We start from the raw sequence: 57671 nt of genomic DNA, 5'->3' as shown, positions 1-57671 counted from the left end.
CTAGGTGTTGAATAATGGTAGGTAAAAAAAGGCTGTTTAAAGTAACGTAAGGTCCTAGCCAGCTAGCTGGTCCGATAATTAGTCCGGGGATCAAACGCTTTAAAGAAATAGTTAATTTTTCCATGGGTTATTTCTGTCCTCCGTTATTATTTGTTACCTTGTAATAGTTAAAGTCTGCAAACGATTGGTGTTGGTAGGCGTCGACTGCCCCGATGAAATTAAACAATCCGGTAAAGCCGCCGATTTCGCCCGGCTCGCCGTTGACTCCTTCATCCGAGAGGTAAGAAACGTCGATGCCTTGTTCTAACAACTGCCAAGTAGCATTAGTTGAAAAGCGGTAATAGACTGCCGCGGTACCCTGATAGTATTTAAGTTGTAATTCAACTTGCCCGTCTTTAACAGCGACTTCGTTAAATAAATGATCTTGTCTAACCCCTAATTTTGCCTGAAGTATCCGTAAAACTATGCCTTGTTCATCATCTGTTTGGCATAGCCGGGCGTATAACCAGTTGTTAGAGTCGTAATACAAGCCCATTCCCGCGTTTTGAGAATAGTGTTGCGGCTGGAAGTTTAACTGAGTTTGTAGGGTGTAGTTCAAAGAAGTTGCTCTAGTCGCCATGATGGCTGGATCTAACTGGGAAAATAACGAGTTACGCCCGTAAATACGGAGGTGTTGGTCACATAATTTGACCCAGGTTTGGTCTTGCGGATGATAAGGAGTCATAAAGCGCAAGTCGTAACTATCCCCCGTAAAATTATCCTTGATGTCAGTGTTGTCTACTTGTTTGACAGCTTGAGATTCTTTAGGTGCTGGGACGGTCATTTTAGCCAAATTGGAACCATCGGCTAGCTGTAACCAGCCGTCTTTGGTCCATTCCATTTTTTGCAAAGCTGTTTCTCGTCCTAATGGATTTAATTTAGTATGTGGTAAGGGACGCGACATCAAGTGGGCAACGTACCACTCTCCTCCCTTAGTCTCAACTAAAGAACCGTGGCCCGCTTTTTGCATCGGTGAATTAGGGTTGTACATTTCAAAGTGGCCGGCATCCGGATCACCTAATGAGAATAAATGATGTGGTGAAGAAGTAATGATCGGTTCTCCTGTCGGGTCTGGTTCATAAGGCCCAAAAATTTGGTGAGAGCGGCCAATCTCAACTCCATGAGCGTAACCGGTTCCGCCAGCGGCGATCATTAAGTAGTAGTAATCTTGATGCCGGTAAATTTGGGGAGCCTCCGCACAGCCGCGGGTGGTAAAGTGGGTGGCGACTCTGTGCCAGTCGCCTGTAATAGTTGCGTTTTTGAGGTCAACTTCGGCGATCACGATGTGTCCGGGAGCTTGAAAGCCGGTCCGACTCTCCCATTCTAGGATCGAGAGGTAGTGTTTTCCGTTTTGGTCGTGAAATAAAGAAGGATCAAAACCGATGGACGTCAGGTATGCGGGCTGTGACCACGGACCGGTGATGTTAGCGGCTGACATGACATAAGTATCTGCGTTGAATTCGCGTCCGGCCATATTTTGCATGTGACAAAAAACTAAGTAAAATTTTTGTTGTTCTTGGTCAAAGGATAGGTGCGGGGCCCATACACCTGCCGGAGTGTTAGTACCGCGTAGGTTGACCTCTTCGTGATTGAGTACATAAGAAATCAACTGCCAGTTGACAAGATCGGTGGAATGAAAAATTTGGATAGCGGGGGTCCAGTGAAAAGTCGAGGTCGCAATGTAATAATCGTCACCTACCCGAATGATCGCAGGGTCTGGTGCCATTCCGGAAATAATCGGATTTTTGATTTGCATGAGTGCACTTCCATTCTAAAAAGTTTAGTAAAAAACAGCAGGAATTGCTGTAATTTTTATTGATTAGTTTAACTAGAAGTTATAGTATAATCAAAGCGGTTTCAGTTCAATTAAATTAGTTGGTTTGGTAAATAAATTAACTTGATTAGGTAAAAATTTGCACTTTTTGGAGGAGAAAAAATGAACCATCATGAAAATGTGGTTCCTAATTTACAAGTGGGAGTGCGCTTTTATGAATCGGATGTGACGCGTAGTGGTTACGTTCCGTTTCACTGGCACAGTAGTATTGAGTTGGTGTTTGTAATGGCGGGAAAACTATTGTTTAAATTCTCGGGGACTTCTCACGTGATCTTGCCCGATCAGTTCGTAGTAGTTCCTTCCGGGGTGATCCATGACGTGACTAACGAGCCTAATAAATCATTGGTGTTACAGATCCCGTTAGAATTTATTGCCCGTTACTACGCTAAACCGGAAGAATTAAATTTTACACCGATCGACTATCAGTCAAGCGCGGCCCGGGAAATTATGACGTTGTTACGCTCGCTTAACCAAACAGTTAAGCAAACAGGTGAAGGAAAGTCATTTGAAGTGGGAATTTTGTTACTGGAAGTTTTGCGGCTGTTAGTAGTTAATTTTAAAAGTGAGGAGAAGATCGCACCACAAAAAACTAGTTATTTAAAAGAAATTATTGTTTATTTGAATAGTAATTTTACTAAGCAGTTAAAAATGACAGAGATAGCCCACAAATTTGGGTACAATGCCAGCTACTTGTCTAGAGCATTTAAACAACAAACGGGGATCAACTTGACGCAGTATATCTATAAGTTAAGGTTGAATGCTTTTTACCAAGGCTTGGTCGACTCGTCGCTACCGATCAACGAATTAATGACCAAGTACGGTTTGAAAAATAAGCGCACGACCCGCAAGTTATTTAAAGAGATGTATGGTAAGTTACCACGGCAAGTGAGGGAGAGTTAAAGTAAAAAACTGGAGTTGGGACAAAAAGAGGTTAGTAGTAGAGCACTAGCCTAGTTTCAAAGTAAAACTCGAACTTTAGTTTTATTTTGAAACGTAGCTAGGCGCAAACTGCTGCTTTTTGGAGCACGATCAGTCTATTATTTACGAAAAATCAAAATAGGACCAAAACAAAAGTAATTTTGTCCCGGTCCCAGTTTTAGTTTCCGTAACTACATAGATTTAATCGCGCTCGTCAAGCCAGCAGTCTAGGTCCTAAGGACGCCAACAAACAAATCTAAGTACAGGATTTGCTTGTTGGTGTCACTTAGTCTATGACTTAACCTGCTTGACTCACGGCTTGTTCGATCGTGCTCCAGTCACTGTACTATTAGTAATCTTTTTTAAGTGGTTCGACCAAGTTTTCCCAGATGAAATCAAACATATGGGTCTGTGAGTCTAAGGATTGAACGGTCACTACTAATTGATGTTTAGGCACGACGATGATGTACTGGCCCAATTTGCCGTCGGCACGGTAGGATTCCCGGTCGGGGTTGATCCAAAACTGGTAGCCGTAGCCAAAACGAGCTTCGTGAGATTTAGTAGTTATCTGATTGGTGGTCGCTTTTTGGAGATAATCTGTTGGTACTACATTTTCACCGTGCCAATTTCCTTGGTGCAGCAGTAGTAAACCGATTTGGGACATTTCATCGCTGGTCAGCATCAAAGAATTAGCCGCCATTGTGTGCCCCAAAGGACAAGCCAGCCAGTTAGGATTACCGATCCCGATTTTATTAAATAGGCGTGGGGTTAGGTAATTCAGTAAAGTCGCGCCACTAACGCGTTCGATGATACAACCTAAAATATAGGTATTGAAGTTCGAATAGGCAAAATGGGTCCCGGGTTCATGAGTGAATTCACTATTAAAAAAGTAGGAGACCCAATCTTTAACCTGGTATCTTTGCGGGTCATCGCCAAAAAAGAGCCGCTTTTTCAGGCCGCAATTCATTGTCAGTAAATCGTGAATGGTGATTTGGCGGGCAAACTCGTTGAGCTGGTCAAATTCCGGGAAGAACTGGTAAATATGATCGTCTAAGTGCAACAAGTTTTCTTTCAGTGCGATCCCAACGCCTAAAGACGTGACGCTTTTGCTGACCGAATAAACGTTGAGTCGCGTTTTACAATTCAAACGGGCATATTCTTCCGTCAACTGATCGTTGTGATAGACCTGAACGTAGTTGATATTACGTTGTTGTTCTTGCGCCTTAGTTATTAGCTGTTCAACGTGATTCATAATTTTGCCTCCTAATTTTGACTAAAATTTAGTTTTGATCGTCGTGACTGCGGTGGAAGCGGATTTGTCATTTAACAGATCGAGTAGCGTCAGGCCAGCTAACTTGCCCATTTCGTAAGGATTTTGCACGATCATCTTAGCTTGTGGCCAGATTGCTGAGACCAAATCGGTATCGGCAAATCCCGAAATTTGGGTTTGGCTGGGTATCAGGCTACCGGAACTGATCAGGGCGGGTAAAAATTCTAACAGCCAGCGTTCCTTGAGCGCAAAAATGACTTTTTTGGCCGGTTCGGCGGCTAACAGTTGTTGTAGCTGAGCAACTATTTGCGAGTGCTCGTAACTTTTTTCGGAGATCTCGATGATGGTGACGTCGGGATAAATTTCTTTGATCCCGGCTAGTCGTTCCTGGCGAGTTGAGGCCACGGCGATAGGAGAAGACAAGACGATCGCTTGTTGGGCCCCCGCAGCCGCGAAATACTGGGCGGCTTTTAAACTGGCCTGAAAATTATCACTTAAGATCTGGGGCCAAGGAGAGTCTTGTAATTTACGGTCGAGGGTCACGATCGGCATCACGCGCCTAACTTCTGCTTTGATAGTAGTGACATCGCTGCCTAAGGGTTGCAAGATCAAGCCGTCGTAGGTGTTGAGTCCGACGGCGTTGATCAGTTCTTTTTCTTTTTGCTGGTCGGAATTGGTGTCTAGCATCACCGTTACATAACCTGCGGGCTGCAGGCTGGCGCACGCTCCTTTGAAAAGGGCGGTCGAAAAAGAATCTGCGATGTCGGCAACGACGATGGCGATCGTTTTACTATGGCTAGTGATCAACTGGCGGGCCGCGGCGTTAGGAACGTAATTCAATTTTTGAATCGCGGCGCTGACCTTTTGTGCAGTTGGCCGTGACATGCGGTTGAGTTCACCGTTTAAAAAACGGGAAACGGTGGCAATCGAAACTCCGGCGAGGCGAGCAACGTCTTTAATACTGCTTTGTTTTTTTGACATAAATGAATTCCTTAATTAAAATTAGCTGTTTTTACCACCTCATTATAGCAAATAAAAAGCCTAAAAAGGCGGTTGAAAATTTTAAGGTAAAGGTTTACCATAAAATTATGAGTAGCAAGTTAAACTAGTGAGTTAAGCGAACAGCAGGAGGCAGATCATGCAAAAAACAGAAACTTTACTGGCAGTTCAAAAAGCCGGAGTCGTTGCGGTCGTTCGGGGAAATTCTAAACAAGAAGCTTATCAAACAGCCGTTGCTTGCATTAAGGGTGGAGTGAAAGCGATCGAATTGACTTTTACCGCTCCTAAAGCCGACGAGATCATCGGGCAGTTAAGCGAAGAATACGCTAATGATCCTGAAGTTGTAGTCGGGGCCGGCACGGTGTTGGATGCCATTACCGCCAGGATCGCTATCATGGCTGGTGCTAAATTTATCGTGAGTCCTGCATTTGACCAGGAAACTGCACTGTTATGTAATCAATACCAGATTCCTTACATGCCGGGCTGCATGACGATCACCGAAATCGAAACGGCAATGCGTTACGGCGCAGAGATCGTGAAGGTCTTCCCGGGCAGCGTAGTGGGTAAGGGCTTTGTTAAGGCCGTGAAGGCGCCACTACCACAAGTTAACGTGATGCCAACTGGCGGTGTCAACTTAGATAACATGCACGAATGGTTTGAAGTTGGGGTCGTAGCAGTCGGGGCCGGTAGCAATTTGACGGGTGCAGCAGCTAAGGGTGATTTCGCAGCGGTTGAAAAACAAGCACAGGCTTATCACCAAGAAATGCTTCGGATCCAAGGAGAACTGAAAAAATGAAAAAAGTAGTAACTTTTGGCGAAATGATGTTGCGGCTAAAGCCTGCCGAAAACCAACGGATCATTCAAACTGACCAGTTTTCCGGGTTATACGGTGGTGCGGAAGCTAACGTAGCTACTTCACTAGCGTTGTTAGGTGAGCACGCGCAGTTTGTTACTAAGCTACCCGATCACGCGGTGGGTCAAGCTGCATTAGGAACCTTGCGGCGCTACGGAGTCGATACTACTCAGATCTTGCGGGGCGGTCCGCGACTGGGGATCTACTTTTTTGAAAAGGGCGCTAGTGTCCGCAATACCAGTGTCGTTTATGATCGTGCTGGCAGTTCTTTTGCGGTCGCTACGGCGAGTGAATTTAAGTGGGAGCAGATTTTAGCAGATGCTGGTTACTTTTATTTTTCCGGGATCACTCCGGCGGTGTCACCGCAGGCTGCCCAAGCCGTGTTAGCCGCAGTCAAATATTGTCAGGCTCACGGTATCAAGGTAGTCTGTGACTTAAATTACCGCGCAAAGATGTGGAGCAAACAAGAAGCACAAGCAGCAATGAGCCAGTTGATGCCATACGTGAATATCTGTTTAGCCAATGATGAAGACTTTGAGGCCGTTTTAGGGATCAAGGCTTTCGACGGCGATATGAGCAGGGGTATCGAGCAAAAGAGAGAATTTATTGTAGGAATGAAAAAAATCACCGAAAAATATCCTAACTGTCAGACTGTCGCTAGCGTGTTGCGCAACATCCACTCGGTGGAAGATTCGCAGTGGACCGCACTGATGGTCGCCGACGGGCAAACTTACGAAGCACCGGTCTATGACATGCATATCTGGGAGGGCGTTGCTGCTGGCGATGCTTTTGCCGCCGGATTATTGCACGGGATCATTAATGGTTTTGATCGTCAAGAACAGCTGGACTATGCGATTGCCGCCAGCGTGTTAAAACTAACGATCAGTGGGGACTTAAATTTGGTCACCGATGCCGATATTCGTGCCGTGATGGATAAACAAGCAGGAATGCAGGTAATGAGATAAAGTTGTTTTTAGACAGCTGCAGTTAGTCTGTAGTTTACTAAAAATTGTGTGAAATATCCTTTGAAGTGGGAGAAGTGTTCCACGATAGTTATCTTATCGTTTAACTATTGTGGGGCACTTTATTTGTTTAGACCACTGCAAAATTGGTTTATGACTTGCTTTTTATTCTTCCTTAAAATTAGTATAATATTAATTATAGGTTAAAATTTAATGGATAGCAGTGTGTTGGACAAGGATTCGCGTAAGGAGAATAGTGACTATTAGTGTATAGAAAAGAAAGGGTTTATCAAGCTTTAGTACAGTTAGTCAGTGATCAGACCGGAGCTGACATTCAGGCTGGATTTAACGGTGTTAGTACCGCTCAGATCGCTGATCGATTAAAAATCGACCGCGCTAATTGCAGCAAGGAATTGAATCACCTTTTTCAAGAAAAACAGGTAGTTAAGATCACCGGCCGTCCGGTAAAGTATTTTCCTGTTGCCCAATTGGAAAAGTTACTTAATGGTAAAATCACGATGTTTGAATTACCCAGTTTAAAAGCTGCCTATCCCCAAAAAAGTACTGACTTTTCTTCGGTGATCGGCAATCAAGGAAGCTTAAAATTAGCAATCGATAAAGCGAAGGCGGCGATGATTTACCCACCTCACGGTTTAAACACGATCCTTGCGGGAGAAACAGGCGTGGGTAAAACGATGTTTGCTCAGTTGATGTATCGTTTTGCTAAAAATAACGGTGTTTTACAACCAGATGCTCCTTTTGTCACCTTCAATTGTTCGGAATATGCTGACAACCCACAGCTTTTATTATCGACTCTGTTTGGATACGCTAAGGGTTCGTTTACGGGAGCTAATGATGAAAAAATGGGGTTGGTACAAAAGGCCGATCAGGGGATCTTATTTTTAGATGAAATTCATCGCTTGCCCGCGGAGGGACAAGAGATGCTATTTCATTTAATCGACGTGGGTGAATACCGCAAAATGGGTGATAACGAAAAATCGTGTCACGCGCAAGTTTTGATCATTGCGGCAACGACCGAGCCGCTACAATCTGTGATGCTGGCGACTTTTTTGCGGCGCATTCCGATGGTGATCAATATTCCAGCGATCGGTGAGCGGGGAGTAGATGAACGGTATGAATTGATCCGGTTATTCTTTAACGCAGAATATGGCAAGATACATAAGAAGATCAGGGTCCAACGCAGCGTCTTAAAATCGTTGTTAGGTTATAATTGTACCGGCAATGTGGGTCAGTTGAAGGCGGATATTAACCTGATTTGCGCGCGGGCTTACCTGGAGTCGATCATCAAAAATTATCAGGAAGTCAATGTTAGTAAGAAATTTTTGCCGAGTTACGTGCTCAACGGGATTTTAACTGCCAGTAAAAAAGATGACATCAATTTATGGATGAATAATTTTGCCGCAGACATTGTTTTTGACGGTACTGCTAGTGAACAGTTGGTGCCAACTCAAGATGATCTGTATTCGTCTTTGACGGGTAAAAAAAGTTTGACAGAAATTAAAAAGCAGCTGGAGGAAAGTATTTTGAAGGCTTACCCTTCATCCAAGTATAATCAAGCGCAAAATGCCGAAATTTTTAAAGTGATCGAACCCAGTGTTTATTATGAAACTACGGCGGCGTTAAAACTGGCGGAAAAGGAACTAGATAAGAAGTTTGCTAAACAGACTTACGTTGCTTTTGCTATGCATGTCAATTCGCTGATCAATGAACCGAGAAATACTTCCTTAGAAAACTTAGACCCGCTGGAATTGCAAAAAGAACACGGAGCGGAACTCAAGGCCGCCAAAAAAGTCAAAAATTACATTGAAACTGAACTGCAAGTTCATTTTAACGAAAATGAAGTTTATTTATTTGCGTTATTTTTGATGATGGATGAGACCCAACAAACTGCTTCGCGGGTCGCCTTGATCGTCTTGGCGCACGGCAGCGGGGTGGCGCAAAATATCGCGCAAGTCGCTAATGTGATTTTTGGCTGTCAGCATGCCCATGGGTTGGATATGCAACTGGAACGTGATGTCGATGAATTTTACCGTGAATTTGAAAGTGCTGCGCAAAAAATCGATGAGGGCAAGGGAATTTTACTGATGACCGATATGGGATCACTGGATTCGTTTGGCGAAGTGCTGACTGCTAAAACGGGGATCCCGACCAAGACGATCTCACTGGTATCGACGCCTTTTGTACTCGAAGCGTTGCGTAAAACGATGATTTCCAGTTATGAACTAGACGAGATCTACTCCGACTTGCACCAAGAAATTCACAAATACCTGAGTGAAGGAAACGTGCATTCAAAGGATAAGAATAAAGTGTGTCGCTCGGCTAAAACGCATTCGCTGATTTTGACGACGTGTATGACGGGTAAGGGCGCAGCTGTTTCTTTGAGTAATTTTTTGAAAAATGCCGTGCCACTGATCACTCGTTATGAAATAGAAGTCGTAGCCGTGAATAAAGCCCAGTTTTTAGCGCAAAATTTTGATGAGCAAAACATAATTGCAGTGGTCGGGTCTGCTGATTTGGAGATCAAGGGTGTTCCCTTTATTCCGTCTGAAAAAATTCTACTAGCTGATGGGATCTCCGAGTTAACTAGTTACATTAATGGCGACCAAACCGCTGATCACCGGGGAACTAAAAGTGATATTTTACTGGGAGTCAGGCAGGTTTTGGAAGATTCATTATTGTTTTTGGACCCTGCAAAAACGTTGAATTACGTACTGCAATCGTTTGAAACTATTAGTCAGCAGTTGACTCTTAAAAATTACGATCACTGCATGGTCGCCTATATTCTACACGTTTCCAGTATGATCGAACGGATACTCAAAAAAGAGGTGTTTCACTATCCAGGTGTGGCCGCTTATATCCAAAAATTTCAATCAGTTTATCAGGTGATCAAACAAGGATTACAGGTTCTTGAAGATGTTTTTAGTATGACAGTCCCTGACACTGAAATTTGTTACCTGATAGATTTACTGACACAAAATGACACACAAATTTAATAAGTAGCTTATGCTGGTAAAAGGCCCCGTTAATGCGGAGCTTTTTTGTTTGCCTAAATGTTGGCACAAGATTTGCTTAATAATAACAGTACTGGTGCAGTAAATTCATCAAAGGAGGGTGGGGCCGAATAATCACCTAGTACATCACTAAAAATTTAATTTTATTATGGAAGGATTTAATTACAATGGGAAAAATTAATTTAATTCGTGCTGATTTTCGGTTGATCCACGGACAAGTGATCACTAAATGGCTGAAGGAATCACGGGCTAAGCAAATTGTTGTAATCAACGATGAGTTAGCTGTAGATGAATTCATGGCTAGTATCTACGTTATGGCAGCTCCCCCGGAAATTGAAGTTAAGGTAGTTTCAATCGCCGATGCAGTTAAGCAGTGGAATAAAGACCAGTTTGGCCCTGCCGATATCTTGGTCTTGTTTAAATCGATTGCTGATGTTTACAAGGCAAAGGAAGCAGGTTTTCCAATTGATGAATTGCAGATCGGTGGCTTAGGTGGCGGACCGGGAAGAAAGAACGTACTGAACCAAATCTCTTTGGATCAACATGATGTTGACTTGCTGAAAGAAATCCAAGAGCAGGGTACGCACATTTATCTACACGTTTTACCGACAGAACCTAAGATGGAATTTGATAAGGTTTTGACTAAATTTAAATAGTGAGGTGAGTTAAATGCCCTCTAATTTAGTGTTTGCGTTAACTGCCGGGATCTTATATTTCATTGGCCATTGTAAGATCGGTTATTGGTTTTACGACGTTTTAGGTCAGCCCTTGTTTATCGGAATGGTCTTTGGCCTGATTGCTGGCGATTTAAAAAGAGGCTTGGTGATTGGAGCGGCTATTCAATTAGTGTACTTGGGGATGATCATGCCGGGAGGAAACATTCCTTCTGACCCGACTCTGGCTTCTGTGATTGCGATCCCAATTGCTTTTCAAACAGGGATCAGCGCCGAACAAGCCGTTGTTTTAGCAGTTCCTTTCGGTGTTTTAGGAGTTTTTATCGATCAGTTGCGCCGGACGATCAACGCCTTTTTTATTCATAATGCGGATAAATACGCGGCACGAGGCGACGGGCGGGGGATTTTTAAAAACGGTGTGATCTACCCGATCATTCAAGGCTTTATTTTACGTTTCCCGGTTGCTTTTATAGCAATTTTGTTTGGTAAGGACGTTGTGAAGGCTTTTTTGGCAATTATTCCTAAGTGGATCATGCACGGCTTGAGTGTCGCTGGCGGCCTATTACCCGCGTTAGGTTTTGCGATCGTAGTTTATACGATTGGGACCGACAAAAAGTTACTGCCATATTTTTTCATCGGCTTTTTTGCGGTGATGTACCTAAAACTCGACGTGATGGCAGTAGCTATTTTTGGTTTGTGTATGGCGTTACTGGTAGTTACTTCTCACAGGTCTGAAAGTGAGGCTAAATAAATGGCACATACTAAAGTTAGCCTGACTAAAAAGGACTTAAAGAAAACCTACTTTTGGTGGGTATTTACCACCGAACTAAGTAATTCGTACGAACGGTTGCAAGCCTTATCGTTTTGTGTCAGCTTGCTGCCTAACTTGCGTAAATTATACGGCGATAATCAAGATGAATACCGCGCTGCTTTAATGCGACACTTGCAATTTTATAATTCAGAAGGAACGATGGGCGGTTTGATTTTGGGAGTCGTTTTATCGTTAGAAGAGGAGCGAGCTAACGGCGGTGACCTGCCCGATGAAGTTTTTTCCGGTTTGAAAACCGGTTTGATGGGACCGATGGCAGGGATCGGTGACACGGTGATTTGGGGAACGTTGCGGCCGCTGATTTTTTCTTTAGCCGTGACTTTGGCCAAAGCCGGTAATATTTTGGGCGCCCTACTACCATTTTTGTTTCCACTGGCCGGTGTGGCGATCGGTTTTAGTCTATTTCGCTTAGGCTACCGGGTAGGAAGAGAGTCGATCCAGTCACTGCTGAAATCGGGAATGATCAATAAAGTGATCAAAGGATCGAGTATTTTGGGATTAACGATGATGGGTGCGTTGTCGGCTAGTTACGTTAAATTAACGACACCACTTAAATTTGCGTTACCGAATGCTAAACCAATCGTAGTCCAGCACCTCTTAAACCAAATTTTACCGGGAATGCTGCCGTTACTAGCGATTTTTGCGGTTTACATGTATTTCTATAAAAAAGGGCAAAGTTACAACAAGGTAATTGCAGCCATTATTGTAGTTTCGCTGCTTGGTTCGTTACTTGGGATATTTTAGCTTTAAGACATAGGGGGATTTTATTAACCAATGAAAAGTATATTGATAATGACACACGGACATTTTGGAGAAAGTTTAGTTAAATCGGCCCAAATGATCGCGGGATCCGTTGAAAATGTGACAGTCTGTTCGCTACTTCCTAAAGAATCACCGGATGATTTTTTAGTGAAAGTCAAAGAAGCAATTAAAGACATCACCGGCGACATTATTTGTTTGGTCGATCTATTTGGAGGAAGTCCGTCTAATACGGCGTTGCGCTTATTACCTGATCATCCGAATATGCGGATCATTGCGGGGTTGAACTTGCCATTATTTATCGAGATTTATAGTCAGTTGACTAGCGGACAAGAAAACCTAGATGAAATTATCGCGATGTCGCAGCAAAGTATTTTTGATGTTAGCCAAAAATTTAGGGCACAAAAGAAAAATAAAGGGGCTGACTAAAGTGCAAACAGTACTGCGTGAAACTGATAAGGGACAAGTTCAAGGATTAGTAGAAGATGGAGCCTGCAAGTTTTTAGGAATTCCCTACGCTAAACCGCCAGTGGGGAAAAGACGTTTTTTACCACCAGAGGAGGCTGCTGCTTGGTCAGGTGTCTACCAAGCAACAAGCTTTTCTAAGAGTCCGATGCAACTGGATACTAGTAATGAAAGTTCTAATTATCCTCCCGAAGACATGACGGAGATGAGTGAAGATTGTCTGTACCTCAACGTTTATACGCCAGAAAATGCTGCGGGTAAAAAATTGCCGGTGATGGTGTGGCTATATGGCGGCCATTACCTAAAAGGCAGTGCGATGTCGACTGCTTGTGATGGTAGTAATTTTGCTAAAAAACAAAACGTAGTAGTTGTGACTTTCAATTATCGCGTGGGGATCTTTGGCTTTTTGGCCCAACCTTTTCTAGGGGACCAAACTAATGCCGGCTTATGTGATATGTTGGTTACGCTGAAATGGATCAAGGCAAATATTGCTAATTTTGGTGGCGACCCGCACAACGTCACGCTTTTTGGGGTTTCGGCCGGATCGTCTGCAATCAATGTATTGCTGACATGTCCGCAAGCTAACGGTTTGTACGATGCGGTGATCACTCAGAGTGGTTCGCCTTTTAACCATGATGAGTGGGATATCGACCGTCAGCAAGAAACTAAACGGTGTACGGATTACCTCGCAAGTATCGGAGTCACGGCGGAAAATTTACGCACGGCACCTAGTAAGCAGTTCCTTTCTAATCCAAGTGGGTATGATGCGGCTGAATTTTGTCCTTATGTCGATGGTAATTTGATCCCGGATCGTTTGGAACGGTCATTTTTGCAAGGAAAGATCAACGACGTGCCGGTAATTTTAGGTTGCAACGCCGACGAAGCTTTTATTTTGCTGGGGCCGCGCGACAAGGTCACTAAGGACTGGTTTGATCAGACTGTTAGTACTAAATACCCGGGGCAAACGGAATATATTTATCAGAAGTATGGTGCCTATTTAAAACAATCACCAGCCTATGCCTTGGGACGTTTCAGGTCGGATAATACGATCGCTAATATGCGTTATTTTGCCACTTGTTTAGCTACAAGACGTAAATCACCGACATATTATTATATTTTTCAGCGGGTAACGCCGGGCAAGGAGCCGTATTATTTTGGCGCTTACCATGCTGGTGAAAATGCCTATCATTTCCAAAATTTGAATAGTGAGTACATTGATTTTGATGAAACTGATCGTCAAGTTAGTGACTCGATCGCACAGTACTGGGCGACGTTTGCTAGAAACCACGTTCCGGGTGGTAAAGGACAGGTCAAATGGCAGGAATTTACGCCTGAAACGGACATGGTGATGTACATCGATGAGCCGTGTGAGTGTCGACCGCTAAAAACTAAAGTGATGACCGATAAGTTACAGGAATTATTGGTTAAAAGGACCGAGCATAATAATCCGGGACTTAAGTTGTAATTATGTAATAGTAGTTAGAAATTAATTGAATAATTGATAAAGGATGTGAGTTAATGACAATCACGAAAGCGATCATTTTAGGTATCTTATTTTGCTTTTGTCGGATGGGAATTTTATATACTTGGCCTAAAAATACTACATTATTTGGCGCAGTGTTAATTGGTCTAGTTTTGGGCGACGTTAAGCAGGCGATGATCATTGGGGCTGCAGTGCAGGTCTTATACATTGCTGTTATTCAACCCGGTGGTAATATTCCGACCGATGAAATGTTAGCAACTTTTGTGGCAATTCCACTTGCGTTAACGTCTCACATGTCGCCACAAGTAGCGGTGACATTAGCGGTGCCGGTAGGATTATTGGGAGTACTACTAGATTATTTACGCCGGACATTAAATGCCGTTTGGGTACATATGGCTGATAGTGCTGCGGAAAAAGGAAAACCAGGGGCAATCATGCGTGCTCACCTATTGTATCCGCCGCTGTCACTGATCTTTATTTATATTATACCGGTGACGATTGCGATTTACTTAGGGCCTCATGCAGTTCAGGGATTTATGAATGCCGTGCCTGCATGGATCATGGAAGGTTTAAAAGTGACCGGAACGATTTTACCGGCCTTAGGTTTTGCAATCACGATTTCTGTTATCGGCAGAAAGGACCTGATCTTGTATTTCATCTTTGGCTTCTTCTTATCGCAATACGTCAAAGGCGTCAACATGATTGCATTATCCCTGTTTGGCTTATTCATGGCAATCTTACACATTAGATTCACTAAAGATCCAAGTGCTGCTGCCGCTGCGACTGCGAGTGCTCAGGCTGCAGTCGACGAGGAATCGCCGAATAAGAAGCTATTATCTAAAAAAGATTTAGTTTACTCTTGGATGTTATGGCTAGGAACTTGTGAGTTATCTAATTCCTATGAAAGATTACAGAGTTTGTCGTTTGCCACTTCAATTACACCGATCTTAAAGAAGTTGTACAAGGGTAAAGAAGATCTGCAAGCCGCTTTGAAACGTCATTTGACCTTCTTTAACACAGAAGGTGTCTGGGGTAGTGTGATCCCAGGAGTTGTCGTTTCGATGGAAGAAGAAAAGGCGCAGGGAGCTGAGATCTCCGACGAAATGATCACCGGTTTGAAGACCGGGATGATGGGTCCTTTGGCTGGAATCGGCGATACTGTCGATTGGGGCACCGTGCGTCCGATCGTGATCGGCTTGTTCTTGCCGTTGGCGACTGCAGGTAGCTGGTTTGCTGGAATTGGAACATTTATTGTCTGCAGTGCGATTTCAACTGCGATTAGTTACTGGCTATGGATGACGGGTTATAAGTTTGGCAAGCGTAGTATCTTGCAAATTCTGAAGAGTGGTAAAATCAATCAGTTTATTACCGGCGCCGGTGTGTTGGGAATGTTTATGATGGGTTCTCTTTCCTCACAATACGTCAAATTGTCATTAAAGCCCAAAATTGTAGTTGGTGGAGCTACGAAAACAATTCAGTCTTACTTCGACCAAATTTTACCGGGAATTATTCCGTTTGCAATCGTCTTTTTGATTTATTACCTGATCACGAAGAAAAACGTCAAGTACACGACGATCCTGATTTGGACGATCGTGATCGGCTTAGCTGGTGCTGCTATTGGATTATTATAATATATGAAGGGAAGCTGTGAAGTGATGAGTGATGCTGTCAGTGTAATTAACCAAACGGTTGATGAAAAAAAGGAGGGCTTGTTTAAATTAAGCGCGTATATTCACGATCATCCTGAATTGGGTTATCACGAATTTGATACCGTACAACACATTATGGCCTATCTAAGGGAGCAAGGAATTGAAGTCAGTGACAATTACTGTGAGATTCCAACTTCTTTTAAAGCCACCTTCGAGCAGGGTGAGCCTAAGCTACATTTTGTGGTACTCGCTGAATACGACGCGTTACCAGAAATTGGTCATGGATGTGGTCATAATGTGATCGCTACCGCTGCGATCGGAACCTTTTTAGCCGCACGTCAAGCAATGATCGACTGTCAGATCGACGGTAAAGTATCGTTGATCGGTACTCCTGCCGAAGAAGGTGGTGGAGGCAAAATTAAGCTATTAGATCGTGGTGCCTTTAAGGATGTCGATGCTGCAATCATGGTTCACCCGACTTCGGGTACGACGCGAATTGCCGGTCGTTGTACAGCTACACATAGTTTTCAATTTGAATTTAAGGGACAAAAAGCGCATGCTGCTAGCCAACCTTTCAAGGGGAAAAATGCCTTAGATGCAGCTAACCTCTTTTTTGTAGCAATCGGTTTGTTACGCCAACAGTTAACATCAGACGTTCGCTTAGCCGGAGTAATTGAAGATGGCGGCAAACTGACTAACGTGATCCCCGATTACACTAAAATCAATTATAGCGTGCGTTGCATGGAAGAAGCCGAAATGCCTGCACTGTTAGAGAAGGTCAGAAATTGTGCTCAGGGAGCTGCCCTTGCCACTGGCTGTGAAGTCGAGATCAGCGAGGAAACGGGTTATGGCGCCCGTACTTATAGTCCAATCATTGGTAACATTTGTCGCCAGGCTTTGGAAGACCTAGGCGAACCCGTCTTACCCGATTTTCCGGACGATTTTGGCTCGACTGATTTTGGGAATGTCAGTCAGATCATGCCGACGGCGAACCCATATTTCAGTCTACATGAAACGCGGATGTCGCTACACACCGCTGAATACGAAAAGGTAGCGGGAACTGACGTCACGCACAAAGCCATCACTCGAGCTGCTAAGGCGATGGCGCGCACAATCGTTGAATGTTTGCAGGATCCGACAATCGTTGAACGCGCACGCGCTGAAAAAAACGCAGCGGGCGATGTCGATAAGAGGCCAAGGTAAGAGGAGTAAAGATAAATAAAAATAATAGGACATGAGACAAAGCTATATTTTATCTCATGTCCTATTTGTATGGTCATAAGTCACAGTCGGTCTTAAAGCCGGTAGTCTTTCGTAATTTTTTGTACCTCAAATTAGTCTAATAAATTAGCTTAATTTTACCTTTTTAATTGAATTAACCGCTTTCGCGTGGATGCTATAATTATTTTGCTTTTACGAAGGGAGGTGAGAAAAGAAGTGTACCTTAAAAATATTGAAGTAGATCTACTTCGAACTTTGATGGAACATGAAAATGTGATCACTGTTGATTTTGGATTAAAGAAGTTAGGTATTAGCTTTAGTAAATTAAATAATTTAATAGTCACTTTGAATGAAAAAATTTTTAATATGGGCCAGTTAAGATTTAAAGATGAAAATATTATTTTGCATGTTCTTGACTATAAAGTGCTACTACAAGAAATAAGGTGGGACTTACAACTTGGAAATTCGTTCGTTAAAAATAACAGAAGGAAAAAAATACTTTTGCACTTTATTTTAAATAGAACCTACGTAACGCTAAGAAATTTAGCTGTTAGTTTTTCAGTAAGTAGAGGGACCGTAGTAAATGATATTAAGGAATTACGCAAAATTTTAAGTTCTTACAATGCGGAAATAATCGGTGTTACCAACAAAGGGCTATATTTACGAGCCTCCGAAACTACTGTGAGGATTTTAATCTTAAATTACTTATATGAGGAATATATTTCTTTAAATAAGTGGCAAACAATTACGGATGTTTTTTTAGATAAATTGATAGTGAAAGTAGCCAATCATTTTTCTTTAAATTATGTGCGGAATGATTTGCTGGAGAAAGTTGTAATATTGTCAATTTTAAGGTGTCAAAATGGAAATCACCTTGAAGATAAAATTAAGTACTATAAAAATTTCTGGGGTGATTCTAAAGTTTTACAAGATATGAAAAAAGTCTTGAACATTCGCTATCACTGCAATTTAACGCAATATGACTATGATTTTATTTGTTTCCCTTTAAATATCGAAAATACACAGAAAGTAGATATTGATAATTCTAGTATTACTACAATATTAGATAAAATAATTGATTCTGTTTATGCTGAATACCATTTTTATTTTGATAGAAAGATATTTGAGAGTGAAATTAAAACACACTTAGCTTTTTTGATCAACAGATCAATATTTCATGTTCCTTCGGAAATAATGGTTGATGATAGCATGATCGCGGATAGTTATCCTTTTGCATATCAAGTTGCCAAAGTTGCTGGAAGGAGGATCAAGAGTGAGCTAAAAATAGATATTAACGATAATGAGATTGCATATTTATCGTTATATTTTCAAATGGCTTTGAAGGAAAAATATAGTCAGACACAAATTGTAGGTGTGGTCAATTCATATGGAAAATCAGTAACCAACTTAGTAAAAGAAAGAATTAAAATGATTTTTTCCAGTAATTTTAAAATAGTTGATATTACGGAAAAAGAAATTTCTAGTCTGAGTCTAAATCAAATTAGCGCGATATTTTGCACGGATTCTTTGAATGTTAAAACTGATATTCCAATTATTCGGATAATGAATATTTTTAATAATGAATATATAACAAAAAAGGTTAATTATGGGAAATTAAGAACTTTGATCAGTAATTCTATGGTTAATTTTTCTTTTTCTATTCACAGAGGATATCAAAATAACTATTTGAACAACGTATCAGTTAGGTTGGAAACTTTAAAGGCAAAGCACGTAATTGATAGCGAATTTATGTCCGCTATTAAAAAGCAAGATATTACTGAAATAGGATATCATGGTTCTTTTGTTCCTCATGGTATTTTGAAGGAACAAAGTAGTATTCTTTTTGATTTTTCTGTATTTACCGTTAAAGATGAAGCTCAATTTATTTTTTTGATCGGTACCCCACAAGAATTGACCAAAGAAAAAGAAAATGTTTTGGTACAAATTTATGAATTTGTTTTTGAAGAAATCCATAATATTAATTCTAGGTGCAAGAGTTTAGAAAATTCGAAAAAATTTGATTCTGAAAATATTGAGAACTTTCTTGCAGAATTACAGGAAAAGTATAAGGAACCAAGTTGATAGAAAGGTGAATTATTAATAATGGAGATGAAACGGATCACTATTACTGAAATTGGTAAAAGTGTGGAAGATATTGCAAAGCAGGAAATGTTAATTTTGTTTTCCGCTGCTGCACCCGAGGATTTACGAGAATATTGCTTGATCCATGATTGTCAGGGAAAAATTAACAGTCTTAATAAGGGGGATTACTTAATTTTAGGTACGGATAAATACACCGTTAATGAAGTCGGCAAAACCGCCCTTGACAGTTTTAATCAAATCGGTCATATGACTTTGAAGTTTGGAAAAATGGATGATCATATGTTGTCTGGTACGGTTTATTTAAAAGAATCCCTGATAAAAGTTCCTAAGATTGGAGAACAAATTTACGTGCAAGAAAAATAAAAGGAGGGATCCGCTATGTTTGGCATAATAATCACCGTAATTTTACTTGCTGTATTTTTATTGCAGACGTATTTGACTACATTTCAAATCAAAAATTTTCAAAAAGTTTATTCTCAAATGCAAAAAATAGGAAGAGTGGTTATCGGTAAAAAAAAGGGAATGGTTCGAGCAGGTACGATTATTATTTTTGCTATTGATGATCAGCAAAAAATTCTAGCTACTGTTAAATTGCAAGGGGTAACATTTATGGCAAGGTTCAACAGAATTACTAATTTTGATGGCTTAGCAATAAATGATCTCACAGACAAGAATATGCGTGCTAGAGGGATAAGTAATTTGACTAGAAAAGCTGCTTTAGTTGCCAAAGATGCATTTAACGGCAACTATACGGAAAAAACGAGGACTAGTTTAGTTACTAAGACAAGAGAGCTACTTACTAAAAGAAGAGGTGTGATGTAATGGATGGTGTAGTACATGTTTTAGAGGCCTTTATTAAATTATTTAAATTAGGTGCAAGTACTTTTGTCGGGTATATGACATCTATTGTTCCATTAGTATTAATGTTTTTAGTAGCTATGAATGCAATTACGAGTTTTGTTGGTGAAGAAAGGATGCAAAGGTTTGGCAAAATGTCATCTAAAAATCCTTTGCTGAGGTACGTGGTACTTCCGATGATAGGTTCATTGGGATTTGCTAATCCAATGTCACTTTCTTTGGGAAAAGTTTTACCCGAAAAATATAAACCAGGTTATTATACGGCTATTTCAATAGTTAATCATACTAATTTAGGACTTTTTCCTCATGTTAATCCGGGAGAAATATTTGTATTCATGGGGATCGCAAATGGAATTTCTAAGTTAGGATTTAACACCACGGACCTAGCCTTAAGATATTTATTGGTGGGAATGGTTGTTAGTTTAATTAATGGCATGCTTTCAGAATTTTATTTTAAACGTTTGTGTAAATCGGCAGGAGTAAACCCTGATAATCTGGATACGGAAAATGAATAAGATGGAGGTGTAGAAATGGGAAAGTATAAAAGCATTAAAATCACAAAAGGGACTGGTGGATTTGGAGGACCGCTCATAATTACTCCAACTACTGAAAAACATAAGGTAGTTTATGTGACTGGTGGTGACACACCGGATATTATTTACAAAATTGTAGAAATGACAGGTATGACTGCTGTAGATGGTTTTAAAACGAGTGTACCGGATGAAGAGATTGCATTGGTAGTCATAAATTGCGGTGGAACACTTAGATGTGGAATATACCCTAAAAAGAAAATCCCAACAGTTAACGTATTACCAACAGGTAAAAGTGGTCCATTGGCTCAATATATAACTAAAGATATTTATGTTTCAAATGTGGGTATCAAACAAATATCGTATGCTGAAGATGAGCAAGTCAATATTGATGACGAAGTAAGTAAAGAAAATATTGAAGATCATCAGCAACAAGAAGTTAAGATTAATCAAGAAAAGCCTGCTAAAAGAAGTTTGATTACTAAAGTGGGATTGGGTGTTGGCAAGGTAGTTGGTACTTTAAATTCAGCGGCTAAACAGGCAGTGGATACGGTGTTGACTACTATTATTCCATTTATGTCGTTTATCGCCTTACTAATTGGAATTATTCAAGGATCAGGATTAGGCAATTTTATAGCTAAGTTTTTGACTCCACTGGCAGGAAATATATTTGGATTAGTTTTATTAGCGTTTATTTGTTCGTTACCATTTTTGTCACCATTATTAGGACCTGGAGCTGTTATTGCCCAAGTTATTGGTACTTTAATTGGTGTGGAAATAGGTAAGGGTAACATTCCGCCACAATTAGCTTTACCGGCATTATTTGCGATTGATGCTCAAGCTGCCTGCGATTTTGTTCCTGTTGGTTTGAGTATTGAAGACGCTAAAACTCAAACCGTTGAATTAGGTGTTCCTGCTGTATTGTATCAAAAATTCACCGGTGGGGCTTTGAACGTAATTATTGCGTATTTGGCAAGTTTCGGTCTTTACAGTTAAGCGAGGAGGAAGAAAATTGATTCATCGGGTAATTGATGTTAATGTCCCAAAATGGGAAGGAAATGCGACGTTAACAACTTATATCTTAGAAAATTATGTTGAAATTGATGAATTTCGTGAGAGGCCAGCTATTTTAATTTGCCCAGGTGGGAGTTATCGTTATCTTACCGAAAGGGAAACAGAAGCAGTAGCAATTAAAATGAACAGTTACGGCTTTCATGCTTTTATTTTACGGTATAGCGTTGAAAAGGGTAAATTCCCTCAATCTTTATTAGAACTAGCATCTGCTGTAAAGATTATTAGGAATAGCGCTAAAAAGTGGATGATAGCTGCGGATAAAATTATTGTTGCTGGTTTTTCTGCAGGTGGAAATTTAGCAGCAAGTCTAGGTGTTTTTTGGGATGATAATTTAATAAAAGATTACTTAGGCCAAGACAGCCAAAAATGGAAACCCAACGGGTTAATGCTGGGGTATGCGGTTTTGACTAGTGGTCAATACGCACATTTGAAATCTTTGAAAACGTTGCTAGGAGATCAATACTTGACTTTAAAAGAAAAGTTATCCTTGGAACAAAGAGTTAATTCTAAAATGCCCCCTACTTTTATTTGGCATACGATGTCGGATCCCCAAGTTCCGGTAGAAAACAGTTTATTATTTGCACAAGCTTTAAGAAAAAATGGTGTTTCCTTTGCATTGCATATTTTTTCCACCGGTAGACATGGTATCAGTTTAGCTACTAGAGAAACTAGTCATGAAGAAATAGATAATAATGAGGAGGTGGCTATTTGGCCAGATTTATTTGCCGAATGGGTAGCTAAAAATTTTTAAAGATAGGAGAGGTTAGAAAAACAATGAAAGCAGTTCATTTTGGTGCGGGTAACATTGGCCGGGGATTTATCGGCGAGACCTTAGCCGCCAACGATTTTAGTATTGATTTTGTCGACGTCAACGAAACGATCATTGACGAGTTAAACAAGCGCCACGAATACGAGATCGAACTCGCCGCCGCGGGGCAAGAAAAGATCCAGGTGCATAACGTCGCCGGCATCAACAACGCCAAGGAACCGGAAAAAGTGGTCGCAGCGATTGCGCAGGCCGATTTGGTCACCACCGCGATCGGTCCTAAGATCTTGAAGCTGATCGCACCGTTGATCGCGCAGGGTTTGGTTGCCCGCAAAGAAGCCGGTAACCAACAAAAGCTCGACGTGATCGCCTGTGAAAATATGATCGGCGGCTCGCAAAGTTTGAAAAAATCGGTTTACGAACATTTAGATGCCGCAGCCAAGGCTTACGTCGATGAATTTGTCGGCTTCCCCAACGCCGCCGTCGACCGGATCGTGCCGCTGCAAAAACACGACGACCCGTTGATGGTCGCCGTCGAACCGTTCAAGGAATGGATCGTGGACGAATCGCAGATGGCCCGGCCGGAACTGAAACTCAAAGGCGTGGACTACGCCCCGGATTTGGAACCATACATCGAACGCAAGCTGTTTTCCGTTAACACGGGCCACGCCACCGTCGCTTACACCGGCAAAACGCTGGGCTACGACAGCATCGGTGATGCCATCAAAGACGAAAAGGTGCTCGCCCAACTCAAGGGCGTCCTTAAAGAAACGGGCGACCTACTGATCGCTAAGTGGCATTTCAAACGGGCCGACCACGAAGCTTACCAGCAAAAGATCATCAGCCGTTTTGAAAATACCTATATCTCAGACACGATTGCCCGCGTCGGCCGGACACCGATCCGCAAATTGGGCTTCGACGAACGTTTCATTCGCCCGATCCGCGAGGCTAAGGAACGGGGATTGAGCTACGAGAAGCTGCTGGAAACAGCCGCTAAGATTTATCAATTTGACGTGCCGACGGACGACGAAAGCGTCAAGTTACAGCAGATGATCCAAGCTAAGTTCGCTGAAGTCGTGCAGGAAACGACGGGACTCAAAGACGAAGATTTAGTAACACAATTAGCCGGACAGATCAGTAAGGAATTTAAGAAATAATAGCGGACAAATTGGTGTTTTTTAGCACATAATCATTCTAATAAGAGGACTGGAATAAAATTTTTTATCTCAGTCCTCTTATTTTTTAGTGTGGCTTTTTGTTAGATCTGAAGTGCGGTTTACTTAACGCTAACGCTTTTCTGATATTAGTAACGACTTCTTTATTCTTTTCTTCATTATCATAAGTTAAATTTACCCATAAAATATCAATTAAAATTGAATATAGTGTTTCAGCCCCCAATGATTCTAACCCTAACGCAACTTCTTCCGTATACAAAATGTACGTAATGTCCGATAAATCTTCCAATTTTGAATTAGGACTGCCCGTAAAAGAAATTGTGTGAATTCCTTTTTCTTTAAGGATCTGGGCGATTCTAATGATTTCTATGGTAGATCCTGAATGGGAAAAAAGTAAAACGACGTCGTTTTCATCCAGCTTAGTTGAATAGCTTAATTGTAAATGATAATCAAAAATATAGTTACATTTAAATCTAGTACGAATAAATTTATGGTAGGCGTCGAAAGCTAAGATCGATGAGCCACCTTGTCCAAAAAAATGAAGAGTTTTTGCTTTTTTCATCAGGTCTAAAGTTCGAATCAATTTTTTTTCATCAATGAATAATTCTAACTCTTTGATCAGACTGATATGATACTCGATTATTTTATTAGCAATTTCCTTGGGAGGGCTGGCGGGAGAAATCTCATTTAAAACGGTGACGTTGTCTAAACTTTCTGTGTTGTAAACGTGAGAAGTAATATTGGTTTTAAAGTCCTTGAAACCATTGAAGCCTAATTTTTTGACATAAGTATATATACTTGCGGTTGAAACCCCTATTTCTTCTGCTAAATCAGTAATTGTAGAGTTGATGACGGCTTTTCCAGCCTTTTTAAAATAGGCCGATATTTTTTTGTCAGTTTGACTTTGAATGGTCATTTTTCTTTTTATTAGCGAATCTAAATATCCAAAAGCCATGTTTGCTACTCCTCCATTGAGTGTATTTGTGAAACATTAATTGTAATGAAGCGCTATTAATAAAATTATTACGCAAAAAAATGTTAGAGTAAAGTTGAATTCAGTTTAACATCAAAAATTATGATAGACAATATTTGATGAAAACAAATTAAAGAAACAGCTTAACTGCGGCATTTATGTAGGAAATATTAGATTTTTCTGTCATCTTTTTAAAAAAATATTTTTATTATTTTATATAAAGCGTTTACAAAATAAAATATTTTTGTTATTATCAAATTGTTACCGGTAATAAAATAAAAATATTTTTCAAAGGAAATGATGACATGAACGATATTAGGGTGGCAATCGTAAATTCAAGCAGTTTAGGGGAAGAATTTCGTAATAAGTTGCTGGCCATTGAACAGGTAAAGGAGGTTAAAAAATTCAATTTCGCTAGTGATATTGCTGGAGTGGAACTTGCTGAACAACTTCATGGATTTAACATGATTGCTTCGGGTGTTACTCCTTTTTTCACTAAAGAATTTTTTGCTCACAAAGATCAGCTTTACTTGCTCTCAAGGCACGGAATTGGCTACAACAACATTGATTTGGAGGCAGCTAAACAACATCAAACTGTGATTTCTTTAGTCCCTCCGTTAGTTGAAAGAGATGCAGTTGCAGAAAATCATCTTGCTAATCTGTTGGCGGTAATGAGACAAACATTGCAATCGAATAGCGCTACTCATGATGGAAAGTGGAACGAACGAGCAAAATTTGTCGGAAAAAATTTAAGTGGCAAAACGGTTGGAGTGATCGGAGTAGGCAATGTCGGCAGTCGCTTAGTTGAAATTTTTAATTATGGTTTTCGGTGTCAAGTTCTAGGCTGTGACCCTAATAAAACCGAACTAGAAATTGCTAGCTTTGGCGGTATTAAAGCAACTTTGGCTGAAGTTGTTAAAAGTGCAGACATCATTTGTTTAGCAGCAGATTTGAATGATAGTAGCATGCACATGCTGGGGAAAACTGAATTTGCTGCCATGAAAGATGGAGTTTTTATTTCTAATGCAGCGCGGGGAGCTTTAATTGACGAGCATGCACTGTGTACTGCTTTGGAAAGTGGTAAAGTTGCGGGCTATGGAACCGATGTGCTTGAAAAAGAGCCACCTGCTAAAGACCAACCACTTTTGGCATTTCCTAATGTGATTATTACGACACATACTTCTGCTTACACCAGTGAATGTTTAGGGGGAATGGATGACAAGTGCTATCAGGATATAGTTGATGTCATCAATGGTAAAAAACCAGTACGAACAATTGCTTAAATCTAATAGTTAAGGAGGATCATCATGATTGACAAGTTACAAGTAAAAGTTGGCCCGGAATTTTATAGCTATAGTCAGGGAGCATTAGATTTTATTCCTGAGTTATTAAAAGAACATAACGCACATAATGTGCTTGTGATTCACGGAACAGTTTCGTGGGATAAAGCAAAGCCTTATTTAAAATCGCTGGAAAATGATACGGATGTGACGGTCTTTTATGAAAAATATCACGGTGAATGTAGCTTCAACGAAGGTCAGCGGATAGCACAAATTTGTGCAGAAAAAAAGATCGATTTTATTATTGGAGTCGGTGGTGGTAAGTTATGTGACTTAGCTTTGTACACGGCATCTTTAGCACAAGTTGATTTTGGAACAGTTCCAACCTTAGCAAGTAATTGTGCGCCGTGGACGCCATTAGCTGTAATGTATAAGGATAACGGTTTGGCGGAAGGAAAAACGGTCCACCTTAAAAGGCAAGCGGCATTTCTCGTGGCTGATCCACGAATCGTGATCGATGCGCCGGTCAATTATTTTATAGCGGGGATAGCGGATACACTGGCAAAATGGTACGAGTCAGAAGTGATTTTAAAAGAGGATCAATACAAAAATGAACCAATGATCAAGATGGCTTACTATAGTGCTCTAATGTGTAAGGAAAAAATCTTGAATGAGGCTAAAATTGCCGTTACCGATATGCAACAAGCTAAATTGAGCCCGGGATTCGTACATGTTTCCGAAATAGTAATTGCAATTGCGGGGATGGTAGGTGGATTTGGTGATAAGTATACCCGTAACACAGCGGCTCATACCATGCACGATGCCCTTTCTGCGTGTTTACCTAGTTTACATCAATATTTACACGGAGAAAAAGTGGCGTACGGGATATTCTTCCAGCTGGCACTCGAGAAAAAATGGGACGTTATTGATCAACTGGTCCCATTTTATCAACAATTTAAATTACCAATGTCATTAACTGATATGGGTGTTTGGCCGCTAGATGATCAGCAGATAACGGAAGTAGTTAAATTGGCTAATAGCAAAGAAAAAATTCACATCTTACCCTTTAAGATCGACGAACAAGTTTTGCGGAATACGATGTTTGATTTAGAAAAGTACATGGAAAATAGGTAGTTGATGACGAGTAAAAAATAAAGGGGGTCTACGATAAAATGAATACGCTTTCTATATGGCAAAGCTTAATAATTGCGCTTTGGATCGCCGCGGTTGAATCTCGTTTTATGTTTGGCGGTGCGACGGTAACGTTACGTTTTTCGCCGTTAATGACAGGTTTAGTTGTTGGCTTAGTGATGGGTGATGTTAAAAATGCAATGGAGGTAACCGCTGCCATCCAGTTGATTTATATGGGGGCTTTTGCTCCCGGCGGCACGATGCCTTATGAACCGGCTATTGCCGCAGCCGTTGCCGTCCCCGTTGCGTTATTAGGACATACAAGTCCTAACGCTGCGATTGCCGTTGCCGTCCCCGTTGGTCTATTAGGAACATATCTCTACCAATTTAGATTCTTTTTGAATTCCTTTAATGAAAAGTTCGTTGATAAAGCTATTGCCCAAGGAAACGAACGTAAAATTACCCTTCATGTTATATGGACACCAGTTTTAATTGCATTTTTAATTTTCGTACCGTTGGTTTTTGTCGCTCTTTACGTTGGAGCACCAGTCGTTGCAGCGTTTGTTGCCGGATTAGAAGGAACCTTAGTTTTCCATATACTGAATGTATTAGGCGGAGGTTTAGTTGCGATTGGACTCGCAGTCACCGTTTATGTAATTGGTAAAAAACAGTACATTACCTTTTTCTTATTAGCATATTTTATGGATGTTATTTTTGGCAAATTAAATATTACCATGGTAACTTACGCTATTTTAGGAACGTTGATCGCCTTTATCTTTGTATTAGCAAGAGGAAACGGGTCTAATAATGCGCAGACTGCAGATGCTGATATGGACGACGATGACGACTTTTAACTGAGGGGGTTAAGCGAAAATGGAAAAAACACAGGATAATAAACCAGAAAAATTAACTAAAAGAGATATTACGATGTCGTATATTCGTTTTTATTTTGTCAATGAGATCCCCCACTCATTTGAAAGATATATCGCTGATTCCTTACTGTGGGCTATGATGCCAGTCCTCAGAAAATTATATAAGGGAAAAGACGAGTTGATCAAGGCGTATCAAAGGCAGGTATTATTTTTTAATACGCAGTTAGCATGGGGCGGGGGAGTTATTACGGGATTAATGGCTTCCCTAGAACAAGAAAGAGCACGACAGGAATATGAAGGAGAAGAAATTACAGTTACTGATGATTTGATGTATAACACTAAGGCCGGATTGATGGGGGCCTTAGCAGGAATCGGGGATTCGATCGACTCCGGTACTATTCAGTATATTTTTATCGCTATTGCTTTGCCTTGGGCCAAATCAGGTTCTGCAATTGGTGCTTTATTCCCGTTTATCTGTTTTGCGTTATATCAATTGTTGATTGGTATCTTTTTTGCCCAACAGGCTTTTAGATTGGGGAGAAATGCTACTAGTTTATTAGCGAGTGCGGGGGTCCAAAATGCGATCGATCTATTATCAATTTTGGGGATGTTTATGATGGGGATTCTAGCCGCTTCTTATATCAAGGTTAGTTCGCCACTCAAATTTGCCATTTCTGGTAATAAGTTTGCGTTACAAGGTATTCTTGACAAAATACTCCCGGGAATCTTACCTCTGATAGTCGTGGGCGGATTATATTTTTACTTCCAAAAGAAGGGATTAAAAGTCACCCAAGCATTGCTATGGCTAACATTGATCCTGATAATTTTAGGTGCATTACGCATTTTATAAATAGACTGATTTTTTATCAAACGGGGAGGAATCAAAATGGGAGTTGTTAATTTAGCGCGAGTAGATCAGCGATTGATTCACGGTCAGGTAATGATCACTTTAACCCAACGTCCGGGCGTTAATTCGATTTTTGTTGTAGATGATACTGTGGCTAAGGATAAATATATGAAAAAATTATATAAATCTGCCGGCTCGAGAACGGGTAAAAAAACGATCACCATGACTGAAGAAAAGTGTAAGTATTATTGGGACGAATTTGATTTTAAAGAATATAACTGCATTATGATCGCTAAAACTGTTGGGGTATTTTACCGTTTAGCAAAACACGGGATCAAATTTGATAAACTAAATATTGGTGGGACGTCTAAGCAAACTGAAGACGATATTCAGGTTACTAAAGCGGTATTTTTAAACCGGGAAGATCTGCTTAAACTAAAAGAACTGCAGCAAGACTACGGAGTGACAGATATTTATTTTCAAACGACTCCTGCCGCCCCGTCAGCTAAATTAGACGAAATTTTGAAAAAATTCAATTTGTAGTAGCAGGAAGGTGAGAAGATGTTACCAGATAGAGATTTTAAAGACTGGCTGTTTCGTTATGGAACAATATTTTCTCGTCGTTACACGGATAAACAAAAAATCAAATTTTTAAAGGCGATAGTTTCTGATGTTAAGGCTTTCAGGATGGATATGAAAATTGATGAATTTAAATTACATTCCAACCTTTATCATAACTTGTACATTGGTAATCTGCGGCAAGCTAAAAGAGTAATTTGTACTAATTATGATACAGCGGCCATTCAATTGTTGACGTATAAGTATTTTGACCGAAAACACGCACAAAAAAATCAGTTGTTGCTTATTTTGCTTAGCGCAATTCCATATTTGATCGGAGGGATATTGCTTTTTGTGTATGGTGCGTTGCCAATTTTTAAAAGCAATCCGTTGCTTTCGGTTAAATCCTTGTTGTTGTTCATGTTATTGCTACTATATTTCTACTTTTTTGGCAAAATCACGAAAGGTTGGCCTACTAGAAGAAATTTAAAAAAGAGTACGGCTTCTGTACTAACCATTTTAAGTTTAGCTAAGAAATATGTGAATAATAAAGAAGTAGCTTTCGCGTTACTTGACGCTGGGTGTACTAACGGAGCTGGTTTGTTACAGCTACTGAAGAAAAGGACTAATGCGCAAATAATTGTGGGGGAAAATATTGGTGCCGATGCTCCGTTACAAAAAATGGTCGTGACTGATGAGAAAGGAAAAAATAGTGTTGCTTTTAGTAATATTATTAAAAAAGCAACCGGGAAAAAGGTCGTTTTTTGGCTCAGCGCTGAGTACAGTCAAGATCAAGAAAATTTACTATTAGCTAAAAACAAGACTAGCGGTAGTAAAGTCAACTTTAACAATCTGAACGACTTTTGCAAATACGCAATGAATTGACCGAGTTAGGGGATGACTGAATGTTAGGATTAGTAATAGTAACACACGGAAATATGGCTGCGGGTATCCTGGATGCAGCTAACGTGATCATTGGTAATGTTGATAATGTGAGGACCGTTAGTTTGCAATTGAGCGATGATGTTGAGCAATTAGGAACTAAGATTGAAACTGCAATTGGTGAAGTTAGTCAAGAGCAGGGGGTTATAGTTTTAACTGATTTACCAGGGGCAAGTCCGTATAACCAAAGTGTACTTGCAGTTTCACGTTTAGACGTAGTGCTAAAAAAGAAAGTGTTCCTCCTGTCAGGAATCAATTTGCCAATGTTAATTGAAGCAGTTAATCAGCAGATGCTTGGTAGTGATTCTGTTACGGCCGTTACACAAATTCAGCAGCAAGGACAAACAGGGATCGATCAATGGTCGATTGCTGATGCAGATGATAATTTGATAGATGAAGATGAATTTTAGTATAGGAGGTAGTATTTAATGAAAAAATACGAGTTGCTAAATAAGTTACACGAAAATTATTTATTTGCAGTGGTACGTGGGTCTTCGGCAACGGCTGGTATTGAGATTGCGACGGGAGCGTATCAGGGAGGAATTTACAATATAGAAGTAACTTTTTCTACGCCTAATATTCAAGAAGTGATTAGCAAATTAACTAAAGATACGGAGGATAATGATGATATTGTGATCGGTGCCGGAACAGTTTTTGATGTTAGTTCCGCACGAATTGCAATTTTGAGTGGTGCCAAATTTATCGTTTCTCCTACTTTAGTAGAAGAAATCGCTAAGTTGTGTAATTTTTATGATATTCCTTACGTTCCCGGTTGCGCTACTCCTACTGAGATTCAAAAGGCATTGGAATTAGGCTGTAATGTTGTTAAAATTTTTCCGGGAGCTGTGTTAACTTCTTCGTTTATCAGTGCGATTCACGGTCCAATGCCTCAAGTTGAAATGATGCCTACAGGTGGCGTTAATATTGATAATTTAGCTGAGTGGGTGGCTAAAAAGGCGTGGGCTGTCGGAATCGGTGGTTCAATTGCTGTGGATTATGAAAAAAGCGGAGAAGCTAGTGTTAAACTGAAAGCTCAAGAGTTTAGGCAAAAGTTAACTGAATGCCAGAAGTAACGAATCGATTTAGTTAAAAAAGCGATAACGAGTGTTCCTAATAATGTTTAAATTATTAGGAGCACTTTTTGAATAGTAGTATAATAAGAGGGTAACAGAAAGGGGTTCCAAATATGTCATATCAAACTACTTACCCGTATACGGGTGAAGTGTTAAAGAAATACGATGATGCAACAGACGCAGACTTAGAAGAGGCTTTGGCAACTGGCCATGAACTTTACCAAACTTGGCGTAAACAGCCAGTGGCACAGCGAGCAGAGCTGTTAGCTAAGATTGCACAGGCCATTCGCGCTAACGAAGAGGATCTAGCTAAAGCGATGACCTATGACATGGGCAAATTATTGACAGAGGCACGCGGTGAAGTTGAGCTGTGTGCAACGATCGTCGATTATTACGCTCAACACGGTGAAGAGCTCATGCAACCACGTCAGTTGAAGAGCGCTGCTGGTAAGGCTTATTACCTCAAACAGGCAACGGGCGTGATCGTGGCGGTAGAACCGTGGAATTTCCCGCTTTACCAAGTTGTGCGTGTTTTTGCTCCTAACATGATCGTCGGTAACCCGATGATCTTAAAACACGCTTCGATCTGCCCGACTTCTGCGCAGAAATTTGCCGATTTAGTGGTGGCCGCTGGGGCACCTAAAGGAGCTTTGACCAACTTATTTATCAACTACGACCAAGTTTCCCAGGCGATCCACGATCCACGGGTAGCTGGTGTGTGCTTGACTGGCTCGGAACGTGGCGGTGCGTCGGTAGCTAGAGAAGCTGGCGATGCTTTGAAGAAATCGACCTTGGAGCTAGGCGGAAACGATGCTTTCATTATTTTGGATGATGCCGACTGGGATGAAGTCAAAAAAGTGGCACCTGGTGCGCGGTTATACAATGCGGGGCAGGTTTGCACGTCGTCCAAGCGTTTCATCGTGATGGCAGACAAGTACGAAGAATTCTTGCAAATGTTGACGGAGGCCTTTTCTCAGGCTAAAGTTGGTGACCCGATGGCTGAAGATACGGTCGTAGCGCCGTTGTCATCTAAGAGTGCGCAAGAAAAATTGCAACAGCAAGTCGATTCGGCGATCGAGCACGGTGCTAAATTAGTTTACGGTAACAAGCCAATCGAGGGACCGGGATTTTTCTTCCAGCCAACGATTTTGACGAATATTACGAAGGATAACCCGGTTTATAACCAAGAAATGTTTGGGCCAATTGCTTCGGTTTACTGCGTTAATTCCGAGCAAGAAGCAATTGACTTGGCTAACGATTCAAGTTATGGTTTGGGGAACACGATTTTTTCGAGTGATATCAAGCACGCACAAAAGGTTGCTGCTCAAATCGAAACAGGTATGTCATTTATTAACGATGGCTGGTCTTCGTTACCTGAAATTCCGTTTGGCGGGGTCAAAAATTCCGGCTACGGGCGTGAATTAAGTGACTTAGGTTTGTTGGCCTTTGTTAATGAACATTTGGTATTTGAACCGAATAAATAACAGTTTGTGAGCCAAGCTACTTAGGAGCTAGACTGTTGGGTAAACGCGATTAAGAATATTAAAGGTACCTAGGGCAAAACAGTTTTTTGTCCCAGGTACCTTTTTTGGTTTGTAAGTAATAGATTAGTGCTCGAAATCTCTTTGCTGTGCAACTTACATTTTATTTGGGCATCAAGTAAAGGTACTGCGAGTCCATGTCCTTAAAAGATGTCAGTAACTGATTGATTGGCACCCGCCGGTTTTTGTATTTTAACGGATCGTTAACGTAAAAATACTGCTGGTCGATCCCGGTGATCACTACCGCATGGATCAAGGGCGTCACAGCGATAGTTCCATCTATGGTCGGCCATTTCAGGATATTTTGTTTTTTAACGGGTTGAAAATCCAAAGTCGTTAGGATCCACACGGGGTGCTGATGGTGGAGTAATTCCTGTAGTTGGCGTGTACTAAGGTGTCGGCCGCTGTGAACTTGATATTTATCACTAACGAGTTGATTGCACAACTTACTAATCGGTTCCACGTAAACACCCATCGCCGAGTAGCCGGAGCGAATGTTACCGACAAACCCCTTGCGCGGATCGCCATGGTGATCTTCGTCGACATCAAAGGGTTGGTAGGCGATTTTAGCCGCTAAATCATTTTTGGTCACGTCGTAGCCGTAATAACGCAGTAACATCGCTAGCGAAGTGACCTCGCAGCCATTTTGGAGCGGGTCATTTTGTAATTGATTTTCGTAGGGAACGTCGAGCAAAACTTGCCGGTGGTAGGTGAAGGGATTGTGTAATCCGTTGTTGGCGGCTAGCAGGTAATAACAAAAACCTAGCAGAGCTAAGCACACGAGTAGCCACCAAATTGTGTGTCTTATTTTTTTCATAATGTGTTTATTATAACTGATTGTTTGTATTCTGGAAAATAAATTTACTAAGATAGAGTTGTGAAAAAAAGCGGTCGTAGTTGAGCGCTAATCTAGTTGGACTTGGTTTTATTTTGAAACGGAACTAAAGTACGATCAGACCATTCATATTTACGGAGAAACAATTAGGACCTGAGGCAAATTTATTTTCGTCTCAGGTCCCATTTAACCGCCAACTTTCGCAGCTTGTTATAATTACGCTCGTCAAGCCAGCAGTCTAGGTCCTAAGGACACCGACAACCAAATCTAGGTACAGGATTTGTCTGTCGGTGCCACTTAGTCCACGACTGCTTCCCGGCTTGCCTCACAGCTTGTTTTAATTGCGCTCCAGCTGGTAGCCGCTTACGTTTAACTTGCTAAAAAGCAAAGCCAAGTTCAGGCTTTACTTTCCAGCTAGGTTAATCCTCGGCGTCTAACCACCAGCTTTCACAGCTTGTTATTTATGATCTTTTTGAATGGCTTCCCACAAACCGTTGAGGTAAGTGATCCCCAGTGCTCGGTCGTACAAACCGTAGCCCGGGCGTCCCTGTTCGCCCCAAATGTCACGACCATGATCCGGCCGGATATAACCGTCGAAATCTGTATCGTAAAGAGCTTTCATGATCTCGTACATATCAAGTGAGCCTTCTGATGACAGGTGGGCTGATTCGTGAAAATCGCCTTCCTTGTTCATGAATTTGATATTACGGGCATGAATAAAGGGTGCGCGATCCTTAGCAACGAATTCCCGGATAATAGCTGGGACGTCATTGTCAGGATTTTCACCTAAACTGCCGGTACAAATGGTAAACGCGTTGTATTTAGATTCGTGCAACTGTTCGATCGTTAGCATGTCCTCGCGGTTCTTATAGATCCGCGGCAGGCCAAATAATGGACGCGGCGGGTCATCGGGATGCATAGCCATCCGCACGTCGCACTCTTCGCAAACCGGGATAATGGCATCTAGGAAGTATTTTAAGTTATCCGTTAGTTTGACGGTGTCGACGTCTTGGTACATTTCAAAAAGATGTTTGATCTCGGCCAAACGTTCTGGTTCCCACCCCGGTAAAACAAAGCCGTTGGAATTATCCTGCACGGATTTAATGATGTTTTCTGGTGTGTCGTCTGCATAACGATGTTCAAAAGCCATGTCTGTCGAGCCGTCGGCTAATTGATAATGCAAGTTGGTCCGGAACCAATCAAAGATGGGCATAAAATTATAACAGATGACCTTGATGCCGTATTCAGCTAGATTGCGGATCGTTTGCTTGTAATTTTCAATATACTTGTCGCGTGAAGGTAAACCGATTTTAATGTCGTCGTGAATGTTAACGGATTCGATCACTTCTAGTTTTAAGCCAGCAGCTTCGACCTCGTCTTTTAACGCCTTGATCTTATCTTTAGGCCAAACATCACCGACAGGAACGTCGAACAACGCACCTACTACTTGAGTTGTTCCGGGAATTTGCCGGATATCTTGTAGTTTGATTGAATCGTCGTTGTCACCGAACCAACGAAATCCCATATTTTTCATTTAAGTTTTCTCTCCTATAACATGTTAAAATTCAGTACCGTGATCTAATATTGCCTGGTGGATCGTTTTGCGAACGGCACCAGGACCTGCGATCAACTGGACAAAATAATTTTCGATCTTAGGACCTAAGCCGAGTTGATACAAGTCGTTATCAAAGATACTGTGATTGGTCAAAATTGGTTGCAAAGCCTGATGAACGTCGGTATCACCGAACTTCACGTCAGCGACGTATGCTTTCATCGTAGCTAACAGTGGGTCGGCACTCTGCTTAAATTCGTTACCGTCGTCGTCTAGTCCCATCAAATAGCGGCACCAACCGGCGATAACGAGGGGGATAAACTCCAAGTTGCGGGGGTCACGTGCAGGATCGTCGACGTAATGTTGGATCGTTACACCGTAACGGATCGGGATTTTTTGCGAAGTATCACTGGCGATCCGTTGTGGGGTGTCCGGAATATTTTTATTAGGTAACCGTTGTTCGATCAATTCGTCAATAAAGTGCTGAGGATTAATGATCTTAGGGTCTTTGACTACCGGTAGGTCTTCATTATAACCTAAATTTTTGATCAGTGCTTTTAAGTCTGGGTCAACTACTTCGGCAGCGATCGAAGTAAAGCCCAGCAGGTTACCGAAAATTGCCAATGCTGTGTGTAGTGGATTCAAGCAAGCAGTGACTTTCATTTGGTCGGCATCATTAACGGTGTCGCGGTCAGTCAAAATCACACCGGCTTTCTCCAAAGCTGGACGTCCGTTAGGAAAGCTGTCTTCGATTACTAAATAGTGAATTTCTTCGGTATTGCCAAACGGTGCGATGTTCGTGTGTTTAGTGGTGTGCACGATCTCGGTGTCTTCAAAGCCCTGTTCTTTTAGCTTAGCAGCTACTGTTTCAGAAGGGTTAGGAGTGATCCGGTCGATCATGCTCCACGGAAACGCAACTTGTTTAGGATCTTTGAGGTAGGTGATAAAACCATCATCGACTAAACCGTTTTGTTGCCAGCCAGTAGCGATCCGCAAGATCTCGGTTTCTAATTTTAAGCCGTTTTGCGAGAAATTATCCGTGCTAACCATGGCAATCGGCAATTTACCAGCTTGATAACGAGCGTAAAGTAAGTGGGCGATTGTCCCCATATTAGTGGTAGGGGCAGCTGGACCGTTATCGATGTCAGCTTTGGCGGCTGGTAGTAAGTTACCGTCCATGTCGGTCAAAGCATAACCCTTTTCAGTGATCGAAAAAGTCGCAAATTGTAACGACGGCTTGGTGAAGATCTTAGTTAACTTGTCCCAATCGCCTTGATTTTCGTGGTTGAAATACAAAGCAGCAGCAACACTGTTAAGCAATTTCTTTTGTAAAGTGCCATCGGCTTTCATCACTACACTTAAAATCCGGTTATCGTACTGATGGTAGATCTGGTCGATCACGCCGTCATCATAGGTTTCGGCGACGATCACTCCACTTTTTAATTCACCTTGATTTAATAGGTCCTGTGCAATTTCGGCGTGAAAACAGCGAAAGAGGTTGCCACCACCGAAGTGGACCCAGACAGGATTTTCCTGTCCTTCTTTGGTACTTTGCGTAGCATCATATTGGGGTACTTCAATGCCACTGGCAGCGAATTCCTGTTTCTTTTCTTGGTAGTTATCTAGTAGTTTAACCACCGCGAGGCCTCCTTAATGTGAATGAGTTTATTTGTAGTTTTTGTATACTAATATATCACTTTTAATGTAACCGGATTCTAGTTAGTTGTCAAGTCTTTTTTACTTGTTGAATGTCAAATAAATGGGGTATCATTAATTTAAGTGAAATTAATTATTTGTAAGTGGAAGTGTTCAAATATGTCGATCATTACTACAATGAAGGATCAAGTATACGATGTCATTTTACATCGGATCATTACTCTTGACTATCAGCCGGGACAAAAAATTTCGGAAAAGCAGCTGGGGACGGAACTAAAAGTGGGGCGTACACCTATTCGCGAATCGATCTTGCAGTTACGCCAAGAAGACCTGATCAATTCGGTCCCACAATCGGGAACTTATATTTCTAAAATTAGTCTTAGTAAGGCTAAGGATGCACGTTTTATGAGAGAAAGTGTGGAAGTCAGGGTCGTCAAAGAAGCCGTGACGAAATTAAAGGATTATGATTACGTCATGTTAAAACAAATCATCGAACGCCAAAGTTTGGCTGCTAGAAGCCCCCGTCAAAGGCAGAAATTTTTTGACGAGGATGATTGTTTTCACCGCTATTTTTATACAGCAACGGGACACGAGCAGGTGTGGACGTGGCTGCAAACCGTCAACATGTCGCTGAATCGTTTTCGTTTTTTGCGTCTGCAAGTTGCTGATCTTTCGTGGGAGTCGCTGATCGACGAACACCGGGCGATCGTCAACGCGGTCGAAACCAAAAACGAACCGCAGGCAACCAAACTGATCACCGCGCACCTGCACAGAATGTTAGACGAAGAGCCGCAGTTGGTAAAGCAGTACCCGGATTATTTTGAATAGGAAAATAAACTTTTAATGATTTTCGAAGAGATCGGGCCATTTTGATTTGGCTGCGACCTCTTTTTAATTACTATAAAAATAAGTAATTTCAAACATTAAATGATTAAATTCACAATTTTTAGAGGCTATTTTTACTACTGTATTTAAATTTTATTTGTAAATTTAGGTTGACTAAGTTTATTTTTTAATATAATATGTAATCGGTTTTATATACTAATATATCAATTAAAAATAATAATTAGTTGTCGATACTGATTAAACAGATAGAAAAATTTAGAAGGGAAAAAGTATGAAACTTTCAGAAAAAATTTCTCACCGGGTTTATACCCCACGTAAAATAACGTTATGGACTTCATTAGGATTTGGAATCAATGACTTTGTTGGTGGCGGCGGAATGACGATCATGGGTGCATGGTTGCTTTTTTTCTTCACCACTTTTTGCGGGTTGTCTGCTACTCAGGGTGGTTTAATTATGGCCACCGCCCGAGTTTTAGACGCAGTACTTAGTTTATTTGCTGGGGCGTTTACCGATAATTTTTATAGAACACGTCTTGGCAAGAAGTATGGCCGGCGTCATTTTTGGCTAACTTTTGGTGCTCCATTTTTACTAATTTTTGCAACAATTTGGATTCCAAGTATGAATTTCTGGTATTACATGGTTGTTTACTGCGCATATGATTTACTTTCTAGTTTATTGTTAATTCCGTGGGAAACATTACCAACAGAAATGACGAAAGACTACAACGAAAGGACCAAGTTATCTTCAACTAGAATGTTTATTTCAGCTGGTGGGACCTTTTTAGCAACGTTTATTCCCGGACAATTGTTTAAAATTTTAGGACAGGACAGCCCTGCTCCGTTCTTTATCAATGGTTTAATCTTTGCGATTATTTTTGTAACTGGGATGTTTATCTCTAGTTTTTCGACCTGGGAGAAACCTGTTAGTGAGGTTGAAGCCGAAGCTAAGGAAGCTAAAGCAGGAAACTCAGAAGAACACAGAAATTTGTGGGAAAAGACCAAGGATATTTTTGGTGGTTATGTAGACGCATTAAAAATCAAAGCTTTTCGTCAACATTTATGTATTTATCTGTTTTCGTTTACCGGAAAAGATGTTTATAATACTGTATTTACGTACTTCATCGTCTTTTGTTTAGGTGCTACTGCTACTTTATCTGCTAACTTAATGTCGTTATCAATTGTAGGGGTTTTAATTCCCTTAGTTGCTGGACCTGCAATGATCAAATTTGGTCCTAAATTTTTGTATAATTTTGCTTACATTACGATGATCGTGATGTTGGGTGGTTATTACTTCCTATTCAAATCAGACATCAAGATTGCTGGTACAATGATAATTGTGATTTATGTAATGTCGTTTATTTATCAATCAGCACGAGCAACGCTTGAATTTACCCCATGGAATGTTTTCCCATTTATTCCCGATTTAGATGAAATGATTACTACGGAAAGTCATTCTGGAGCATTTGCTTCGTTGATGAACTTTGCTAGAAAGTCGACGGTTGCTATTTCGACGGTCGTTGTGGGAATGATTCTTGATAGTAATGGCTTTGTTAAGAATAATTTACACCAAACTATGCAAGCTCAAAATACAATTGCTAATATCCTTTTGTTTGGTGCAGGAGGTTTGATTTTAATTGCCTTGGTAATTTCTTGGACGTTTAAACTAAATAAAAATACTCATGAAATCATTACCGATGAAATTGCACGATTACGTAATGGTGGTTCTAAAGCTGACGCGACTGAATTGACTAAGAAGACAGTCAAAGATTTAACAGGTATTTCTTATGAAAATGCTTGGAAAAAACAAAATTAATTTTTAACTAAAATGGGGTTGGGATCAGGGACTATCAAGAATTAGCAAGTTCTATTTCAGCTTCATTTTTAATTAATATTTAGGAGGGTCAGGATGTTTTTTAGGGTTGAAAAGATTCAAAAAATTGCGGCTGATCTAGCTGCAAGTAGGTACGTTACCCGCAAACCGATTTCTGATTGGAAGTGCTTGGAAGTTTCTGCTCAGGCAGGCAATCAGCTTCCTGATGATAGCGAGAACTGGGAAGACGTTTCGCTGGGAAAAATTTGGAGCGGGATCAATAAATATTTTTGGCTAACGACAAATGTGGCCGTGCCCAATAGTGATAATGAGCAGGTCTTATTACTTGATTTAGGATTGCTAGGAAATTTGAAACACACGGGCATCGAAGCTTTACTCTACATTGACGGTGAGATGTATCAAGGAGTTGACGGGCACCACCAAGAAGTATTTTTAAGGCCGGAACATCACGGCAAAACGATTCAGTTGGCACTAAAAATGTGGACGGGATTGCCCGGACGAAAAGGTGACAGTGCAGATCCAATGTTACACATTTTTAAAGTGGCAGACCTTGCTGCTATAGATGAAAAAGTTGATCAGCTTTATTATTTAGTCAAAAATGGGATCGAAACTGTTGGATTGTTAGCGCCAGATGATCCGCAGCGGGTTACGTTGCTGAATGATTTAGACCTGTCTTTAAGGGAGATCGACTGGTCGGATCCGGGCTCTGAACAATTTTACGAATCATGCTATCAAGCTAAAGCCAATTTAGAACAACAGCTTAACGAACAAAAAGGAAGTAAGCCCCAGTATACAGTTAACGGTATTGGACACACACATATTGATCTAGCGTGGTTATGGCGGATCAAACACACTAAAGAAAAGGGTGCTAGGTCTTTTAGTACAGTTTTACGCTTGATGGAAAAGTATCCGGAATACACTTTCTTAGCTTCTACTCCACAGCTGTATCAATATATCAAAGACGACTATCCCGAAATTTACCGGCAGATCAAACAACGAGTTGCCCAGGGACGTTGGGATGCTGAAGGTGCAATGTGGGTAGAAGCCGATTGCAATATTTCTTCTGGCGAAGCGTTAGTTAGACAATTACTGTACGGGATCCGGTTTTTTCAACAAGAATTTGGGAAAAGGTCTCATACATTATGGTTACCGGATGTTTTTGGTTACTCATGGGCTTTGCCGCAAATCTTGCAAAAAGCCGGTATCGATACGTTTATGACGACTAAACTAAGTTGGAATGAATACAATAGAATGCCACACGATACTTTTTACTGGCAAGGAATGGACGGTTCTAAAATACTGACTCATTTTATTACTACGCCAGACCCGAATGATAGCAAAGGGCCATTTTACTACACTTACAATGGCGTGATCACCCCCGAAACGGTCAAGGGGATCTACAGCAGTTATCAGGATAAAGATGTTAATTCAGATTTACTGTTAGCATATGGTTACGGCGATGGCGGTGGCGGTACGACCCGTGACATGATAGAAAATATTCGAGCTATCAATCAGCTGCCGGGATTACCTAAGATCACGACGAACACGACGGGCGAGTATTTTAAGAAATTACACGCTAATATTGATACTGCTCAGCAAAAGGGACAATACGTGCACACTTGGGACGGCGAGTTGTACTTTGAATATCACCGTGCAACTTACACGGGCCACGCCGCCAATAAGAAAAATAACCGAAAGATTGAAATTTTATTAAGAAAAGTCGAGTTACTGGAAGTTTTGGCGTTGTTACAAGACTCGAATTGGCATTACCCGACAGAAAAATTAGCAGAGTCGTGGAAATTATTGCTGAAAAACCAATTTCACGATATTATTCCTGGGTCTGCAATTCACGAAGTCTACGAAGACAGTCAGAAAGATTACGACCAAGTATATACAACGCTGGCTGAATTAACAAAGCAATTGGAAGAACACTTTGGTAGCAGTAAAGACGAGTATTCGCTGGTGAACACGACCGCTTGGAACAGAAAAGATATTGCGCTGATCTCCGAGCCTGAAGACGGGATATTTGTCGATGATCAGGGTAATGAACTGACCAGTCAAAGGGTAGCTGGTAACTATTTGGTAGCTACTCCGACAATAGCAGCATTTGGCAAACAAAATATTAAGTTTATCGCTGGCACTAGGACTGAGGAAACTACTGTTGGTGTCGAGCTGACCGCCGACGCGGTAGAAAACCAATTTTACCGCATTAAATGGAATGCGCAGGGTCAACTGACGGAGATCTTTGATAAACAAAATAAACGGCAAGTTTTAGCTCCTGATCAACGTGGCAATGTTTTAGAAATTTTTGAGGACCGGCCACGGGAATACGATGCGTGGAACTTAGATATTTCCTACAAGGAAAAGAAACAGGAATTAAAGGCACAAAAAATTGAGGTAGTAAAACGTGGAGAAATCTGTACCGTTATTCGTTTTACTTACCAGTTTGGTCACTCACAATTAGTGCAAAATATGATAGTTTACAACCAGCAAAGACGGATCGATTTTAAGACTAGAGTCGATTGGCACGAACGCCAACGGATCTTGAAGGCTTCATTTTACACGGATATCCGGGCCACTGAAGCGACCTATCAGATCCAATACGGCAACGTCAAGCGCCCTACTAACTGGAATAACAGTTGGAATATGGCTAAGTTCGAAACGGTGGGCCACCAATGGGCAGATTTGGCGGAACACGGCTACGGCGTTGCTTTGTTAAACGAAAGCAAGTATGGCTATGACATTTTTGAAAATAAAATGAGTATCTCTTTGTTGACAGGCAGTATTAGCCCCGATAAGACAGCGGACGTTGGTACCCACGAATTTACCTATAGTTTGTTGCCACATCAAGGGGACTTTGTGAGCGGAGAAGTCGAGAAGGCCGCTTGGATGTTAAATGATCCACTAACGGTGTTAAATAAAATTGATGTGAACGATATTTTTGCCGTTTCTGATTCTGACAGTATTTTTGTCGATGCCGTTAAGAAAGCAGAAGATAGTAATGATATCGTAGTTCGGCTACATGAATATGCTGGGGGTAAGGAAAGCATTAATTTATGTCCGAAATTTAAGATCAAAGGAGTCAAAGAAGTTAATTTATTAGAAGAAAGTACCGACCAAGAATATGAATTAACTGCGGACCAGTCCGTCAACGTGAAATTCACGCCGTATGAAATCAAAACATTGCTGTTTGAACGCTAGAAACTAATATTTCAGTAAGTCATTTGTTTAAGGAAACACTTGTAACACTTAAACGAATGACTTATACTTTACTTGTATTTAAAAGAAACTTAGTTTCTTTATCAGAAATAAAATGGAGGTAGTAACATGAGCTTTGACATGGATATTAGGTACGCGCACAGTCCGGCGGACATCGATCATTACAATACTGATCAGATGCGCCAAGAGTTTTTATCGGGAAAGATCTTCAGTCCCGGCGACATCAATTTGACTTATACCTACAATGACCGGATGATCTTTGGTGGCGTAATGCCCACCACGGCTCCCTTAGAAATTAAATTAGCTAAAGAACTCGGAGTCGAATATTTCTTACAACGGCGTGAAATGGGCTTCATCAATATTGGAGGTGCCGGTAGCGTTACGATCGACGGTAAAAAAGATCACATCGTGACCCATGATGGCTATTACATCAGTATGGGTACGGAGCACGTAGTTTTTGAATCGGATGATGCGCAAAAGCCAGCTAAGTTTTACGTAGTTTCGACGCCCGCTCACCGAGCTTATCCGTCCAAGAAATTGCCTTACGCCGATTCATTATCGATGCCTAAGGGCGATCAGTTACACATGAATAAGCGGACGATCCATAAGTACATCGATGCTTCGCAGATGCAGACTTGTCAGTTACAAATGGGTTATACGGTTTTAGAGCCAGGAAATTCGTGGAATACGATGCCAGCTCATACCCACGCACGGCGGATGGAAGCTTACTTTTATTGTGAATTTGCTTCACCGGACACCCGGGTATTACACATCATGGGCACGCCTAACAATACTAAGCATATTTGGTTAGAGCCGGAACAAGCCGTGGTTAATCCTAGTTTTTCAGTTCACTGTGGTGTTGGGACCGAAAGTTATGCGTTCATTTGGGCAATGTGTGGTGAAAACCAGACTTACGATGATATGGATGAGATCAAGATGCATGACTTACGTTAGTAAATTAGAGGGGGAACTATAATGGCACAATCACAAGCAGAAATTAAGGCTAATGAAGAAGCACTAGATACGTTTAAAATGAGTTTTTTCGATCTAACTGGTAAAGTAGCGATCGTTACGGGTGGTAATACTGGTTTGGGTCAAGGCTACGCAGTGGCATTTGCCGAAGCCGGCGCAGACGTTTTTATTCCAACATTTGATCAAACGGAGTGGGACGAAACGCGTAAATTGATCGAAAAGAGGGGTCGCAAGGTCGAATTTATGCAGGTAGACTTAACTAAAGAAGGCGTGCCGGCAAAAGTGATCGCGCAGGCATTACAGACCTTCGGTCATATCGATATCTTAGTTAATAATGCCGGGATGATCCGGCGTAATCCTTTGTTGGAGTCGAAAGATTCCGACTGGGACGCGGTGATCAATATTAATTTGAACGCAGTCTATCACATGTCGATGGCAGCGGCTAAAGAGTTCGCTAAGCAAAAATCTGGTAAGATCATCAATATTGGCTCGATGTTGTCATTCCAAGGTGGGAAATTCATCCCGTCATATACGGCATCAAAACACGGGGTAGCCGGTTTGACTAAGTCGTTTGCCAGCGAACTAGGGGCTTATAATATCCAGGTCAATGCGATCGCACCAGGATATATTAAAACGGCAAATACCGCACCGATCAGGGCACAAAAGGATCGTAATGATGAGATCTTAGCGCGGATCCCGGCCGGACACTGGGCTGAGCCGCATGAACTGATGGGAGTCGCAGTCTTTTTAGCAAGTAAAGCGGCAGACTACGTCAATGGGCATGTGTTAGCTGTTGATGGAGGATATTTGGTCAGATAATTAGGCTGCGAACCAAGGCGTTGGGCTAGATCATTGCCTTGTGCAGCACAATTAAGAAAAACACAAGGAGCTGAGGACAAAATTGGTTTGTCCTTGGCTCTTTTGTGTTTTTCTTTTTGAAAAGTGATACAATTTTTAAAAAGAAATGTGGTGGAAATTTGACAACGACTTTGTACGGGACAGTCCTACTGAAAGCTAAAGAGATCTTGGATTTTATCGCCAAAGCAACAACGTCGCCGAGTTTAAAGGAGATCAGCTTACACGTGGCAGCCTCGAAGCCGACCGTGTTAAAGATCTTAAAGACGCTGGAATATTGCGGTTATGTAGTCTGTGATCCAACGAATAAGCGGTATTATCTAGGGACAATTTTTTTACGTTATGCCGACAAGGTCTCGTTAACGCATATGATCAATCTGGTAGCGCAGACAGCGTTAGGACAGTTGCGCGACCTAACGCAGGAGACGGTCAATTTGGGGATCATCGAGCGCGACCAAGTCGTCTTATTGAATAAGTTGGAAAGCCCGCATAGTATCAAACTTGATTCGCGGATCGGTGGGACGATGCCGATGTATACGTCGGCGATGGGAAAATCGATCTTAGCGACTTATGATCAAGCGCGGTTGGCAGCTTATTTGTCCAAGACTACACTGGAGCCGTTAACTAAAAATACGCTGACTACTAAAGAAGCATTGATGGCGGACTTAGAGCAGGTCCGGCAAGAAGGATACGCGGTAGAAAAAGAGGAAAATCAAGTAGGAGTAGTCTGTGTCGGTTTTGCCTTAGTTAAAAATGGGCACGTGTACGGAACAATGAGTATCAGTGCACCGCGGTATCGGGTGGATGAGCAGTCATTGTCATTGTTCATCAGTGCGGGGCAGAAAACACAAAAGGAAATAGTTAAAAAGTTATAAGCTGTGAGTCAAGCTGATTAGCAACTGAGGAGCAAGCTATTTTTTACAGCACGATCAGTCTATTATTTACGGAAAACCAAAATGGAGCTGGAACAAGACGAAGTTTTGTCCCAGCTCCTCTTTTTGTTTGCAAAAGTAAGCGCTAACTATAAAGAACAAATTAAAACTATAACAATGAATATTTTTTATTATGCACTGCAAAAACGATAATTTACTACGTGTTAATAAAATTTACTATTTTTAAATGAAAACGCAATCAATAAGAAAATAAAACGATTTTTAATTGACTTGTTGTTTTTTTTGAGCTACGATGTAATCGGTTTTAAGTATACTAATATATCAATGATTAATTAACAAGTGATAGCAGTCACAAAAGTAGTGAAGTATTTTTGTGATTTTTTCGTTAAATGCTGAGGAGGAAATTTTACATGACCTTATTAAACAAAGATTTTTTATTAACGAACGAACCGAGTAAGAAATTATTTCATGAACATGCCGCTAAGATGCCGATCATCGATTTTCATTGCCATTTAGACCCTAAGGAAATTTATGAAAATAGAAATTACGCTAACTTAACTAGGATCTGGATCAACGATGGTAGCGTGGGTGATCACTATAAGTGGCGGCAAATGCGTGCCAATGGTGTACCCGAAGAACTGATCACTGGTGACGGTGATGATTACGACAAAATGGTCGCATGGGCTAAAACGATTGAAAAAGCAATCGGTAATCCCTTGTACGAGTGGACTCATTTGGAACTACAGCGTTTCTTTGGCATCACCGAGCCTTTGACCAGCAAGAGCGTGCGGCGGATCTGGGATAAAGCTAATCAGGATCTGGCTACCCCGGACTTTAAACCGCGCAGTCTGATCAAAAATTCCAATGTCAAAGTGGTATGTACTACCGACGATCCCGCTTCTGACCTACATTATCATGAATTGATCGCACAAGATGAGCAGGAAAATGGTTTTAAAGTATTACCTGCAATGCGTCCTGACAAGGTGTTAGCAGTTGCTGCTGATTCATACGGTGAGTATTTACATACACTGGGTGAGGCAGCAGGTGTAGATATTCATGATTTTGCTAGTTTGGCAGCTGCTTTAGAACAGCGGTTTGCATTTTTCTCCGAACATGGTGGTAAATTATCAGATCACGGCTTGAATACTTTCCATTTCGTTAAGGTAGATGAAAAGCAACTGGATGAGATCATCGCTAAGGGAATTAACAACGAAAAGCTAACGCCACATGACGTTGACGCCTATACAACGGGTGTGGTTGAGGAATTAATGCGGCTGAACAAGAAGTTTGACTGGACGATGCAGTTCCACATTAATGCCTTACGTAACCCTAACCGGCCGATGTTTGCTAAAATCGGTGCCGATTCTGGTTTTGATTCGATGGGTACGCAAGCCGATATTGCGGCCCATATGATGAATTTATTATCAGATATGCAAAATGAAGATGGCATTCCTAAAACTATCTTGTATTCGTTGAATCCTAATGACTGGATGCAATTAGCAACGGGAATGGGAGCCTTTTATGAAGGTGGCACGCAAAAAATGCAGCTTGGTTGTGCTTGGTGGTTTAACGATACTCGTGAAGGGATGACTAATCAACTGACTATTATGGCACAACAGAGTTTGTTGGCTAATTTTGTGGGGATGTTGACCGATTCTCGTAGCTTCTTGTCGTACCCACGGCATGAATATTTCCGGCGGGTATTGTGCAATCTGATTGGCGAATGGGTGCAACGTGGCCAAGTACCAGATGATTATGACTACTTGGGACAGATCGTCGAGGACATTTCATACAATAACGCTAAAAATTATTTTGGCTTTTTAAACTAGTGGCTGATATTTAAGGGAGTGATATTTTGACAGATAATAGTTCTGATACTAATCAAAAAACGTTAAGCTTTAACGGCGAACCTTTTAACATTAAAGATAAAATAGGTTACATGTTTGGTGATATTGGTAACAATTTTTCGTTTAACGTTGTCAATTCATTTTTAATGATCTTTTTCACCAACGTGCTGGGTTTATCTGGCGCGATAGTCGGTGTTTTGTTCGTGATCGCGCGGTTTGTCGATGCGTTTACGGATATCATAGTTGGTAGGTTGGTCGATAACAGTAAGTTGCACAAAGACGGACGTTTCAAACCATGGATTCGCAGGATGCAATACCCGTTATTGATCGCATTTGTTTTACTATTTATTCCGTACGTGAAAAACTTTTCTTTGTCTATGAGGATTGTTTACGTTTTTGTAATTTACCTTTGCTGGGGAATTTTTTATTCGACCGTTAACATTCCTTACGGCTCTATGGCTTCAGCAATCAGCGCTGATCCTAATAACAAAACTTCTCTTTCTACTTTCCGTTCCGTTGGTTCGGCGTTGGGAAGTGCGATAACTAGTTATATTATTCCGCTATTTATTTACGTTGGTTCTTCTCAAGTAATTTCGGGAAATAGATTTTTAACTGTCGTATTTGTCTGCGCAATTTTGGCATACATTTGCTATGAATTAACGACTCATTTGACTACAGAAAGAATTCGGACCGAAAAATCCGAAAAGGTACCGTTGAAGAGTTTGTTTATCGGTTTGATAAAAAATAAAGCGCTAATTATTTTAGTCATAGTTGATTTGATCGTTGTGGTCAATCAGAATTTATCGGGAACTTTGCTATCGTACCTATTCAATGATTATTTTATGAATAAAACCGGGATGTCGATCTCTTTGATCTTTAACTTTGCTACCGTGATTTTGTTAGCACCGTTTGGAACTTGGATGACCAAAAAATTTGGGAGAAAGGAAAGCTCGGTCGTAGCCTTCTTTATCGGTGCTATTTTGTACGGCACTTTGTTTGTTACCCATACTCATAATATGTACTTCTTCTTGACGTTGCAGTTTTTTGGTAGTTTAGGTGCTGGGGTGTTCAATTTAATGGTCTGGGCCTTCATTACCGACGTGATCGATGACCATGAAGTATTGACTGGCACTCGTGAAGACGGGGTCGTTTATGGGGTAAATTCCTTTGCCCGGAAGTTAGCCCAGGCGATTGCCGGTGGCTTTGGCGGCTTTATGCTGACCGCTATCGGATACGTTTCTTCAACTACTGGTGGTAATCAGCAAACCACCCAAGTTGTAAACAGTATCTACCACTTAGCAACGGGCGTTCCGACAGTTACTTTGGCTTTGGCTGGGATTATCTTGTTGTTACTTTACCCGTTAAATAAAGATAGAGTTAACAAGAATGCTGCTGTCTTAGGTGAACGCCATCAATCAGTAGAAGATAAAGATTAGTCGTTGGTGTTTTTGTTTTAAAGGAGATAATTGAATGCGTGAAAATGAAACTGCTTCTTTATATAGCCATGAATTTTGGACGGCCACTTCCGGTGACCTCAAACAGAAACGAACACAACTTAAGACACCTGCTTTGACTGCGGATATTAAGGATGCTATTAAAGTGGTGATCGATCCGACATTAAAAAAGCAAGATTGGATCGGCGTGGGTGCGGCTATCACGGATTCGACCGCTTATCTGTTATGGAAAGTCATGGACAGTGATCAAAGAAGCAAGATCTTACACGAATTGTTTGCTCCTGATCAGGGTGGTTTTTCCGTGATTCGTTTGCCGCTAGGTTCTTGTGATTTTTCCAGTCAGGAATATTATACCTACGACGACCTTCCGTTTGGAGAACACGATAATGATTTGGCTAAATTTTCGGTTGGTACGGGCACGCCCGGTGCTGCTGATGCAACTAAGGATTTGAAATACATCATTCCCGTTGTGCAAGAAATTTTGCGGATCAATCCGGCAGTCAAGGTGATTTCTTCTCCGTGGTCGGCACCAGCTTGGATGAAAAATACGGGTCACTTGGCGTTTGGCGGGCACTTGCGTTTTGGCGAGTATACGGGTAATGGCTATGAGCAGCACCGAGATACGTTTGAAGCGGTGTACGCTAATTACTTTGTCAAATATATAGCAGAGTATCAGAAATACGGGATCCCAATCTATGGGGTAACGGTACAAAATGAACCCTCGAATGCCGCCCATTGGCCTGCAATGATCTGGACATTAAGTCAACAGGCGGAATTTGCGAGTCAGTATTTGCGTTATGCTTTAGACCGCAGTTTTCCTGCTACCCGGATCTTTATTAACGACGATAGTTTACATGCTTTGACTAAACCAATCAGTGAGCAGGTAACGGCGCAACAAGCTGCTAATATCTCGGGGTTAGCCTTACACACGTATCAGGTACCATATACTAATTTATTTAACGCCAACCGTCAATTTTCTCACTGGAAGATGGCGATGACTGAACGCAGGTGTATGATGCTGGAAACTCCTGAAGACGCCTCACACATTATGTTTGGTACGATCGGTAATTTTCTCGTTAGAAATGGATTGAGCATGATCACTCTTTGGAATTTAGCATTAGACGAGCGCGGTTTACCTAACGCGGCTGATTCTACTGGACGGCGTGGAGTGATCACTATTGACCACCACACTGGAAAAGTGAAGCGTAATTTGGAATATTACATGCTAAGGAACTTCGGGCAAGACGTCAGTTTGGGTGCTAAATTGATCGAGTCATCTAATTATACCGTCGATGGTGTTAACGGTAGTTTGGGTTCAGTAGCGTTTTTGGGCACCGATGGTTCAATTGCAGCTCAATTGTATAACCCGACGGGACAGCCACTTAAGGTCGCCGTAACGATCAACGGCATGGGTGAGCAGTGGCAAGTCGTCGAAGTTCCGGCGTGGGGAACGGTAACGGTGAAAAAGGCCGCACATGCACTTAACACTACGGCCGCTTGTGCTGACGATGATTTTCCGTTAGATCCAACACCAGCTAATAATTATTAGGCAAAAGTGAAAGGATGTTAGGTAGTAAGTGAAGAAAAGTAGTAAAGTGTTAGACGTCAAAAAGTGTGGTTCCTTTTTTGCGGTTCAAACTGACGGCGCGCAATTTCAAATCTATTTTTTAGATCAAAATATTATTCGGATCCGTAGTACATTTGCGCAGAAATTTGCGCCGGAATTATCTTACGCGTTGGTCAAAACTGCGTGGGATGATCAGGCGGATGACCTGCTAAGCGATGAACGAACTAAAGTCGAGCCGGTAGCCGCAAAGCTGCAAAAAGAAGGCCCTGATTACATTATTAGTGGTCCTAAATATGATTTGTTTATTCAAAGCGATCCATTCGTATTTAGGATCAGCGACAAAAAAGGTGAGATCTTACACGAAGACTTAGCTAAGCGTTCGTTTATGCAAGACGGACTGGGAAGAAGTTATCATTATTCCAAAATGGGAGACGATAATTACTTTTACGGTTTTGGTGAGAAGTCGGGCAAGTTGAATAAATACAAGCGGCGGATGAGGATGCATAATACCGACTCTTTGGGGTGGGACGCGACGCAAACCGACCCGCTGTATAAAATGATCCCATTTTATATCGATTTTAACGGTAAAACTAATATTGTTTCGGGCATATTTTATAATAATTCGTATGATTCGGTCTTTGACATGGACGCCGAGCACAGTAATTACTGGAAGAGATACAGTTACTTCCAAACCGATGGTGGAGATATCGACTTCTTCTTTATTGGTGGCCCGACTATTGCCGACGTGGTAGAACACTATACAGATCTGACTGGCAAAACTGCGCTGGCACCGATGACGTCTTTGGGCTACATGGGTTCGACGATGTATTACACGGAATTAGACGAACATGCTGATGATGCAATCTTAGGGTTTGTCGATACCTGCAAGAAATATGAGATTCCCTGTGACGGTTTCTTTTTATCATCCGGCTATACTTCCGGGGAACAAGACGGTAAAAGGTACGTTTTTAACTGGAACAAAAAAAGGTTCCCTGATCCGGAGAAATTTGTGAGCGAACTGAAAAAACGGGGTGTGTTGTTATCACCGAATATCAAACCTGGAATGCTGTTGACTAATCCAGCAGATGACGATTTTTTGCAAGGTGATGCGTACGTCAAAATGCCTGATGGTAAACCGGCCGTTGATCAATTCTGGGGTGGCCCTGCTTATTTTGTCGATTTCACCAGTGAAGCGGGCAGGCAGCAGTGGAAAAAACACGTGATCGACTCTTTACTTTCCAAGGGAATCACTGCTATTTGGAACGATAATAACGAGTATGAATTAAATGACGATCAGGCAATTGCTTTTGCCGAGGGCAATCACTTACCAATTAACGCGGTCAAACCTTACATGTCAACTTTGATGGCCAAAGTGGCCAGACAAGCGTTTCATGAAAGTGCCCCTAATATTAGGCCGTACGTGACTAACCGCGCGGGTTTCGCGGGGATCCAAAGGTACGCGCAGACTTGGGCGGGAGATAACCGTACTAGTTGGAAGAACTTAAAATACAACGTGCCGACGATTTTAGGAATGGGATTATCAGGAGTTGCCAATCAAGGTTGCGATATTGGTGGTTTTGACGGCCCGGCTCCAGAACCGGAGCTATTCGTTCGGTGGGTGCAAAACGGGATCTTTCAACCACGTTTTTCGATCCATTCTTCCAACACTGACAATACGGTGACGGAACCATGGATGTATAAAAAGTATGTACCTTACATTAGCGCTGCCATTAAATTGCGTTACCAGCTGGTCCCGTATTTTTATTCGCTGCTACACGAAGCGGCGGTCAAGGGTTCACCGCTGATGCGTCCGTTGGTTTATGAATTTCAAAATGATCCTAACGTGTACGAAGAAAGTTTTGAATTTATGCTAGGGCCATCTTTGTTGGTTGCTAATGTGTTAGAAAAGGGAGTAACGGAAAAAGAAATTTACCTGCCGCAGGGAACGAATTGGTTTGATTTGGCAGAACAAAAATACTACGCTGGCGGACAAACGATCACCAAAGAAGTAACGCTAGCAAGTATTCCAATGTTTTTACGTGCTGGAGCGATCATTCCTGAGAGTCCGGGGCTGACCAATATTCATAACCAGCCAATTGAAAAATTACAGTTGGTGGTAGAGCCTTCGGTTAAGAGCCGTTTTTCTTTGTATGAAGATGATGGGGTGACTAATGACTATCAAAATGGAGTTAGCTTGAGTACGGACATTACCGTGACGCCTGCTGACGATGGTGTTAGCATCGCAATGCAGCGGCAAGGTACATTTCATAGTCGAGTTAAGGCGCTGGAAGTCAAAGTGATCTGTCCGCAAGTGGCTCCGGCTCAAATCGTGGTCGCTGGAAAACAGTTAACTCATTACCTGAACGAAGAACAGTTTACTCAGACCGATAATGGTTGGTTTTATGATGGTCAAAGTAAAATGGCGTTGATTAAATATCAGCAAGTAAATAAAAAAGACTACCAAATTGAACTGAATTTCAAAGTCAAAGATTTAATATCCATTTAGTTTTTATGAATGGTAATCATTGATTTTGTTAGTTGAACTGAGTTTTACTAGGCGAAGGAGTAGGATAAATTCTTATTTCTTCGCTTTTTAAGTAAACATTAATTGGGGAGGAATTGATGGAGACAAAATATGATTTAACTAATGGTAGTCCGTTAAAAAAGTTACTACTATTTTCCTTACCGATCATCGGTGGTTCTTTATTACAACAACTGTATAATTTAGTGGATACGGTTTTGGTAGCCCATTTTGTGGGAGTTACTGGTGTAGCTGCGATTGGTATCTATTATCCGTTGAATTTTTTGATATTGGGATCTTTACAATCTTGCTGCTTAGGTTTTTGTATTCCGCTGGCGCAAAGTATTGGTGAAAAAGATCAAAGTCAAAGTAAGTCTTACCTATTCAACAACGCAATTTTGTGCTTAATGCTAGCGGTAATTTTGACACCACTTTTACTATTTTTGTGTACTAAAATTTTAATGTTGCTGCGGACGCCAAGTACAATTATGCCAATTGCGTACTCGTTTGTGTGGGTTTCTTTTTTGGGATTACCAGCTAATATTTTGTATAATTTTGCCGCTAATGTGGTTAGATCATACGGTGATGCGCGTCATCCGCTATATTTTCTGATCATTTCATTGGTATTAAATATCATTTTAGACTTAATTTTAATGGGTAAATTTAATTTCGGAATAGCAGGGGCAGCTTGGGCAACTTTATTAAGTGAACTATTTAGTGGAGTATTATGTGTTTCTTGGTTATTTTATTCGTTAAAAATTAGGGTTAAGTTATCTACTAAAATCATTAATTTTATGCATATGAAAGAAATGTTGCTGATTGGGATCCCGATGGCGATCGAATATAGTTTTTCGGCTCTGGGAGCTTTGATTATGCAGGTGGCTATCAATTCTTTGGGAACGGATATTATTGCGGCTCAAGCGGGAGCTGAAAAAGTTCGTCAGTTATTTACGTTACCCATGGAAAGTGTTGGAGCGGCCATGGCAACTTATGTAGCCCAAAATTATGGCGCGGGTCAAATCGTACGAGTAAAAAAAGGAGTTATACAGGGATCATGGATTCAGATTAGTTACTCGTTATTAGCCTTGTTGGTGATTTTAGTTTTGCACCGTCCATTGTTGGTAGCTGTGTTGGGCAGTACACAAAATAAAATCTTGACTCTAGCCACACAATACTTATTAACAATTAGTTTTTTCTTTATTTTACACGGTTTATTGATGATCATGAGGTACACTTTGCAGGGATTAGGGCATAGTTTATTAGCGATCCTTTCAGGGGTAGGTGAACTGTTAGGACGAGTTGTTGGAGCGCTAGGAGCCCTAACAGTTTTGGGTTATACGGCTATCTGTTTTTCTAATCCGTTAGCTTGGCTGCTAGCTTTGATTTATTGTATGGTGATGCTCAAATTAGTTTTCTCGCGCTTGAAAACGAGTCTTACTTAAAATTGAGAAGGTAGGTCAGAATTAAGGATAGTTTTAATTTTTTATCAAGGAAGGTGAAAACATGGTGACGATCGATCATTTATTAGTCAATCTCAAGGAATTTTGTTTTTCCGTGGGACAAACTCCTCGATTTAGTTGGCGTATTAATGGAACAAGTTTTCAAACAGAATTTCATTTGGTAATCGCTACTAGTAAGCAAAATTTGCAAGAAAATAAGTATTTCTTTGATTCAGGCTGGATTAAAACGGAGCAGAGTACAGCTGTTGAAATACCGGAATTGAATAATCTGGAGCCGGGAATGCTTTATTTTTGGAGTGTTCAAATCAAAGATCAAAATGAAATAATTAGTGAGTTTGCTATGGCACAAATGTTTATTACGGAATTTACTCAAGATACCATGACTGATGTTAGGGAAATTTGGGCTCCTGCAATAGATACCATTACGGGACAGTTACCCGCATTGGGAAATATAGTTTTTCTAAGGAGTCCACACTTCAAAGTTAATATTCAAGCTGGCGAGCGGGTAATAATTACTGCGCTTGCTCGAGGAAACGAAAAAACTTTGTCGCAGTCATTTGATATTTTTCTGAACGGTCGAAGTAGTGGCTGCGGCTCGGCACGCCCGCGCCCTAATTATCATGGTTCGGGGAAAACACAAATTTTTTATAATTCGTATGATGTTACGGATAAAATAGAAGATGATAATGTTATTTCAGTTAAAGCTACGGCAGCGGGCGCCAAAAGGGCTTTTTATCTGTTTGTTACCGTTTATCGCAGTACCGGTAGTATCAAACGAATTTTAGCTACAGATAAAAATTGGAAAGCATTGGATGCTACTAGTGCCTACGGTGATTTTAACTCTAAGATCCGGAGCTTATATTTTGAAATGCCCGCGGAAAATGTGGATATGAGGTTTTATCCTCAAGGCTGGCAACAAATTAATTTTGACGATAATTATTGGCGACCGGCAGTTGTTAATAATTTACCGCTCATTGACTTGAAAACGGAGATACTTGCTGCTTATCCTGCGGAAAATAGTTACCGTTTTGCGGTGGAAGCGCAACGGCTTACTAGGATAGCAGCTAATGACATTGTAGTTGATTTAGGGCGAGAAATAATAGGCAGCCTGAAAGTGTCATTAAAGAGTACAGTACAACAAGAAGTTATCGTTTATTGTGGGGAACAGTTAAATGCTGATGGGACGGTGCGACACCATTTAGCTTGTGGTCCAGATTATGTCGAAAAGTGGACTTTGGTTAAGGGCGAAAATCATTTTGCAACGCTGCAAATGAAAAATTTCAGGTACGTTGAGCTTAAAGGCTTTGTGGGCCAGATCGCAGCAGAAGATATTCAAGGATGGCATCTGCGACAACCATTTATCGAAGATGAAGGAATGTTTGTTTCGGATAACGAATTACTTAATCGAGAATACGAGCTGTCCAAATATACCATCGAAGCTACTAATCAAGACGTATATGTTGATTCTCAGGCCCGGGAACGCTTGCCTTATGAGGGGGACTTACTAGTTAATGCTAATACGAGTTATAGTGTTTCGTCACACTATGCATTAGCGCGCCACTCTATCGACTGGTTGTTAGATAATCCTACTTGGCCCGAAGACTACAAATTATTTAACGTGGAGATGGCATGGACGGATTATATGTATACGGGGGATTTATCTCTATTCCAGGAACGTTATCAAGTTTTAAAGAAAAAATTTTTACGAGGGCCTAGTGGTACGGATAACTTCGATCCACGAGTAGGTTTGGTTTCTGGAATTGGTTTGGTTGATTGGCCGGTTAGGGAAAGGGATGGATTCGTGGAGGGAAAGTATAATACGCCATTTAATGCTATTTATGTTGGTGTTTACCAGATAATGGCTCGCATTGCGTCTGTACTCAACTACAAAAAAGACGCACACTTTTACCAAACGCGTTCCAATATAATTCGTAATACTTTAGTTTCAAAACTGTATGACGACCAGCAAGGAAGGTTTTTTGATTCAATAAATGCTGATGGCTCGCTTAATCGTCATTGCTCTCACCATTCTTCCGCTTATGCCTTGTGCTACCAAGTTGATGTTAATCAGGAAATGGCAGATCAGTTGAGTGAGTTTGTTGCTAACAATGGCAAATTTATAGGTAGCATTTATTTTAGTTATTTTATTTTAAGGGGCTTGATCAATTCAGGCCATGCTGAAAAAGCCTTGGACTTGTTAACCGCTCCGGATGATGCCGTCAATCAAAAGACGTTTGCCGCAGTTTTAAATAATTTGCAGGCAACGATCACACCGGAAGCTTGGAGTAATTACTATAAACCAAATTTGACTCTGTCCCATCCGTGGGGAGCGGTACCTGGATTAACTCTTATTCAGGGAGTTTTAGGGGTTCAACCTAGAACAGCGGGATTTGGTACATTTAACATTAATTTACATCCGGGTGATTTGAAAATGATTCACGCTAAGGTACCGACACCTAAGGGAATTATTACATTAGATTATCAAGTTAACCAACAGATAATACTTAAGATCAATGTTCCGCCTAATACTCAAGGGCAACTTAGTGTTCCTGTTGCTCGAGTTAAGGTAACAGGTACCGCAAAGATGGTAAGTGAGCAAAAGATATGGCTAACTCCTGGTGATGCTATTATTGTTGGTGTCGTTGATCAATAGTTGTTTGTAATTCATCAAAAACTTGATCGGCAGTAATGCCAAAGTATTGTGCTGTTAGCATGTACAAACATTCTGTGATGGCCAGTTGGGAAGTCATCGACAAAAATGCCTTGGAGTACAGGCTAGGTTTTTTGGAAATGGAAAAGAAACAAACGGCGCCGTAATTAGTAAGCGGCGATTTAGGGGTACTGGTGATCACGATCACTGGTACCCCTTGTTTGTGCAGGGTGCGTGCGAGCAGCAGCGTGTCTTGGTCGTTTCCGGTATGAGAAATTACGAGCGCGCAGTCTTTTTTAGTCAGCTTGGCAGCTTGCATTAACGATAAATGATATTCTGAATTGTACAAAACGGGTAGCGGGATCCGCAAAAAACGGTGATAAGCGTCGAGGGCAACGATGTTGGAGCCACCCATGCCAAAGAAAGCCAGACTGTGAGCGTGGACCAGCAGATCACGGGCTTTGACCAGTGCGTTTTGCTCGAGCAAAGAAAACGTTGCTTGGAGCGTTTCAATGTTGGCGGCCAGTACTTTTTGGGCAACGCTTGTCGGAGTATCAGTAGGTGTGATCTGAGCGCCAACTTTATGATCTAACTGACTTTGTTGGTTCAACGCCCACTTGAACTGGGAAAAGTTACTGTAACCCATCTCTTTGGCAAAACGAGAAACGGTGGCACTTGAAACGCCACTATTGTTCGCTAGTTGAGTCAAGGTTTGGCTGGTGATTTTTTGCGGGTGGGCGTTGATGTAACGGGCGAGTCGCTGACTGCTGGCGCCCATTTGCGGGTATTCGTGTTTGATCCGT

At 41.3% G+C, this 57671-nt stretch carries 48 protein-coding genes (2 of these 48 cut by a window edge); 39 read left to right on the top strand and 9 right to left on the bottom strand.

Annotated features, from left to right (window positions below; genetic code table 11):
- Both ACSYSK_RS08940 and ACSYSK_RS08935 read right to left on the bottom strand, forming a co-directional pair.
- Positions 1–124, bottom strand: the beginning of a protein-coding gene (locus tag ACSYSK_RS08940) for an MFS transporter (RefSeq protein WP_491714790.1). It extends 1115 nt beyond the left edge of the window; 124 of the gene's 1239 nt are visible here — the first part of the coding sequence; it begins with the start codon at positions 122–124; the stop codon falls past the left edge of the window.
- Between the two features lie 3 nt (positions 125–127).
- Complete coding sequence (locus ACSYSK_RS08935; protein ID WP_491714789.1) at positions 128–1795, bottom strand: glycoside hydrolase family 43 protein; 1668 nt, start codon at positions 1793–1795, stop codon at positions 128–130.
- 180 nt (positions 1796–1975) lie between these two features.
- On the opposite strand from ACSYSK_RS08935, the gene ACSYSK_RS08930 reads away from it, so the two are divergent.
- Positions 1976–2773 (top strand): helix-turn-helix domain-containing protein, encoded by a 798-nt coding sequence (locus ACSYSK_RS08930; RefSeq protein ID WP_491714788.1) that lies wholly within the window; start codon positions 1976–1978, stop codon positions 2771–2773.
- 367 nt (positions 2774–3140) lie between these two features.
- Here ACSYSK_RS08930 and ACSYSK_RS08925 read toward each other — a convergent pair whose 3' ends face one another.
- Positions 3141–4043 (bottom strand): serine hydrolase domain-containing protein, encoded by a 903-nt coding sequence (locus ACSYSK_RS08925; protein ID WP_491714787.1) that lies wholly within the window; start codon positions 4041–4043, stop codon positions 3141–3143.
- A 21-nt stretch (positions 4044–4064) separates the two neighbouring features.
- Positions 4065–5042 carry a LacI family DNA-binding transcriptional regulator gene (locus ACSYSK_RS08920; RefSeq protein ID WP_491714786.1) on the bottom strand — a complete coding sequence of 326 codons (978 nt, stop codon included), beginning with the start codon at positions 5040–5042 and terminating at the stop codon, positions 4065–4067.
- Positions 5043–5199: 157 nt separating this feature from the next.
- Between ACSYSK_RS08920 and ACSYSK_RS08915 the strand changes: the two genes are divergently transcribed.
- The 17 genes from ACSYSK_RS08915 (at position 5200) to ACSYSK_RS08835 (ending at position 23475) form a co-directional block, all read left to right on the top strand.
- Entirely contained in the window at positions 5200–5856 is a 657-nt protein-coding gene (locus tag ACSYSK_RS08915) for a bifunctional 4-hydroxy-2-oxoglutarate aldolase/2-dehydro-3-deoxy-phosphogluconate aldolase (protein ID WP_491714785.1), read from the top strand.
- Positions 5853–6878: a sugar kinase gene (locus tag ACSYSK_RS08910; RefSeq protein ID WP_491714784.1), complete on the top strand. Its 1026-nt coding sequence runs from the start codon at positions 5853–5855 to the stop codon at positions 6876–6878. The genes ACSYSK_RS08915 and ACSYSK_RS08910 overlap by 4 nt, the downstream gene beginning before the upstream one ends.
- A gap of 263 nt (positions 6879–7141) precedes the next feature.
- A complete protein-coding gene (locus ACSYSK_RS08905; RefSeq protein WP_491714783.1) occupies positions 7142–9889 on the top strand; it encodes a sigma-54-dependent transcriptional regulator in 2748 nt (915 codons plus the stop codon).
- Between the two features lie 185 nt (positions 9890–10074).
- On the top strand, positions 10075–10563 hold the full coding sequence (locus ACSYSK_RS08900; RefSeq protein ID WP_491714782.1) for a PTS sugar transporter subunit IIB: 489 nt from the start codon (positions 10075–10077) through the stop codon (positions 10561–10563).
- A 13-nt stretch (positions 10564–10576) separates the two neighbouring features.
- Positions 10577–11332, top strand: a complete 756-nt coding sequence (locus ACSYSK_RS08895) for a PTS mannose/fructose/sorbose/N-acetylgalactosamine transporter subunit IIC (RefSeq protein ID WP_491714781.1) — start codon at positions 10577–10579, stop codon at positions 11330–11332.
- Positions 11333–12154: a PTS system mannose/fructose/sorbose family transporter subunit IID gene (locus tag ACSYSK_RS08890; RefSeq protein WP_491714780.1), complete on the top strand. Its 822-nt coding sequence runs from the start codon at positions 11333–11335 to the stop codon at positions 12152–12154.
- Positions 12155–12184: 30 nt separating this feature from the next.
- Entirely contained in the window at positions 12185–12598 is a 414-nt protein-coding gene (locus ACSYSK_RS08885; RefSeq protein ID WP_491714779.1) for a PTS sugar transporter subunit IIA, read from the top strand.
- A 1-nt stretch (position 12599) separates the two neighbouring features.
- The gene (locus tag ACSYSK_RS08880) at positions 12600–14099 is read left to right on the top strand and encodes a carboxylesterase/lipase family protein (protein ID WP_491714778.1); all 1500 of its coding nucleotides are present in this window, start codon (positions 12600–12602) and stop codon (positions 14097–14099) included.
- A gap of 53 nt (positions 14100–14152) precedes the next feature.
- Complete coding sequence (locus ACSYSK_RS08875) at positions 14153–15748, top strand: PTS system mannose/fructose/sorbose family transporter subunit IID (protein ID WP_491714777.1); 1596 nt, start codon at positions 14153–14155, stop codon at positions 15746–15748.
- 24 nt (positions 15749–15772) lie between these two features.
- Positions 15773–16969: a M20 family metallopeptidase gene (locus ACSYSK_RS08870; protein ID WP_491715883.1), complete on the top strand. Its 1197-nt coding sequence runs from the start codon at positions 15773–15775 to the stop codon at positions 16967–16969.
- Between the two features lie 222 nt (positions 16970–17191).
- Positions 17192–19069: a BglG family transcription antiterminator gene (locus tag ACSYSK_RS08865; protein ID WP_491714776.1), complete on the top strand. Its 1878-nt coding sequence runs from the start codon at positions 17192–17194 to the stop codon at positions 19067–19069.
- Between the two features lie 21 nt (positions 19070–19090).
- Positions 19091–19453, top strand: coding sequence for a PTS glucitol/sorbitol transporter subunit IIA (locus tag ACSYSK_RS08860; RefSeq protein WP_491714775.1), 363 nt, complete (start codon positions 19091–19093; stop codon positions 19451–19453).
- A 15-nt stretch (positions 19454–19468) separates the two neighbouring features.
- A complete protein-coding gene (locus ACSYSK_RS08855; protein ID WP_491714774.1) occupies positions 19469–19912 on the top strand; it encodes a transcriptional regulator GutM in 444 nt (147 codons plus the stop codon).
- On the top strand, positions 19912–20463 hold the full coding sequence (gene srlA / locus ACSYSK_RS08850; protein WP_491714773.1) for a PTS glucitol/sorbitol transporter subunit IIC: 552 nt from the start codon (positions 19912–19914) through the stop codon (positions 20461–20463). The genes ACSYSK_RS08855 and srlA overlap by 1 nt, the downstream gene beginning before the upstream one ends.
- Before the next feature lie 15 nt (positions 20464–20478).
- On the top strand, positions 20479–21474 hold the full coding sequence (gene srlE / locus ACSYSK_RS08845; RefSeq protein WP_491714772.1) for a PTS glucitol/sorbitol transporter subunit IIB: 996 nt from the start codon (positions 20479–20481) through the stop codon (positions 21472–21474).
- Between the two features lie 16 nt (positions 21475–21490).
- The gene (locus tag ACSYSK_RS08840) at positions 21491–22303 is read left to right on the top strand and encodes an alpha/beta hydrolase (RefSeq protein ID WP_491714771.1); all 813 of its coding nucleotides are present in this window, start codon (positions 21491–21493) and stop codon (positions 22301–22303) included.
- Between the two features lie 23 nt (positions 22304–22326).
- Positions 22327–23475 carry a mannitol-1-phosphate 5-dehydrogenase gene (locus ACSYSK_RS08835; RefSeq protein ID WP_491714770.1) on the top strand — a complete coding sequence of 383 codons (1149 nt, stop codon included), beginning with the start codon at positions 22327–22329 and terminating at the stop codon, positions 23473–23475.
- Between the two features lie 85 nt (positions 23476–23560).
- On the opposite strand, the gene ACSYSK_RS08830 is transcribed toward ACSYSK_RS08835, so the two are convergent.
- Positions 23561–24448 (bottom strand): MurR/RpiR family transcriptional regulator, encoded by an 888-nt coding sequence (locus ACSYSK_RS08830; protein ID WP_491714769.1) that lies wholly within the window; start codon positions 24446–24448, stop codon positions 23561–23563.
- Between the two features lie 323 nt (positions 24449–24771).
- On the opposite strand from ACSYSK_RS08830, the gene ACSYSK_RS08825 reads away from it, so the two are divergent.
- The 9 genes from ACSYSK_RS08825 to ACSYSK_RS08785 all read left to right on the top strand — a co-directional run bounded on the left by ACSYSK_RS08825 (position 24772) and on the right by ACSYSK_RS08785 (position 32653).
- The gene (locus tag ACSYSK_RS08825) at positions 24772–25749 is read left to right on the top strand and encodes an NAD(P)-dependent oxidoreductase (RefSeq protein ID WP_491714768.1); all 978 of its coding nucleotides are present in this window, start codon (positions 24772–24774) and stop codon (positions 25747–25749) included.
- Between the two features lie 24 nt (positions 25750–25773).
- A complete protein-coding gene (locus tag ACSYSK_RS08820) occupies positions 25774–26880 on the top strand; it encodes an iron-containing alcohol dehydrogenase family protein (protein WP_491714767.1) in 1107 nt (368 codons plus the stop codon).
- A gap of 38 nt (positions 26881–26918) precedes the next feature.
- Complete coding sequence (locus ACSYSK_RS08815) at positions 26919–27731, top strand: PTS mannose/fructose/sorbose/N-acetylgalactosamine transporter subunit IIC (RefSeq protein WP_491714766.1); 813 nt, start codon at positions 26919–26921, stop codon at positions 27729–27731.
- A 19-nt stretch (positions 27732–27750) separates the two neighbouring features.
- Positions 27751–28599 (top strand): PTS system mannose/fructose/sorbose family transporter subunit IID, encoded by an 849-nt coding sequence (locus tag ACSYSK_RS08810; RefSeq protein ID WP_491714765.1) that lies wholly within the window; start codon positions 27751–27753, stop codon positions 28597–28599.
- 36 nt (positions 28600–28635) lie between these two features.
- Entirely contained in the window at positions 28636–29139 is a 504-nt protein-coding gene (locus tag ACSYSK_RS08805; protein ID WP_491714764.1) for a PTS sugar transporter subunit IIB, read from the top strand.
- Between the two features lie 18 nt (positions 29140–29157).
- Entirely contained in the window at positions 29158–30039 is an 882-nt protein-coding gene (locus ACSYSK_RS08800) for a hypothetical protein (protein ID WP_491714763.1), read from the top strand.
- Between the two features lie 20 nt (positions 30040–30059).
- Positions 30060–30506 carry a PTS sugar transporter subunit IIA gene (locus tag ACSYSK_RS08795; RefSeq protein WP_491714762.1) on the top strand — a complete coding sequence of 149 codons (447 nt, stop codon included), beginning with the start codon at positions 30060–30062 and terminating at the stop codon, positions 30504–30506.
- An 18-nt stretch (positions 30507–30524) separates the two neighbouring features.
- Positions 30525–31169, top strand: a complete 645-nt coding sequence (locus ACSYSK_RS08790; RefSeq protein WP_491714761.1) for a bifunctional 2-keto-4-hydroxyglutarate aldolase/2-keto-3-deoxy-6-phosphogluconate aldolase — start codon at positions 30525–30527, stop codon at positions 31167–31169.
- 113 nt (positions 31170–31282) lie between these two features.
- Positions 31283–32653: an NAD-dependent succinate-semialdehyde dehydrogenase gene (locus ACSYSK_RS08785; RefSeq protein WP_491714760.1), complete on the top strand. Its 1371-nt coding sequence runs from the start codon at positions 31283–31285 to the stop codon at positions 32651–32653.
- A 160-nt stretch (positions 32654–32813) separates the two neighbouring features.
- On the opposite strand, the gene ACSYSK_RS08780 is transcribed toward ACSYSK_RS08785, so the two are convergent.
- From ACSYSK_RS08780 to ACSYSK_RS08770, 3 genes are all read right to left on the bottom strand, one after another.
- Positions 32814–33491 carry a C39 family peptidase gene (locus ACSYSK_RS08780; RefSeq protein WP_491714759.1) on the bottom strand — a complete coding sequence of 226 codons (678 nt, stop codon included), beginning with the start codon at positions 33489–33491 and terminating at the stop codon, positions 32814–32816.
- Positions 33492–34002: 511 nt separating this feature from the next.
- The gene (gene uxuA, locus ACSYSK_RS08775) at positions 34003–35079 is read right to left on the bottom strand and encodes a mannonate dehydratase (RefSeq protein ID WP_491714758.1); all 1077 of its coding nucleotides are present in this window, start codon (positions 35077–35079) and stop codon (positions 34003–34005) included.
- A 24-nt stretch (positions 35080–35103) separates the two neighbouring features.
- Positions 35104–36735, bottom strand: a complete 1632-nt coding sequence (locus ACSYSK_RS08770; RefSeq protein WP_491714757.1) for a mannitol dehydrogenase family protein — start codon at positions 36733–36735, stop codon at positions 35104–35106.
- A gap of 177 nt (positions 36736–36912) precedes the next feature.
- Between ACSYSK_RS08770 and ACSYSK_RS08765 the strand changes: the two genes are divergently transcribed.
- The 12 genes from ACSYSK_RS08765 to ACSYSK_RS08710 all read left to right on the top strand — a co-directional run bounded on the left by ACSYSK_RS08765 (position 36913) and on the right by ACSYSK_RS08710 (position 56871).
- Positions 36913–37581: a GntR family transcriptional regulator gene (locus ACSYSK_RS08765; protein WP_491714756.1), complete on the top strand. Its 669-nt coding sequence runs from the start codon at positions 36913–36915 to the stop codon at positions 37579–37581.
- Between the two features lie 289 nt (positions 37582–37870).
- Positions 37871–39412 (top strand): MFS transporter, encoded by a 1542-nt coding sequence (locus tag ACSYSK_RS08760; protein WP_491714755.1) that lies wholly within the window; start codon positions 37871–37873, stop codon positions 39410–39412.
- Positions 39413–39505: 93 nt separating this feature from the next.
- Entirely contained in the window at positions 39506–42631 is a 3126-nt protein-coding gene (locus ACSYSK_RS08755) for an alpha-mannosidase (RefSeq protein WP_491714754.1), read from the top strand.
- 126 nt (positions 42632–42757) lie between these two features.
- The gene (kduI, locus tag ACSYSK_RS08750) at positions 42758–43603 is read left to right on the top strand and encodes a 5-dehydro-4-deoxy-D-glucuronate isomerase (protein ID WP_491714753.1); all 846 of its coding nucleotides are present in this window, start codon (positions 42758–42760) and stop codon (positions 43601–43603) included.
- A gap of 21 nt (positions 43604–43624) precedes the next feature.
- Entirely contained in the window at positions 43625–44440 is an 816-nt protein-coding gene (gene kduD / locus ACSYSK_RS08745; RefSeq protein WP_491714752.1) for a 2-dehydro-3-deoxy-D-gluconate 5-dehydrogenase KduD, read from the top strand.
- A 158-nt stretch (positions 44441–44598) separates the two neighbouring features.
- Positions 44599–45351 carry an IclR family transcriptional regulator gene (locus ACSYSK_RS08740; protein ID WP_491714751.1) on the top strand — a complete coding sequence of 251 codons (753 nt, stop codon included), beginning with the start codon at positions 44599–44601 and terminating at the stop codon, positions 45349–45351.
- Positions 45352–45779: 428 nt separating this feature from the next.
- Positions 45780–47198: a glucuronate isomerase gene (gene uxaC / locus ACSYSK_RS08735; protein ID WP_491714750.1), complete on the top strand. Its 1419-nt coding sequence runs from the start codon at positions 45780–45782 to the stop codon at positions 47196–47198.
- Between the two features lie 26 nt (positions 47199–47224).
- A complete protein-coding gene (locus tag ACSYSK_RS08730; protein WP_491714749.1) occupies positions 47225–48652 on the top strand; it encodes an MFS transporter in 1428 nt (475 codons plus the stop codon).
- 34 nt (positions 48653–48686) lie between these two features.
- On the top strand, positions 48687–50219 hold the full coding sequence (locus ACSYSK_RS08725; RefSeq protein ID WP_491714748.1) for a glycoside hydrolase family 30 protein: 1533 nt from the start codon (positions 48687–48689) through the stop codon (positions 50217–50219).
- Between the two features lie 28 nt (positions 50220–50247).
- The gene (locus ACSYSK_RS08720; RefSeq protein ID WP_491714747.1) at positions 50248–52743 is read left to right on the top strand and encodes a glycoside hydrolase family 31 protein; all 2496 of its coding nucleotides are present in this window, start codon (positions 50248–50250) and stop codon (positions 52741–52743) included.
- A 116-nt stretch (positions 52744–52859) separates the two neighbouring features.
- Positions 52860–54200 (top strand): MATE family efflux transporter, encoded by a 1341-nt coding sequence (locus ACSYSK_RS08715; protein WP_491714746.1) that lies wholly within the window; start codon positions 52860–52862, stop codon positions 54198–54200.
- Positions 54201–54261: 61 nt separating this feature from the next.
- Positions 54262–56871, top strand: coding sequence for a family 78 glycoside hydrolase catalytic domain (locus ACSYSK_RS08710; RefSeq protein ID WP_491714745.1), 2610 nt, complete (start codon positions 54262–54264; stop codon positions 56869–56871).
- Here ACSYSK_RS08710 and ACSYSK_RS08705 read toward each other — a convergent pair.
- Positions 56846–57671 carry the 3' portion of a MurR/RpiR family transcriptional regulator gene (locus tag ACSYSK_RS08705; protein WP_491714744.1) on the bottom strand. 20 nt of this gene lie beyond the right edge of the window, so the window shows 826 of its 846 coding nt (coding positions 21–846); its start codon lies beyond the right edge, outside the window; its stop codon occupies positions 56846–56848. The two genes, ACSYSK_RS08710 and ACSYSK_RS08705, sit on opposite strands and share 26 nt — an antisense overlap.

The sequence above is a fragment of the Ligilactobacillus sp. ESL1201 genome (assembly GCF_058503265.1).
This window is presented reverse-complemented; position numbering and strand designations above follow the sequence as displayed.

What these genes read in the sequence shown, in the direction of transcription:
- srlA (WP_491714773.1), top strand. Translation starts at nt 19,912, where the DNA reads ATGGATGGTGTAGTACATGTTTTAGAGGCCTTTATTAAATTATTTAAA.
- ACSYSK_RS08915 (WP_491714785.1), top strand. Translation starts at nt 5,200, where the DNA reads ATGCAAAAAACAGAAACTTTACTGGCAGTTCAAAAAGCCGGAGTCGTT.
- ACSYSK_RS08710 (WP_491714745.1), top strand. Translation starts at nt 54,262, where the DNA reads ATGGTGACGATCGATCATTTATTAGTCAATCTCAAGGAATTTTGTTTT.
- ACSYSK_RS08920 (WP_491714786.1), bottom strand. Translation starts at nt 5,042, where the DNA reads ATGTCAAAAAAACAAAGCAGTATTAAAGACGTTGCTCGCCTCGCCGGA.
- ACSYSK_RS08825 (WP_491714768.1), top strand. Translation starts at nt 24,772, where the DNA reads ATGAACGATATTAGGGTGGCAATCGTAAATTCAAGCAGTTTAGGGGAA.
- ACSYSK_RS08815 (WP_491714766.1), top strand. Translation starts at nt 26,919, where the DNA reads ATGAATACGCTTTCTATATGGCAAAGCTTAATAATTGCGCTTTGGATC.
- ACSYSK_RS08795 (WP_491714762.1), top strand. Translation starts at nt 30,060, where the DNA reads ATGTTAGGATTAGTAATAGTAACACACGGAAATATGGCTGCGGGTATC.
- ACSYSK_RS08830 (WP_491714769.1), bottom strand. Translation starts at nt 24,448, where the DNA reads ATGGCTTTTGGATATTTAGATTCGCTAATAAAAAGAAAAATGACCATT.
- ACSYSK_RS08760 (WP_491714755.1), top strand. Translation starts at nt 37,871, where the DNA reads ATGAAACTTTCAGAAAAAATTTCTCACCGGGTTTATACCCCACGTAAA.
- ACSYSK_RS08785 (WP_491714760.1), top strand. Translation starts at nt 31,283, where the DNA reads ATGTCATATCAAACTACTTACCCGTATACGGGTGAAGTGTTAAAGAAA.
- ACSYSK_RS08790 (WP_491714761.1), top strand. Translation starts at nt 30,525, where the DNA reads ATGAAAAAATACGAGTTGCTAAATAAGTTACACGAAAATTATTTATTT.
- ACSYSK_RS08715 (WP_491714746.1), top strand. Translation starts at nt 52,860, where the DNA reads ATGGAGACAAAATATGATTTAACTAATGGTAGTCCGTTAAAAAAGTTA.
- uxaC (WP_491714750.1), top strand. Translation starts at nt 45,780, where the DNA reads ATGACCTTATTAAACAAAGATTTTTTATTAACGAACGAACCGAGTAAG.
- kduI (WP_491714753.1), top strand. Translation starts at nt 42,758, where the DNA reads ATGAGCTTTGACATGGATATTAGGTACGCGCACAGTCCGGCGGACATC.
- ACSYSK_RS08895 (WP_491714781.1), top strand. Translation starts at nt 10,577, where the DNA reads ATGCCCTCTAATTTAGTGTTTGCGTTAACTGCCGGGATCTTATATTTC.
- ACSYSK_RS08900 (WP_491714782.1), top strand. Translation starts at nt 10,075, where the DNA reads ATGGGAAAAATTAATTTAATTCGTGCTGATTTTCGGTTGATCCACGGA.
- ACSYSK_RS08870 (WP_491715883.1), top strand. Translation starts at nt 15,773, where the DNA reads ATGAGTGATGCTGTCAGTGTAATTAACCAAACGGTTGATGAAAAAAAG.
- ACSYSK_RS08820 (WP_491714767.1), top strand. Translation starts at nt 25,774, where the DNA reads ATGATTGACAAGTTACAAGTAAAAGTTGGCCCGGAATTTTATAGCTAT.
- kduD (WP_491714752.1), top strand. Translation starts at nt 43,625, where the DNA reads ATGGCACAATCACAAGCAGAAATTAAGGCTAATGAAGAAGCACTAGAT.
- ACSYSK_RS08885 (WP_491714779.1), top strand. Translation starts at nt 12,185, where the DNA reads ATGAAAAGTATATTGATAATGACACACGGACATTTTGGAGAAAGTTTA.
- ACSYSK_RS08755 (WP_491714754.1), top strand. Translation starts at nt 39,506, where the DNA reads ATGTTTTTTAGGGTTGAAAAGATTCAAAAAATTGCGGCTGATCTAGCT.
- ACSYSK_RS08835 (WP_491714770.1), top strand. Translation starts at nt 22,327, where the DNA reads ATGAAAGCAGTTCATTTTGGTGCGGGTAACATTGGCCGGGGATTTATC.
- ACSYSK_RS08765 (WP_491714756.1), top strand. Translation starts at nt 36,913, where the DNA reads ATGTCGATCATTACTACAATGAAGGATCAAGTATACGATGTCATTTTA.
- ACSYSK_RS08800 (WP_491714763.1), top strand. Translation starts at nt 29,158, where the DNA reads ATGTTACCAGATAGAGATTTTAAAGACTGGCTGTTTCGTTATGGAACA.
- ACSYSK_RS08910 (WP_491714784.1), top strand. Translation starts at nt 5,853, where the DNA reads ATGAAAAAAGTAGTAACTTTTGGCGAAATGATGTTGCGGCTAAAGCCT.
- ACSYSK_RS08725 (WP_491714748.1), top strand. Translation starts at nt 48,687, where the DNA reads ATGCGTGAAAATGAAACTGCTTCTTTATATAGCCATGAATTTTGGACG.
- ACSYSK_RS08855 (WP_491714774.1), top strand. Translation starts at nt 19,469, where the DNA reads ATGTTTGGCATAATAATCACCGTAATTTTACTTGCTGTATTTTTATTG.
- ACSYSK_RS08890 (WP_491714780.1), top strand. Translation starts at nt 11,333, where the DNA reads ATGGCACATACTAAAGTTAGCCTGACTAAAAAGGACTTAAAGAAAACC.
- ACSYSK_RS08875 (WP_491714777.1), top strand. Translation starts at nt 14,153, where the DNA reads ATGACAATCACGAAAGCGATCATTTTAGGTATCTTATTTTGCTTTTGT.
- ACSYSK_RS08930 (WP_491714788.1), top strand. Translation starts at nt 1,976, where the DNA reads ATGAACCATCATGAAAATGTGGTTCCTAATTTACAAGTGGGAGTGCGC.
- ACSYSK_RS08805 (WP_491714764.1), top strand. Translation starts at nt 28,636, where the DNA reads ATGGGAGTTGTTAATTTAGCGCGAGTAGATCAGCGATTGATTCACGGT.
- ACSYSK_RS08860 (WP_491714775.1), top strand. Translation starts at nt 19,091, where the DNA reads ATGGAGATGAAACGGATCACTATTACTGAAATTGGTAAAAGTGTGGAA.
- ACSYSK_RS08810 (WP_491714765.1), top strand. Translation starts at nt 27,751, where the DNA reads ATGGAAAAAACACAGGATAATAAACCAGAAAAATTAACTAAAAGAGAT.
- srlE (WP_491714772.1), top strand. Translation starts at nt 20,479, where the DNA reads ATGGGAAAGTATAAAAGCATTAAAATCACAAAAGGGACTGGTGGATTT.
- uxuA (WP_491714758.1), bottom strand. Translation starts at nt 35,079, where the DNA reads ATGAAAAATATGGGATTTCGTTGGTTCGGTGACAACGACGATTCAATC.
- ACSYSK_RS08935 (WP_491714789.1), bottom strand. Translation starts at nt 1,795, where the DNA reads ATGCAAATCAAAAATCCGATTATTTCCGGAATGGCACCAGACCCTGCG.
- ACSYSK_RS08925 (WP_491714787.1), bottom strand. Translation starts at nt 4,043, where the DNA reads ATGAATCACGTTGAACAGCTAATAACTAAGGCGCAAGAACAACAACGT.